At 67.3% G+C, this 56,009-nt stretch carries 57 protein-coding genes and 1 tRNA gene (2 of these 58 only partly in view); 22 read left to right on the top strand and 36 right to left on the bottom strand.

Features of this window, described 5'->3' with window-relative positions; translation table 11 throughout:
• The 3 genes from HDC94_RS03925 to HDC94_RS03915 form a co-directional block, all read right to left on the bottom strand.
• A protein-coding gene (locus HDC94_RS03925) for a type IV pilus twitching motility protein PilT (protein WP_308495622.1) crosses the window boundary here: on the bottom strand, positions 1-1,377 show its 5' portion. The gene continues 183 nt to the left of window position 1, outside the view; the window shows 1,377 of its 1,560 coding nt (coding positions 1-1,377); the start codon lies at positions 1,375-1,377; its stop codon lies off the left edge, out of view.
• Positions 1,378-1,379: 2 nt separating this feature from the next.
• Positions 1,380-3,047, bottom strand: coding sequence for an ATPase, T2SS/T4P/T4SS family (locus tag HDC94_RS03920; RefSeq protein ID WP_308495621.1), 1,668 nt, complete (start codon positions 3,045-3,047; stop codon positions 1,380-1,382).
• Between the two features lie 107 nt (positions 3,048-3,154).
• The gene (locus HDC94_RS03915; RefSeq protein WP_179495041.1) at positions 3,155-3,565 is read right to left on the bottom strand and encodes a hypothetical protein; all 411 of its coding nucleotides are present in this window, start codon (positions 3,563-3,565) and stop codon (positions 3,155-3,157) included.
• A gap of 168 nt (positions 3,566-3,733) precedes the next feature.
• Here HDC94_RS03915 and HDC94_RS03910 point away from each other — a divergent pair, with 168 nt between their 5' ends.
• The 3 genes from HDC94_RS03910 to HDC94_RS03900 are packed head-to-tail and all read left to right on the top strand — an operon-like array spanning position 3,734 to position 6,599.
• Complete coding sequence (locus HDC94_RS03910; RefSeq protein ID WP_179495039.1) at positions 3,734-4,393, top strand: response regulator transcription factor; 660 nt, start codon at positions 3,734-3,736, stop codon at positions 4,391-4,393.
• A 14-nt stretch (positions 4,394-4,407) separates the two neighbouring features.
• Positions 4,408-5,604 carry an ATP-binding protein gene (locus tag HDC94_RS14755; RefSeq protein ID WP_179495037.1) on the top strand — a complete coding sequence of 399 codons (1,197 nt, stop codon included), beginning with the start codon at positions 4,408-4,410 and terminating at the stop codon, positions 5,602-5,604.
• Positions 5,601-6,599: a hypothetical protein gene (locus HDC94_RS03900; RefSeq protein ID WP_179495035.1), complete on the top strand. Its 999-nt coding sequence runs from the start codon at positions 5,601-5,603 to the stop codon at positions 6,597-6,599. The genes HDC94_RS14755 and HDC94_RS03900 overlap by 4 nt, the downstream gene beginning before the upstream one ends.
• Positions 6,600-6,745: 146 nt before the next feature.
• Here HDC94_RS03900 and HDC94_RS03895 read toward each other — a convergent pair whose 3' ends face one another.
• The 5 genes from HDC94_RS03895 to HDC94_RS03875 all read right to left on the bottom strand — a co-directional run bounded on the left by HDC94_RS03895 (position 6,746) and on the right by HDC94_RS03875 (position 17,589).
• On the bottom strand, positions 6,746-10,627 hold the full coding sequence (locus tag HDC94_RS03895) for a DNA-directed RNA polymerase subunit beta' (RefSeq protein ID WP_179495033.1): 3,882 nt from the start codon (positions 10,625-10,627) through the stop codon (positions 6,746-6,748).
• A 48-nt stretch (positions 10,628-10,675) separates the two neighbouring features.
• A complete protein-coding gene (gene rpoB / locus HDC94_RS03890) occupies positions 10,676-14,200 on the bottom strand; it encodes a DNA-directed RNA polymerase subunit beta (protein ID WP_179495031.1) in 3,525 nt (1,174 codons plus the stop codon).
• Between the two features lie 314 nt (positions 14,201-14,514).
• The gene (locus HDC94_RS03885; protein ID WP_179495029.1) at positions 14,515-16,062 is read right to left on the bottom strand and encodes a glucoamylase family protein; all 1,548 of its coding nucleotides are present in this window, start codon (positions 16,060-16,062) and stop codon (positions 14,515-14,517) included.
• A 168-nt stretch (positions 16,063-16,230) separates the two neighbouring features.
• Entirely contained in the window at positions 16,231-17,229 is a 999-nt protein-coding gene (speB, locus tag HDC94_RS03880) for an agmatinase (protein WP_179495027.1), read from the bottom strand.
• A 3-nt stretch (positions 17,230-17,232) separates the two neighbouring features.
• Positions 17,233-17,589 carry a group 1 truncated hemoglobin gene (locus HDC94_RS03875; protein WP_179495025.1) on the bottom strand — a complete coding sequence of 119 codons (357 nt, stop codon included), beginning with the start codon at positions 17,587-17,589 and terminating at the stop codon, positions 17,233-17,235.
• A 91-nt stretch (positions 17,590-17,680) separates the two neighbouring features.
• Between HDC94_RS03875 and HDC94_RS03870 the strand changes: the two genes are divergently transcribed.
• The 3 genes from HDC94_RS03870 to HDC94_RS03860 all read left to right on the top strand — a co-directional run bounded on the left by HDC94_RS03870 (position 17,681) and on the right by HDC94_RS03860 (position 20,325).
• A complete protein-coding gene (locus HDC94_RS03870; RefSeq protein WP_308495620.1) occupies positions 17,681-18,550 on the top strand; it encodes a fused MFS/spermidine synthase in 870 nt (289 codons plus the stop codon).
• A gap of 30 nt (positions 18,551-18,580) precedes the next feature.
• Positions 18,581-19,702, top strand: coding sequence for a sorbosone dehydrogenase family protein (locus HDC94_RS03865; protein WP_179495021.1), 1,122 nt, complete (start codon positions 18,581-18,583; stop codon positions 19,700-19,702).
• A 173-nt stretch (positions 19,703-19,875) separates the two neighbouring features.
• Positions 19,876-20,325 carry a SprT family zinc-dependent metalloprotease gene (locus HDC94_RS03860; protein ID WP_179495019.1) on the top strand — a complete coding sequence of 150 codons (450 nt, stop codon included), beginning with the start codon at positions 19,876-19,878 and terminating at the stop codon, positions 20,323-20,325.
• Positions 20,326-20,334: 9 nt separating this feature from the next.
• Here the strand turns inward: HDC94_RS03860 and HDC94_RS03855 are convergent, their stop codons facing one another.
• Together HDC94_RS03855 and HDC94_RS03850 are read right to left on the bottom strand one after the other, a co-directional pair.
• Positions 20,335-20,739, bottom strand: a complete 405-nt coding sequence (locus tag HDC94_RS03855) for an SRPBCC domain-containing protein (RefSeq protein ID WP_179495017.1) — start codon at positions 20,737-20,739, stop codon at positions 20,335-20,337.
• Positions 20,740-20,765: 26 nt separating this feature from the next.
• Positions 20,766-21,068 (bottom strand): DUF427 domain-containing protein, encoded by a 303-nt coding sequence (locus HDC94_RS03850; protein WP_179495015.1) that lies wholly within the window; start codon positions 21,066-21,068, stop codon positions 20,766-20,768.
• A 90-nt stretch (positions 21,069-21,158) separates the two neighbouring features.
• Here HDC94_RS03850 and HDC94_RS03845 point away from each other — a divergent pair, with 90 nt between their 5' ends.
• The 3 genes from HDC94_RS03845 (at position 21,159) to HDC94_RS03835 (ending at position 24,273) form a co-directional block, all read left to right on the top strand.
• The gene (locus tag HDC94_RS03845) at positions 21,159-21,623 is read left to right on the top strand and encodes a hypothetical protein (RefSeq protein WP_179495013.1); all 465 of its coding nucleotides are present in this window, start codon (positions 21,159-21,161) and stop codon (positions 21,621-21,623) included.
• Positions 21,624-21,998: 375 nt separating this feature from the next.
• Entirely contained in the window at positions 21,999-23,567 is a 1,569-nt protein-coding gene (locus HDC94_RS03840; RefSeq protein WP_179495011.1) for a DEAD/DEAH box helicase, read from the top strand.
• A 97-nt stretch (positions 23,568-23,664) separates the two neighbouring features.
• Positions 23,665-24,273, top strand: a complete 609-nt coding sequence (locus HDC94_RS03835) for a CGNR zinc finger domain-containing protein (RefSeq protein WP_179495009.1) — start codon at positions 23,665-23,667, stop codon at positions 24,271-24,273.
• Here the strand turns inward: HDC94_RS03835 and HDC94_RS03830 are convergent.
• Positions 24,270-24,797 (bottom strand): 2-phosphosulfolactate phosphatase, encoded by a 528-nt coding sequence (locus HDC94_RS03830; protein WP_179495007.1) that lies wholly within the window; start codon positions 24,795-24,797, stop codon positions 24,270-24,272. The genes HDC94_RS03835 and HDC94_RS03830 overlap by 4 nt on opposite strands.
• A gap of 107 nt (positions 24,798-24,904) precedes the next feature.
• Positions 24,905-25,444, bottom strand: a complete 540-nt coding sequence (locus tag HDC94_RS03825) for an NUDIX hydrolase family protein (RefSeq protein WP_179495005.1) — start codon at positions 25,442-25,444, stop codon at positions 24,905-24,907.
• A 31-nt stretch (positions 25,445-25,475) separates the two neighbouring features.
• On the opposite strand from HDC94_RS03825, the gene HDC94_RS03820 reads away from it, so the two are divergent.
• Entirely contained in the window at positions 25,476-26,099 is a 624-nt protein-coding gene (locus HDC94_RS03820; protein WP_179495003.1) for an alpha/beta hydrolase, read from the top strand.
• A 36-nt stretch (positions 26,100-26,135) separates the two neighbouring features.
• On the opposite strand, the gene HDC94_RS03815 is transcribed toward HDC94_RS03820, so the two are convergent.
• Entirely contained in the window at positions 26,136-27,215 is a 1,080-nt protein-coding gene (locus HDC94_RS03815) for an ATP-binding protein (protein ID WP_179495001.1), read from the bottom strand.
• A 59-nt stretch (positions 27,216-27,274) separates the two neighbouring features.
• Positions 27,275-31,534, bottom strand: coding sequence for a lamin tail domain-containing protein (locus HDC94_RS03810; RefSeq protein WP_179494999.1), 4,260 nt, complete (start codon positions 31,532-31,534; stop codon positions 27,275-27,277).
• 114 nt (positions 31,535-31,648) lie between these two features.
• Here HDC94_RS03810 and HDC94_RS03805 point away from each other — a divergent pair, with 114 nt between their 5' ends.
• Positions 31,649-32,194 carry a GIY-YIG nuclease family protein gene (locus HDC94_RS03805; RefSeq protein WP_179494997.1) on the top strand — a complete coding sequence of 182 codons (546 nt, stop codon included), beginning with the start codon at positions 31,649-31,651 and terminating at the stop codon, positions 32,192-32,194.
• Between the two features lies 1 nt (position 32,195).
• On the opposite strand, the gene HDC94_RS03800 is transcribed toward HDC94_RS03805, so the two are convergent.
• From HDC94_RS03800 to HDC94_RS03785, 4 genes are all read right to left on the bottom strand, one after another.
• Complete coding sequence (locus tag HDC94_RS03800; RefSeq protein WP_179494995.1) at positions 32,196-32,840, bottom strand: NADPH-dependent F420 reductase; 645 nt, start codon at positions 32,838-32,840, stop codon at positions 32,196-32,198.
• Positions 32,841-32,899: 59 nt separating this feature from the next.
• Positions 32,900-33,070 carry a CsbD family protein gene (locus HDC94_RS03795; protein WP_179494992.1) on the bottom strand — a complete coding sequence of 57 codons (171 nt, stop codon included), beginning with the start codon at positions 33,068-33,070 and terminating at the stop codon, positions 32,900-32,902.
• Between the two features lie 114 nt (positions 33,071-33,184).
• Positions 33,185-33,523, bottom strand: coding sequence for a hypothetical protein (locus HDC94_RS03790; RefSeq protein WP_179494990.1), 339 nt, complete (start codon positions 33,521-33,523; stop codon positions 33,185-33,187).
• A 95-nt stretch (positions 33,524-33,618) separates the two neighbouring features.
• Entirely contained in the window at positions 33,619-34,341 is a 723-nt protein-coding gene (locus tag HDC94_RS03785) for a GTP pyrophosphokinase family protein (protein ID WP_179494988.1), read from the bottom strand.
• A gap of 162 nt (positions 34,342-34,503) precedes the next feature.
• Here HDC94_RS03785 and HDC94_RS03780 point away from each other — a divergent pair, with 162 nt between their 5' ends.
• Positions 34,504-34,779, top strand: coding sequence for a hypothetical protein (locus HDC94_RS03780; protein WP_179494986.1), 276 nt, complete (start codon positions 34,504-34,506; stop codon positions 34,777-34,779).
• Between the two features lie 87 nt (positions 34,780-34,866).
• Here the strand turns inward: HDC94_RS03780 and HDC94_RS03775 are convergent, their stop codons facing one another.
• From HDC94_RS03775 to HDC94_RS03760, 4 genes are all read right to left on the bottom strand, one after another.
• On the bottom strand, positions 34,867-36,087 hold the full coding sequence (locus tag HDC94_RS03775; protein WP_179494984.1) for a Dyp-type peroxidase: 1,221 nt from the start codon (positions 36,085-36,087) through the stop codon (positions 34,867-34,869).
• Positions 36,084-36,623, bottom strand: coding sequence for a copper chaperone PCu(A)C (locus HDC94_RS03770; RefSeq protein WP_179494982.1), 540 nt, complete (start codon positions 36,621-36,623; stop codon positions 36,084-36,086). The genes HDC94_RS03775 and HDC94_RS03770 overlap by 4 nt, the downstream gene beginning before the upstream one ends.
• Before the next feature lie 26 nt (positions 36,624-36,649).
• The gene (locus tag HDC94_RS03765) at positions 36,650-37,243 is read right to left on the bottom strand and encodes a copper resistance CopC family protein (RefSeq protein WP_179494980.1); all 594 of its coding nucleotides are present in this window, start codon (positions 37,241-37,243) and stop codon (positions 36,650-36,652) included.
• A 113-nt stretch (positions 37,244-37,356) separates the two neighbouring features.
• Positions 37,357-37,944, bottom strand: coding sequence for a hypothetical protein (locus HDC94_RS03760; RefSeq protein WP_179494978.1), 588 nt, complete (start codon positions 37,942-37,944; stop codon positions 37,357-37,359).
• 190 nt (positions 37,945-38,134) lie between these two features.
• Between HDC94_RS03760 and HDC94_RS03755 the strand changes: the two genes are divergently transcribed.
• Positions 38,135-38,947, top strand: coding sequence for an MBL fold metallo-hydrolase (locus tag HDC94_RS03755; RefSeq protein WP_179494976.1), 813 nt, complete (start codon positions 38,135-38,137; stop codon positions 38,945-38,947).
• Positions 38,948-38,960: 13 nt separating this feature from the next.
• Here HDC94_RS03755 and HDC94_RS03750 read toward each other — a convergent pair whose 3' ends face one another.
• The 6 genes from HDC94_RS03750 to HDC94_RS03725 form a co-directional block, all read right to left on the bottom strand.
• Positions 38,961-39,338, bottom strand: coding sequence for a hypothetical protein (locus HDC94_RS03750; RefSeq protein WP_179494974.1), 378 nt, complete (start codon positions 39,336-39,338; stop codon positions 38,961-38,963).
• 27 nt (positions 39,339-39,365) lie between these two features.
• A complete protein-coding gene (locus HDC94_RS03745) occupies positions 39,366-39,860 on the bottom strand; it encodes an RNA polymerase sigma factor (protein ID WP_179494972.1) in 495 nt (164 codons plus the stop codon).
• Positions 39,857-40,513, bottom strand: a complete 657-nt coding sequence (locus HDC94_RS03740) for a hypothetical protein (protein WP_179494970.1) — start codon at positions 40,511-40,513, stop codon at positions 39,857-39,859. The genes HDC94_RS03745 and HDC94_RS03740 overlap by 4 nt, the downstream gene beginning before the upstream one ends.
• A 360-nt stretch (positions 40,514-40,873) precedes the next feature.
• A tRNA-Ser gene (locus tag HDC94_RS03735) sits at positions 40,874-40,963 on the bottom strand.
• Positions 40,964-40,973: 10 nt separating this feature from the next.
• Positions 40,974-41,249 carry a hypothetical protein gene (locus HDC94_RS03730; RefSeq protein ID WP_179494968.1) on the bottom strand — a complete coding sequence of 92 codons (276 nt, stop codon included), beginning with the start codon at positions 41,247-41,249 and terminating at the stop codon, positions 40,974-40,976.
• Positions 41,249-41,689, bottom strand: coding sequence for a hypothetical protein (locus tag HDC94_RS03725; RefSeq protein ID WP_179494967.1), 441 nt, complete (start codon positions 41,687-41,689; stop codon positions 41,249-41,251). Before HDC94_RS03725 ends, HDC94_RS03730 begins: the two co-directional genes overlap by 1 nt.
• A gap of 87 nt (positions 41,690-41,776) precedes the next feature.
• Here HDC94_RS03725 and HDC94_RS03720 point away from each other — a divergent pair, with 87 nt between their 5' ends.
• Positions 41,777-42,073 carry a rhodanese-like domain-containing protein gene (locus HDC94_RS03720; protein WP_179494966.1) on the top strand — a complete coding sequence of 99 codons (297 nt, stop codon included), beginning with the start codon at positions 41,777-41,779 and terminating at the stop codon, positions 42,071-42,073.
• A gap of 56 nt (positions 42,074-42,129) precedes the next feature.
• Positions 42,130-43,470 carry a DNA repair protein RadA gene (gene radA, locus HDC94_RS03715; RefSeq protein WP_179494965.1) on the top strand — a complete coding sequence of 447 codons (1,341 nt, stop codon included), beginning with the start codon at positions 42,130-42,132 and terminating at the stop codon, positions 43,468-43,470.
• Positions 43,471-43,489: 19 nt separating this feature from the next.
• Here radA and HDC94_RS03710 read toward each other — a convergent pair whose 3' ends face one another.
• The 7 genes from HDC94_RS03710 to HDC94_RS03680 form a co-directional block, all read right to left on the bottom strand.
• On the bottom strand, positions 43,490-44,614 hold the full coding sequence (locus HDC94_RS03710; RefSeq protein WP_179494964.1) for a DUF2510 domain-containing protein: 1,125 nt from the start codon (positions 44,612-44,614) through the stop codon (positions 43,490-43,492).
• A 153-nt stretch (positions 44,615-44,767) separates the two neighbouring features.
• The gene (locus HDC94_RS03705; RefSeq protein WP_179494963.1) at positions 44,768-45,652 is read right to left on the bottom strand and encodes an aminodeoxychorismate lyase; all 885 of its coding nucleotides are present in this window, start codon (positions 45,650-45,652) and stop codon (positions 44,768-44,770) included.
• On the bottom strand, positions 45,652-46,281 hold the full coding sequence (locus HDC94_RS03700) for a hypothetical protein (protein ID WP_179494962.1): 630 nt from the start codon (positions 46,279-46,281) through the stop codon (positions 45,652-45,654). Before HDC94_RS03700 ends, HDC94_RS03705 begins: the two co-directional genes overlap by 1 nt.
• A gap of 55 nt (positions 46,282-46,336) precedes the next feature.
• On the bottom strand, positions 46,337-47,110 hold the full coding sequence (locus tag HDC94_RS03695) for an LLM class flavin-dependent oxidoreductase (protein WP_179494961.1): 774 nt from the start codon (positions 47,108-47,110) through the stop codon (positions 46,337-46,339).
• Between the two features lie 2 nt (positions 47,111-47,112).
• Positions 47,113-47,616, bottom strand: coding sequence for an amino-acid N-acetyltransferase (locus HDC94_RS03690; protein WP_179494959.1), 504 nt, complete (start codon positions 47,614-47,616; stop codon positions 47,113-47,115).
• A gap of 35 nt (positions 47,617-47,651) precedes the next feature.
• A complete protein-coding gene (locus HDC94_RS03685) occupies positions 47,652-48,428 on the bottom strand; it encodes an alpha/beta hydrolase (protein ID WP_179494957.1) in 777 nt (258 codons plus the stop codon).
• Between the two features lie 74 nt (positions 48,429-48,502).
• Complete coding sequence (locus tag HDC94_RS03680; protein ID WP_179494955.1) at positions 48,503-50,986, bottom strand: ATP-dependent Clp protease ATP-binding subunit; 2,484 nt, start codon at positions 50,984-50,986, stop codon at positions 48,503-48,505.
• A 159-nt stretch (positions 50,987-51,145) separates the two neighbouring features.
• Between HDC94_RS03680 and HDC94_RS03675 the strand changes: the two genes are divergently transcribed.
• Genes HDC94_RS03675 through HDC94_RS03645 form a run of 7 tightly spaced genes read left to right on the top strand, consistent with a single transcriptional unit; the run spans position 51,146 to position 55,924 of the window.
• Positions 51,146-51,754: a DUF2975 domain-containing protein gene (locus HDC94_RS03675; protein WP_179494953.1), complete on the top strand. Its 609-nt coding sequence runs from the start codon at positions 51,146-51,148 to the stop codon at positions 51,752-51,754.
• Positions 51,754-52,380: a hypothetical protein gene (locus HDC94_RS03670; RefSeq protein WP_179494951.1), complete on the top strand. Its 627-nt coding sequence runs from the start codon at positions 51,754-51,756 to the stop codon at positions 52,378-52,380. The genes HDC94_RS03675 and HDC94_RS03670 overlap by 1 nt, the downstream gene beginning before the upstream one ends.
• Positions 52,377-52,616 (top strand): helix-turn-helix transcriptional regulator, encoded by a 240-nt coding sequence (locus HDC94_RS03665; RefSeq protein WP_179494949.1) that lies wholly within the window; start codon positions 52,377-52,379, stop codon positions 52,614-52,616. Before HDC94_RS03670 ends, HDC94_RS03665 begins: the two co-directional genes overlap by 4 nt.
• On the top strand, positions 52,613-52,768 hold the full coding sequence (locus HDC94_RS03660) for a hypothetical protein (RefSeq protein ID WP_179494947.1): 156 nt from the start codon (positions 52,613-52,615) through the stop codon (positions 52,766-52,768). Before HDC94_RS03665 ends, HDC94_RS03660 begins: the two co-directional genes overlap by 4 nt.
• A 12-nt stretch (positions 52,769-52,780) precedes the next feature.
• Entirely contained in the window at positions 52,781-53,662 is an 882-nt protein-coding gene (locus HDC94_RS03655) for a phosphotransferase (protein WP_179494945.1), read from the top strand.
• A 41-nt stretch (positions 53,663-53,703) separates the two neighbouring features.
• Complete coding sequence (locus HDC94_RS03650) at positions 53,704-54,942, top strand: aspartate aminotransferase family protein (protein WP_179494943.1); 1,239 nt, start codon at positions 53,704-53,706, stop codon at positions 54,940-54,942.
• Positions 54,943-54,946: 4 nt separating this feature from the next.
• Positions 54,947-55,924, top strand: a complete 978-nt coding sequence (locus HDC94_RS03645; protein ID WP_308495619.1) for a pirin family protein — start codon at positions 54,947-54,949, stop codon at positions 55,922-55,924.
• 8 nt (positions 55,925-55,932) lie between these two features.
• On the opposite strand, the gene HDC94_RS03640 is transcribed toward HDC94_RS03645, so the two are convergent.
• Positions 55,933-56,009: the final stretch of a hypothetical protein gene (locus HDC94_RS03640; protein WP_179494941.1), read on the bottom strand. 100 nt of this gene lie beyond the right edge of the window; the window shows 77 of its 177 coding nt (coding positions 101-177); its start codon lies off the right edge, out of view; the stop codon is at positions 55,933-55,935.

The following is a 56,009-nucleotide window of genomic DNA, read 5'->3' as shown; positions in this document are numbered from 1 at the left end:
TCCCAGCCCGCGACCGGCCTGTAGTGCTGTCGGAATCTGGTATGTCTTGCCCTCGCGTACCAAGTTCGCGATAGCGGGGGTCATGAAGAGAATCTCGGTCGCCACGACACGGCCCGTCCCGCTCGAGTGCTTGACGAGTGTCTGGCACATCACTCCCTGAAGCGTCGCGGCGAGTTGTGTGCGCACCTGACCCTGCTGGTGGGGCGGGAAGACGTCGATGATGCGGTCAACGGTCTGTGGTGCATCCTGCGTGTGGAGAGTCGCGAACACGAGGTGACCGGTCTCCGCTGCGGTGAGGGCGGTCGAAATCGTCTCAAGGTCGCGAAGCTCACCAATCAGGATGACGTCCGGGTCCTGGCGCAGGACGTGCTTGAGTGCCTCAGCGAAGCTGTGGGTGTCCTGACCGACCTCGCGCTGGTTGACGAGCGATTTCTGATTCGAGTGCACGAACTCGATCGGGTCCTCCACCGTCATGATGTGGTCGGCACGTGTGCGGTTAACGAGGTCGATGAGGGCAGCGAGGGTTGTCGATTTGCCAGAGCCGGTAGGTCCGGTGACGAGAACAAGACCGCGAGGAAGCTTGGCGAACTCACCCACGACTTGGGGCACGCCGAGGTCAGCGAGCTGCTTGACTTCGGTTGGAATCAGTCGGAATGCGCCGCCGATCGCCCCTCGCTGCTGGTAGAAGTTCACACGGAAGCGGGCGTTGGCGGAAATCGAGAATGCGAAGTCGAGCTCCAGTCTCTCCTCGAAGCGCTCGCGCTGCTCAGCACTCATGATGCTGTACAACGCGTCAGTCACCTTGTGTCGAGCCCACGTCTCGGCGCCTGCAATCGGTCGGAGTGAGCCATCCACACGGATCATGGGCGGCGCGTTGACCGAGACGTGGAGGTCTGATGCACCGTTGAGAAGGACCTCTTGCAGCGCCGCCATCAGGTCAGGGTCGCCACGCAGTGACGTGGCCTGCTGGGCAGGACTGGGCGTCGGCGCAGTGGGGGGCGGTGCGTTCATGAACTGCGCGGCCGGCGTGGGGGCTCCCTGCTGCGGGAATCCGCCTGTCGGTGGAGTTGCAGGCTTTCCCTGCTGCGGGAATGCACCGGTCGCAGGGTAGGCCGGCGACGAGCCCGGTGCTGGCGGGGTGGCAGTGGGCGCAGCGGGTGAGCCAAAGGGCGGCGGCGGTGCGGCAGCGGGCGCGGGAGCCGCCTGGGGCGGCGGGGCGGCGGCAAGGGGGTTCGCGGCACCGGCCGGCGGCGGCGTGGTTCCGGGCGGCGGACCGTAGGTGGGGATGCCGCCGGTAGGTGTCACTCCGGGTGGGGGTACCGGCGCGGCATCCCGAAGTCCCTGGTTAACCGGAATCTCGTAGATCGGCTTGTTCACGGTTATGCCACCACTCTCAGGATTTCTTCGATCGAGGTCAGTCCCATTTGCGCCTTCGCCCAGCCGTCCTGACGGAGCGTGTGCATGCCTTGGCTGCGGGCCGTGCGCGCGATCTCTGCGCTTGAGGCGCGCGCGACAGCGAGGCGTTCGATCTCCTCGGTCACCGTCATGACCTCGTGGAGGGCGAGTCGGCCGCGGTATCCGGTGTTGGAGCAGCTCGCGCATCCGACCGGTCGATACAGCTGGCCCATGGGCTGGCCGAGTTGGTAGCCGAACCCCAGGTTCGCGATCTCCGCCGGATCGTGGTGGTACGGCTCGCGGCACCGCTCGCACAGCCTTCGCGCAAGGCGCTGGGCGACAACACAGTCGAGCGCCGAGCCGACGAGGAAGGGCTCGATGTCCATCTCGGTGAGACGGGTAACGGCACTGGGTGCGTCGTTGGTGTGCAGGGTCGACAGAACGAGGTGGCCGGTCAGCGATGCCTCGATGGCGATCTGCGCCGTCTCGTGGTCACGGATCTCACCCAGCAGCACGACATCAGGGTCGGAGCGCAGGATGCTGCGCAGCGCGCTCGCGAAGGTGAGACCCGCCTTGGGGTTCACCTGCACCTGGTTGATGCCCGCCATGCGGTACTCGACAGGGTCCTCGACGGTGATGACGTTGATCTCCGGCCGGGCCACCGCGTGGAGCGTCGTGTAGAGCGTTGTCGACTTACCCGAACCCGTCGGGCCCGTGACGAGGATCATGCCGTAGGGCTTCGAGTACGACCGGCGGTACGCCTCGAAGTTCGCGGGGAGCAAGGCAAGCTCGGACATGTCCATCGTCGACGAGTTGTTGTCGAGGATTCGCATGACGACCTTCTCGCCCCACACGGTGGGGAGGGTCGCGACGCGGAGATCGATCTTGCGGCCACCATGACTCACCGACATCCGGCCGTCCTGCGGCTTCCGCCGCTCGGCGATGTCGATGTCGGCCATGATCTTGAGGCGCGAGATCACGCCGTTCTGGATGTTCTTGGGGGCACGCTGCATCTCGTGCATGACGCCGTCGATGCGGTACCGAACGCCCATGTCGTACTCGGCCGGCTCGATGTGGATGTCGGATGCCAGGTCCTGGATGCCCTGGCTGATGAGCAGGTTCACGAACCGAACGATGGGTGCGTCATCCTCGCGGGCCTCCGTCACGCCCTGTTGGCGCACGAGCTCAGCAGCCGAAGCCGCCGCTTCCTCCTCGATTGCCGAGGAGAGGCTGCTCAGCTCACCGTCGGCTCGGATGTACCTGTCGAGTGCGGCTCGCAGATCGGTGAGCTCGGCGACAACGCACTTGACGGGCTGGCCCGCGAGCGCTCGCACATCGTCGATCGCCAGGATGTTTCCGGGGTCCGCGACGGCGAGAATCAGATACCCGCCTGCGAACCCCACCGGCAGGACGTCGTACCGCCGACACAGCGCCGCCGGGACGACTCCAACCGCACGAGCGTCCACGGGGTAGTCGAGGAGCTCGACGAACGGCATCCCTGCCTGGGCTGCGCGCGCTGCAGCGACCTGCGCGGTGGAGATGCGTCCGCGATCCATGAGGTCGGCGACGAGAGCATCATCGTCAAGACCGATATCGATGCTCTCGATCGGCATGATCCCGTGCAGGATGAGAATCTCAGCGAGAGACGCCACGAGTTCACCCCCCAGCGATAGCGACCTCTCTAGCTAACCGCGCGAGTTGGTCCCTGTCACCCCCGCAACCGGGGGGTCAGGCCTGCTTCGGGGGGATTCAGGCCACCTCAGGAACCAACCCGCGCGAGCACTCTCTCGACCTCACGGGCGGTGAAGTCGACAAGTCTTGGCTCCACACACTCGACGAGAACATCGACGAGGTCGTCGAGCCGGGCCCGCACGGTGTCCGCGACGTAGCGGCGAACGCAGTCGGGACTCGAACCGTAGTTCACCCCGTCGATGGGCTGCTCGTCGAGGTGGAGGTAGATCTCATCGGCGGCGATGTCGAGGGATGCCGCAAGCTGGTGCACCACCTCGTGCGGCCAGGCCATGACATCCATCTGGCCGGCAAGGATCGACGTGGGGCATGTCATGCACGTGCTGGATGAACCCTGCCCGGGAGGCGTCCAGTCCGCCACGGACTCGCACCACCCGGACAGGATGCCGCCCAGAAGGTCATCAATTGCGGTTCGGTTCACGGGACGGCTCCGTAGCTCTTCGGGTAGTTTCATCGTGGCAGTGGACAGAACGGTGTATCAGTCGTTGTTTTCACTGACACCCGTTTGGGGGGTTGGCCTCGTGCGACGTCACACCATCCCCCGATTCGTGGCATTCTCAGGAGAGTCCAACGGCCGCACGGAGGAGAGATGAGCGAGAGCACGGAGGGTCACCAGCTGCGCATCGCGCACGTCGACGACCACGAGACGGTGCAGCTCGGTTTCGCGTCCCTCCTGCAGGACCAGGACGACATCGTGCTCGTACGTTCGGCGACGAGCGTGGATGACATCCTCCCGCTCGTTCCCACCCTCGACCTGGTCGTGCTCGACATCCGCCTCTCCGACGGCTCGACGGTGGCCCACAACCTCGCCGTGCTGCTCGAGGCCGGCGCCAGAGTGCTTGCGTTCACCGCAGCAGACAACGCCGCCGAGTTGCGGGCCGCCTCACGCGGCGGGGTGCTCGGCATCGTGCGCAAGTCCGAGGCCCGCGAGACGATCATCGACGCGGTGCGCGCGGCCGCCCGCGGCGCAACCGTTGCGACGACCGAGTGGGCTGCCGCGCTGGACGCCGATCCCAACCTGTCGTCCGCGGGTCTTAGCCCGAAGGAGCGCGAGGTGCTCGCCCTGTACGCGGCTGGCGACAAGTCCGTCACCGTCGCCCACCGGGCCGGCCTCTCCTCGGGCACCGTCGCGGAGTACGTGCGGAGGATCCGCCACAAGTACGCGATGGCGGGGCGCCCCGCCCACACGAAGGTCGACCTCTATAAGCGCGCGGTCGAGGACGGCATCCTCCCCTCCCCCGAGTCCTGACGCGAGCATCGACCGTGACCGCCAGCATCGTCGTGACCGAACCGTCCGATCGCACGAGCGCCACCGTGCGCGTGGCGCGCACCATCACGGTCATCACCGGCGTCGGTGCCCTGATCCTCGGCATCATCTCGCTCGGCTCAATCCTCGGTGGCATGGCATATCTGACGCCGCCATTCACCCTCGTGGCGGTGTGCGTGATCTACGGCGGGTACCTCGTGCTCACCGTCATCACCATGACCTCAGGGCTCCGGGTCATCCGCTTCGCCCATGGCGCCTACGCGACGCTCTTCGTTCTGACCCAGGTGGCGATGATTCCGGCTCTCGGCCCGCTGCCGTTCCCCGATGGCGTGAGCCCGTGGCTACTCGAGATGGCCGCGATCGGTGCGGTCAGTGCGGTCGTGGCCTGGGACACGGCAGCGGCTTGGGCGTACCTGCTCCTGCTGTCGGTGCTCGAGGCCCCGCTGCGCTGGCTCACGCGCAGCGAGGACGGCTGGGATGTTCCGCTGCAGTACGCGGTCCTCACGCTGATTCTCGGTGGACTGTTCACCGCTCTCGCGATCGCCGCCATGCGCAATGCCGCGGCGGTCGACGCCGCCACCAGCGCGCTGCGCGTGGCGGCGGCGCGCTCGGCCGCCGCCACCGCGAGAGCGCAGGAGCAGGCCCGTCTCGACGCCCTCGTGCACGACGAGGTCATGAACACGCTGTACTACGCGTCGCGCGGGGACGCCCAGCTCGAAGCGCCGCTGAAACGACAGGCCACGGCGGCCCTCGCCGAGTTGGAGATGCTGCGCAACGGGCGAACGGATGTCACGACCGGTGTCACCCCGACCGAGTTCGTGTCGCGCATCCGATCCGTCGTGCTCGAGGCCTCGATCGATGTGGACTTCTCGGCTCACGGAGTACGTGAACTCGATGTGCCTGGTGAGGTCGCGGCCGCCTTCGCCGAGGCGACCTCGGAGGCCGCGCGCAACAGCGTCACCCACGCCCCCGGGGCGCTGCGTCAGGTGACTGTTCGTTTCTCCCCCGGCGTCATCGAGGTGCGTGTGCGCGACAACGGTCCGGGCTTCGACGCCCACGAGGTCGCGCCGCATCGCCTCGGGATCCCCGTCAGCATTCGCGGCCGCCTCGCCGCCATTCCCGGTGGGCACGCGACGGTGATCTCCGAGAGGGGTCGCGGAACGCTGGTCACCCTCACCTGGAGCGAGTCGTGAGCACGACCCGCCTCGACCAAGTCGCCCTCACAGGCAGGGGTACCCACATCCTCCTGTGGGCCTACGTCGCGACGAGTGCGGTCTTGGCCATCTGGAGCATCGGTGAAGTGGTATCCCCCTGGCCGACGCTCGTCGGACTGGGGGTGCTGGTCGGTGTTGGCTTCCTGCTCATGTTCGACTCCGCGGAGCCCCTGCACCGTTCGACCGCACTCATCGCCGTGATCGCGTGGGTCGCCGTGGCATTCCTCATCTCGTGGCAGCTCGAGCAGGCGGGCGGGCACTCGCAGTGGTACTACGGTGCGGGAACCGTGACGATGTTCTTCATCGGACTGCGTGGTCGGCTCGGCATTGCGTGGGTCGGTTTCGTGGCCCAGTCCCTGGTGATCGTGTTCTGGGGCTCCACGACCGATTTCGGAACCCTGACGGCGCTCCTGCTGGTCGGCAAACAACTCCCGATCCTTCTTGTGGGGACCCTCTTCACCGTGGGACTCCGGCGCACGACCGCGACCATCGCGCGGTTGACCGAGAAGACGTCCAACCGCGCCGTCGTCGAGGCCGCACAGCTTGCGAGCACCGACGAACGCAACGCGCGCCTGCAGGAGCTCGACGCGATCGCGACCCCGCTGCTCGCCCGCCTCGTGGACGGAACGCCTCTGACCGAGGCCGACCGACTGGAGTTCGCGGTCGCCGAGGCGGAGCTGCGCGACGGGTTGCGTGCCCGCGCGCTGACGGTGCCCGCTGTCGTTTCTGCGGCGAGGGCCGCACGCAAGCGCGGGGTGCAGGTCGTGCTCCTCGACGACCGCTACCCCGATGTCCCGGATGCCACGACCCTCGCCGCCATCACAAGCGAGCTGGTCGAGGCGCTGGGCGCGGCCACCGCGGGCCGGGTGGTCGCGCGCCTGCTGCCCTCCGGGCGTTCCGAGGCCGCCACGATCCTGAGCGACAGCGGAACGGAGCAGGAGCACCGGGTGGTGCTGGAGCCGGCGGCATCCTGAGCTCGGACCGGCGCGGACACAGGAAAGGCCCCGTCACGCTCGGTGACGGGGCCTTTCCTACTTAATGCTCTGAGGTTTCGACAGGCCACCCGGCAGGGGCGGCCGCTCAACCTGATCCGGCGCGGGGCTCTCGCCCCGCGCGCGAATCAGCTGTACGTGCCGGGCGTGAAGTCGTCGGAGCTGAAGCTGTCGAAGTCGACGAAGCTCAGGTCGGACTCGCTCACACCGAGGTCGTCGGCGAAGATGCGGTTCGGGTAACGCTCGGCCCGAGCCTCCTCGGTCGCCTCGACCGACACATCGCGGTAGCGCGGGAGACCCGTGCCCGCCGGGATGAGCTTTCCGATGATGACGTTCTCCTTGAGGCCCATCAGCGGGTCGGACTTGCCCTCCATGGCGGCCTGCGTGAGAACACGCGTGGTCTCCTGGAATGATGCGGCCGACAGCCACGACTCCGTCGCGAGCGACGCCTTCGTGATACCCATGACCTCCTGGCGAGCCGAGGCGGTCTTCTTGCCCTCGGTCAGCGTCGAGCGGTTGATCTCGTTGTACTTCTGACGGTCAACGAGCTCACCGGGCAGCAGGTCGGTGTCGCCGTGGTCGACGACGGTGACCTTGCGGAGCATCTGGCGGACGATGACCTCGATGTGCTTGTCGTGAATCGGCACACCCTGCGAGCGGTAGACGCCCTGCACGCCATCCACGAGGTGCTGCTGCACCGCACGGACACCCTTGACGCGAAGAACTTCCTTCGGGTCGAGGTTTCCGACGTGGAACTGCTGGCCGAGCTCGACGTGCTGGCCGTCCTCGACGAGGAGGGTTGCACGACGAAGCACCGGGTACGCGATCGGCTCGTCGCCGTTGTCCGGCGTGAGGATGATCTTGCGCGTGCGGTCCGTGTCCTCGATCGTGACGCGACCAGCGGCCTCGGCGATCGGGGAAGCGGTCTTCGGCGTACGAGCCTCGAAGAGCTCGGTCACACGGGGCAGACCCTGGGTGATGTCATCCGCCGATGCCACACCACCGGTGTGGAAGGTACGCATCGTCAGCTGGGTTCCGGGCTCACCGATCGACTGGGCCGCGATGATACCGACGGCCTCGCCGATGTCGACGAGCAGGCCGGTCGCGAGCGAACGGCCGTAGCAGACCGCGCACACACCGACGGCGGACTCACACGTGAGCACCGAGCGCACCTTGATGTTGTGCACACCAGCGGCGAGCAGCGTGTCGAGGAGCACGTCACCGACGTCGGAGCCAGCGGCCGCAATGACCGTGCCCTTGTCGTCAACGGCGTCCGCGGCGAGGCTGCGGGCGTAGACGGAGTTCTCGACGTTGGAGTCGAGCACCCAGGTGCCATCGGCGTCCTGAGCTGCGATCGGCATGTCGAGACCCTTCGACGTGCCACAGTCGTCCTCGCGGATGATGACATCCTGCGAGACATCGACGAGGCGACGCGTGAGGTAACCCGAGTCGGCGGTACGAAGTGCGGTGTCGGCCAGACCCTTACGGGCACCGTGAGTCGAGATGAAGTACTCGGCCACGGTCAGGCCCTCCTTGTAGGAGTGCACGATCGGGCGAGGGATGATCTCACCCTTCGGGTTCGACACCAGACCACGCATACCGGCGATCTGTCGGACCTGCATCCAGTTACCACGTGCACCGGAGGAGACCATGCGGTTGATGTTGTTATCAACGGCGAAGTTCTCCTGCATGGCGGTGGCGACCTCTGCGGTGGCCTTGTTCCAGATCTCGATGAGCTCCTGGCGACGCTCGGCGTTGGTCGTCAGACCCTTGTCGAACTGGTCCTGGACCTTCGCGGCCTGCTTCTCGTAGCTCGCGATGATCTGCGGCTTGTTCGGCGGGGTCACGATGTCGGAGAGCGCCACGGTCACACCGGAACGGGTTGCCCAGTGGAAACCGGCATCCTTGATCCGGTCGAGAGCTGCAGCAACCTCGACCTTGGGGTAACGCTCGGCGAGATCGTTGACGATCGCCGAGAGCTGGCCCTTGTCGGCCACGGCCTCAACGTACGGGTAGTCCGTCGGGAGCGCCTCGTTGAAGAGTGCGCGGCCGAGCGTGGTCTGGAGCAGCTGCGTCTTGCCCTGCACGAAGCCCTCGGGCGCGGCGCCCTCGGCGAAGTACAGGCCGTCGAGACGGATGCGAACCATCGCGTTGAGGTCGAGCGTGTGCTGGTCGAACGCGAGGATCGCCTCGGCGATCGACGAGAACGCGCGGCCCTCACCGGTTGCACCCTCCTTGACCGTGGTCAGGTGGTGCAGGCCGATGATCATGTCCTGCGTGGGCAGGGTCACCGGGCGACCGTCGGACGGCTTCAGGATGTTGTTGCTCGCGAGCATGAGCACGCGGGCCTCAGCCTGGGCCTCCACCGACAGCGGAAGGTGCACGGCCATCTGGTCACCGTCGAAGTCAGCGTTGAACGCTGCACACACGAGCGGGTGGAGCTGGATGGCCTTGCCCTCGACGAGCTGCGGCTCGAACGCCTGGATGCCCAGGCGGTGAAGGGTGGGTGCGCGGTTCAGCAGAACGGGGCGCTCGCGGATGATCTCCTCGAGCACGTCCCACACCTGCGGGCGCGAACGCTCGACCATGCGCTTGGCGCTCTTGATGTTCTGAGCGTGGCTGAGGTCGATGAGGCGCTTGATCACGAACGGCTTGAACAGCTCGAGTGCCATCTGCTTGGGCAGACCGCACTGGTGGAGCTTGAGCTGCGGGCCGACGATGATGACCGAACGACCGGAGTAGTCGACGCGCTTTCCGAGCAGGTTCTGGCGGAAACGACCCTGCTTTCCCTTGAGCATGTCGCTCAGGGACTTGAGGGCGCGGTTGCCGGTACCTGTGACGGGGCGTCCACGACGACCGTTGTCGAACAGCGCGTCAACGGCCTCCTGCAGCATGCGCTTCTCGTTGTTCACGATGATCTCGGGAGCACCGAGGTCGAGCAGGCGACGCAGGCGGTTGTTGCGGTTGATCACACGACGGTAGAGGTCGTTGAGGTCGGAGGTCGCGAAGCGGCCACCGTCGAGCTGCACCATCGGGCGCAGCTCCGGCGGGATGACCGGAACGACCTCGAGCACCATGGCTGCCGGCGAGTTGCCGGTCTGCAGGAAGGAGTTGACGACACGGAGGCGCTTGATGGCGCGGATCTTCTTCTGACCCTTGCCGTTGGCGATCTCGTCGTGCAGCTTCTCGCTCTCCGCGGCGAGGTCGAAGGCCTGGAGGCGCTTCTGGATCGCCTCGGCACCCATGTGGGCCTCGAAGTAGTCGCCGAAGCGGTCCTGCAGGTCCTGGAACACCGAGTCCTCGGGCTTCAGGTCGCCGACCTTGAGGTTGCGGAAGTCATCCCACACACGCTCGAGCTGGGCGATCTGCTCGTCGAACGACTTGCGGATCTGGCCCATCTCCTTCTCGGCGCCGTCCTTGGTGCGACGCTTCTGGTCTGCCTTGGCACCCTCGGCCTCGAGGGCCGCGAGGTCCTGCTCGAGGCGCGCGAGACGGTCGGCGATGCGAGAGTCGCGCTCGTTCTCGAGGGTCTTGATCTCGAGGAGGATCTCCTTCTCGCGGGCGGGGAGCTCTGCGTGACGCAGGTCCTCGTCCACCGAGATGATCATGTACGCGGCGAAGTAGATGACCTTCTCGAGGTCCTTCGGCGCCATGTCGAGGAGGTAACCGAGGCGGCTCGGAACACCCTTGAAGTACCAGATGTGGGTAACGGGAGCAGCGAGCTCGATGTGGCCCATGCGCTCACGACGGACGGAGGACTTGGTGACCTCCACGCCGCAGCGCTCGCACACGATGCCCTTGAAGCGGACTCGCTTGTACTTACCGCACGAGCACTCCCAGTCACGGGACGGCCCGAAGATCTGCTCTCCGAAGAGGCCGTCCTTCTCGGGCTTGAGGGTGCGGTAGTTGATGGTTTCGGGCTTCTTGACCTCGCCGTGCGACCACTTGCGAATGTCATCCGCTGTAGCCAGGCCGATCTTGATCTCGTCAAACGCGTGAACGTCGAGCAATTTTTCTTCTCTCTTCGAAAACTGAAGTAGTCGTATCGGTGGCGGGGCTTAGATCTCGTCGATCGACGAGGACTCGAAGCGCGTGGAGATGTTGATGCCGAGCTCCTCCGCGGCACGGAAGACCTCGTCATCCGTGTCCCGCAGGTTGACGGTCGAGCCGTCAGCCGAGAGAACCTCGACGTTCAGGCACAGCGACTGCATCTCCTTGATGAGCACCTTGAAGGACTCCGGGATGCCCGGCTCCTGGATGTTCTCACCCTTGACGATGGCCTCGTACACCTTGACGCGACCGAGGATGTCGTCCGACTTGATCGTGAGGAGCTCCTGGAGCGCGTACGCGGCACCGTATGCCTCGAGCGCCCAGACCTCCATCTCACCGAATCGCTGGCCACCGAACTGCGCCTTACCACCGAGCGGCTGCTGGGTGATCATCGAGTAGGGGCCCGTCGAGCGAGCGTGGATCTTGTCGTCCACCAGGTGGTGGAGCTTCAGGATGTACATGTAACCGACCGAGACCGGCGCCGGGAACGGCTCACCGGAGCGACCGTCGAACAGACGCGTCTTTCCGGAGGAGTCGATCAGGCGCTCGCCGTCACGCGTGAGGGTGGTCGAGTCGAGGAGACCTGCGATCTCCTCCTCGAGCGCACCGTCGAACACGGGGGTCGCAACCTTGGTGCCGGGGGCGGCACTGCGAGCGGACTCCGGCAGCTGGGCGGCCCACTCGGGGTTGCCCTCGACCTCCCAGCCCTGCTTGGCGACCCAACCGAGGTGGGTCTCCAGCACCTGGCCGAAGTTCATTCGACCGGGGATACCGAGCGGGTTGAGGATGATGTCGACCGGGGTTCCGTCGGCGAGGAACGGCATGTCCTCCACCGGCAGGATCTTTGAGATAACACCCTTGTTGCCGTGGCGGCCTGCGAGCTTGTCACCAGCGGTGATCTTGCGCTTCTGGGCGATGTAGACCACGACGCGCTGGTTGACGCCCGAGCCGAGCTCGTCGTCGTTGTCCGCGTTGAACTCCTTGACCGCGATGATCGTGCCCTCTTCACCGTGAGGAACCTTGAGCGAGGTGTCACGCACCTCGCGGCTCTTCTCGTTGAAGATCGCGCGCAGCAGGCGCTCCTCTGCGGAGAGCTCGGTCTCACCCTTCGGCGTGACCTTGCCGACGAGGATGTCGCCGGGGCGAACCTCTGCACCGATGCGGATGATTCCGCGCTCGTCCAGGTCGGCGAGGAGCTCAGGGCTCACGTTGGGGAGGTCACGGGTGATCTCCTCCTTGCCGAGCTTGGTGTCACGGGCATCCACCTCGTACTCCTCGATGTGGATCGACGAGAGAACGTCGTCCTTCACGAGGTTCTGGGACAGGATGATCGCGTCCTCGAAGTTGTGACCCTCCCAGGTCATGAAGGCCACGAGGAGGTTCTTTCCGAGTGCGAGCTCACCGTTCTCCGTCGCGGGGCCGTCGGCGATGACCTGACCGGCCTCGACGCGCTCACCCGCGCTCACGATCACACGGTGGTTGTAACTCGTGCCCTGGTTGGAGCGGTCGAACTTGCGGAGGTAGTAGTCCTGGGTGCCGCCCTCGTCGAGCTGCACCGTGACGACATCCGCCGACACCTCGGAGATGACGCCGGCCTTGTCTGCCGTGAGCACGTCACCGGCGTCGATGGCCGCAAAGCCCTCCATACCGGTTCCGACGAGCGGCGACTCGCTGCGCAGCAGCGGAACAGCCTGACGCTGCATGTTGGCACCCATGAGTGCGCGGTTCGCGTCGTCGTGCTCGAGGAACGGGATGAGGGATGTCGCGACCGACACCATCTGGCGGGGCGAGACGTCCATGTACCCGACGGACTCGACCGGAACGAGGTCGACCTCGTCACCCTTCTTACGGGCGAGCACGTGGGACTCGGCGAACTTGCTGTCCGCGGTGAGCGGTGCGTTTGCCTGGGCGACGACGAAGTCGTCCTCCTCGCTCGCGGTCAGGTAGTCGATGGTCGACGTGACCTTGCCGTTCACGACCTTGCGGTACGGGGTCTCGATGAAACCGAACGCGTTGATGCGTGCGAACGATGCGAGCGAACCGATCAGACCGATGTTCGGGCCTTCCGGGGTCTCGATGGGGCACATGCGGCCGTAGTGCGACGGGTGAACGTCACGGACCTCGACGCCTGCGCGCTCACGGGACAGACCACCCGGGCCGAGCGCCGAGAGACGACGCTTGTGGGTGAGACCCGCGAGCGGGTTGTTCTGGTCCATGAACTGCGAGAGCTGGGAGGTTCCGAAGAACTCCTTGATCGCGGCGACGACGGGACGCACGTTGATGAGCGTCTGCGGCGTGATGGCCTCGATGTCCTGCGTGGTCATGCGCTCGCGAACGACGCGCTCCATGCGGGACAGACCGGTACGGACCTGGTTCTGGATGAGCTCACCCACGGCACGGATACGACGGTTGCCGAAGTGGTCGATGTCATCGACGTCGAGGCGAACATCCACCTTCTTGCCGTCGCGAACACCCTTGATGGTGACCGCGCCATTCTCACCCGTCGAAACGAACGGCGAGGACGTGTCGTGCAGCGAGACGAGGTACTTGATCGTCGCGATGATGTCCTCGACGGTGAGCACCGACTCCTTGATGTCGGCGTCGAGACCCAGCTTGCGGTTGATCTTGTAACGACCGACCTTCGCGAGGTCGTAGCGCTTCGGGTTGAAGTAGAAGTTGTCGAGGAGCGCACGTGCGGCCTCCGCGGCAACCTGCTCGCCCGGGCGGAGCTTGCGGTAGATGTCCTTGAGCGCCTCTTCCTTCGTGAGGATGGCGTCCTTCTCGAGGGTCAGCTCGATCGACGGGAAGCCCTTGAACTCCTCGAGGATCTGCTCGCTCGTGAGGCCCAGGGCCTTGAGGAACACGGTGACCGACTGCTTGCGCTTGCGGTCGATGCGAACGCCGACCTGGTCACGCTTGTCGATCTCGAACTCGAGCCATGCGCCACGGCTCGGGATGATGCGCGCGGAGTAGATGTCCTTGTCGGACAGCTTCTCGGGGGTGCGGTCGAAGTAGACACCGGGCGAACGCACGAGCTGGGAGACGACGACACGCTCGGTGCCGTTGATGATGAACGTGCCCTTCTCCGTCATGAGGGGGAAGTCACCCATGAAGACGGTCTGGGTCTTGATCTCACCCGTGAGGTGGTTCATGAACTCGGCGTTCACGTAGAGCGGAGCAGCGAACGTCTTGCCGCGCTCCTTGCACTCGTCGATCGTGTACTTGGGCTCTTCGAGCTCCGGCTCGGCGAACGACAGCTGCATGGTCTCGCCGAGGTCCTCGATCGGGGAGATCTCCTCGAAGATCTCCTCGAGGCCGCTGCGAGTGGCGAGGTCGGTACGACCGGCGGCTTCTCCGGCTGCGACCCGCTCCTTCCAGGCATCGTTGCCGACGAGCCAGTCGAAGCTCTCGGTCTGCAGTGCGAGCAGATCGGGAACGGTCAGGGTGTCGGTGATTTTCGCGAAGGACAGGCGGGATGCGTTCCGGCCATTCTTCGGGGACTTCTTGGTGGACGTGGTGCGCGCAGCAGCCAAGGAACTAACCTCCGTGGGCCTGGTCAGGACCCGTATGTCATACAGTGACGGTCGGTAATGAAATGCTCACCAGTACCCAAGGAGATCTGCCCCGCCGCTATACTCGGGGCGCGCCAGCTGTCCACAATATGACGGCATGGGTGATCTGGGAGCGCAAAGAACAACTATAGGACACAACGACGCGCCTATGCAAGTAATTCCTTGACCATTTCTGGCGAATCGGCTATAAGCCCGTCGCATCCACTCGCGAGAAGCCACTTTCCGGGGCTTCCGGCCGGAAAACTGGCAGAAAGTGGCTTCTCGCGGGGGTTGAGTTACGGGATGACGCTGCCGAAGTCCTGGGCCTCGATGAGCGGCCGCACGGCCTTCTCGAACGACCGGTCCACGAAGTACCTCTTGAGCTTGTCGTCGAGCAGGTCGTTGCCGATCGCCGCCATGATCATCGACTGGTCGAGGGAGAGGTAGCGGTCAGCCACCGTTCCACTTCCTACCGCGATCGCATCGTAGAAACCACCGGCCCCATACGAGTCGAAGTTCGACTCAAGGCCAGCGAGATTGGCGAGTACGGCATCCCGGTCGTAGGGCAGCGCAAGGAACGAGGCGTGCGGGGTGACCACACCGTCGCCGTACTCGGGCGTCGGGTTGGTTGCGTCGCGGCATCCCTCGTACCCGTAGTCGACATCGGTCGACTCCGCGTCGCTCGCGTAGCCGTCCGAGCTGATGCCGAGAGCCTCGACCCCGTACTCGCGGTACCCGGCGAACGGGTCGCTCGCGGGTGAGAAGCCCCAGTAGCCGTAGTCGGCCTCCTCCATACCGTGCCAGCGCTGGGCCTCGACCGTCGCGGGGTGGTTGACGCCCCACGAGTTCGGGCCCCACTGGGCCTCGGGCACGAAGAGGTCGGGCATGAGCGCCTCGAACATCGAGCCACCCCACGACGGCACGAGCCGCATGCCCGCGTACTCGTAGGTTCCCTCGTAGACACTCACGCCGAGGTACTCGCGTGTCTCGCCCTCGGGCTTCTGCTCCTGCCAGCCGAAGTCGCAGGCCTGGTCGGGCATCGTGCGGTAGGTGCCGTAGTAGGCGGATGCCGGGATCTGACCGTTCGCGATGCCCAGGTAGGTCGTGATTCGCGCCTCACTCACCGTCGTGTCATACCAGTGGCAGGTGTAGTAGACGTCGGCGCCGTCATCCCCGTAGTTGTCGGGGACCGCGCATCCGTCGCCGGGCGGGTCCACCCAGAAGCCACCGCGGTTGAGGGTGACGCCCTCGCGGGCGTTCAGGTCGTGGAACCAGCCGAAGTCCATGCTGTCGTAGAGGTCCATCGCGCGGTGTCGAAGCGAGGGGTCGGACTTCGCGACCACACGCAGGGCCGCCGCGAGCCAGCCGTTGTCCACTGTGGAGAGGAACGGGTACACGACGTCGCCGCTGTCTGGCCAGGTCGTGAGCTTGGATGCATCGGACGGCGAGTACCAGTTGTAGTACATGCCGCTCGGCTCGTGTCGCTCCATCGACCCCAGGGTCGCGAGCGTGGTGGTCAGCCGCCGTTTCGCGTCCTTCTTGCTGATGATGCCGAGATCGCGGGCGATCACGGTCGACCAGAGGTACCCACCGATGTTCGTCGGGGACGTGTACTCCCCTGCCACGGAGAGGTCACCGCTGATGTTGTCACTGGCCAGTCCCGTGGTGGGGTCGGTCATGGCATCCAGTGATGCCCAGGTGTCCTCGGCGTAGCGGAGGAGGGTGGCGTCGCCAGGGTCAGTGCCGTGGTGCGGCCCGGCGAACGCGACCGATGGCGAGAGTACGAGTGTTGCAGCGGCGAGGATCGCCGCACCCGAAAGAAACGGGCGGTATCGAGAAGGCATCAGAAAGCTCCTTTGTTCCCTGTGCCTTCACCGTGTCACCACCCCCGAACGGGGGGCAAGGGGGTTGCGGGATCAGGGAACGTCGGTTACGCGCGCACAGTGCGGAGGAGGGCACGCCGCATCCCGGGCCGCTGCCCGCAGTTGCGCGGCATGCCATCCTCCGCAACGTCAGCGTGCGTCGCGCCGCCGCACGGCGAGCGCCGCGAAGGCCTCCCAGATGAGGCGGTGTGCGGCGTTTACGGTGAGGTCCGCGTGATCATACGGTGGCGAGACCTCCATGACGTCGAACCCGACCACGTCGAACTCGAGAACGAGCGCACGGATGATACGGAGCAGGTCGATCGTCGCGAACCCGCCGGGCTCCGGGGTGCCGGTCGCTGGCGCGAATGCCGGGTCGAGCACGTCGATGTCAATGGAGAGGTAGATCTTGTCACCGCGCTCGCGGCCTGCGGCGATGAGGTCGGCGAGCACCGCGTGGGTGCCGCGCTCCCAGAACTCCTGCATCATGAAGTGCTTGAGCTCGTTGTCGCGCATCCACTTCTGGTCCTCCTCGCCCGGCCAGTAGCCGCGGAGTCCCACCTGGATGAACTTGTCGCCGGGGATCGCGCCGGACTCGATGAGGCGGCGCATCGGTGTGCCGTGGCTCGCGAGATTGCCCTCGAGGATGTCAGCTGTGTCGGCGTGCGCATCGAAGTGGATCATCGTGACGTTGCCGAACCCGTGCTGCTCGGCGACGGCCGTGGCGGACGGCCAGGTGATCGAGTGGTCGCCTCCGATGACGAACGGGATGATGTCGCGGCTGGCCACCTCCTTGACGCGCTCGTAGATCGCCGCCTTCGAGAGCTCCCACATGCCGTGGCTGGTGACGGCATCCCCGTAGTCGACGACCTCGAGGTGGTCGAAGATCTCGATGCCGAGGTCGAGGTGGTATGTGCCGGGGTCGTAGGTGCTTGCTCGGAGGGCACGCGGCCCGAAACGCGCGCCGGGCCGGAACGTGGTGTTGTCGTCCCACGGAGCGCCGACAACGGCGACGTCGGGCTGCCACGAGTCCAGCTGCTCCGGCTCGGTGAGCAGCGGGCGCATACCGAAGGTGGCGGGGCCGAGGTAGGACTGTGAATCGAGCTGGGCGCGCATCCCCGGGGCGACGGGACGATCAGGCACGGTCATGCTTCACCGTACCTCCACGATCGCGGCGCGCATGACCTCGATCCGGCGGAGTACCTGATCCTTGAGCGGTGGTGTGACGTCAAGCTCATCGAGCGTCGCCGCGAGGTGCTGGAGGGTGCGCGTGAAGACCTCGTCGGTGATGTGCAGTCCTGCGTGGGCGTTGCGCATGCTGCGGCCGTCGTAGACCTCTGGGCCGTCGAGTAGAACGGTGAAGAAGTCGCGCTGGTGATCCTTGATGGCGTGCAGGTTCATGCCCTCGAAGTACGGGGACAGGGTGGCATCCGCCATGACCCTGTCATAGAAGGACTCGACGGCGAGCGAGACGGCGGCATCACCACCGATTTCGTCATACACGGACATGTGTCACCCCTAGCTCATGGGGCGAGTGTACAGACCCGTCTATGAGAATACCTCGCCCACATTCTGGGGACGACTGTGGCAGGGTCGAGGGGTGGCCGATCTTCCGCACCGAACGCTCTCCGAGAGCGGCTTCCACGCTGTCGTGAGCCCTGATCGCTGGATCCGTGGCGCCTACACCCTCACCGTCGACGGAACCCCCCAGAGTCACGTCAACCTCGAAGATCCCACGCAGCTCTTCTTCGAGTACGTGCAGCGGATGGGCCACGTGATCGACCAGCTCGGGATGCCCGGCCAGCCGATCACGGCCGTGCACCTCGGCGCGGGCGCTCTCACCCTCCCCCGCTACATCGAGGCGACTCGGCCGGGGTCGCGGCAGCAGGTCATCGAACTTGAGTCGGACCTCGTGGAGCTAGTGCGCGAGGAGTTGCCGTGGTCGCCGCGCGCCTCCATCCGCATCCGGCACGGCGACGCCCGCGAGGTGCTCGAGAAGCTGCCCGGTGGGTTGCAGGGCACCGTCGACCTGGTGATCGTGGACGTCTTCAGCGGTGCGCGCACACCCGCGCACGTGACATCCATCGAGTTCTACCGGTCGGCCGCGAAGCTGCTCGCACCCGGCGGAATCCTGCTCGCGAACGTCGCGGACGGCCCAGGACTCAAGTTCGCGCGCGGGCAGGCGGCCACTCTCGTCGAGGCACTCGGGAATGTTGCCGCGCTCGCCGAGACGCAGATCCTCAAGGGGCGTCGCTTCGGAAATGTCGTGCTCGCGGCATCCGCCAGCCCCCTGCCGCTCGACTGGATGCCACGCCTGATGGCCGCGGGGCCACATCCGGCCAAGGTCGTCTCCGGCGCCGAACTGCGCGAGTTCATCGCGGGCGCGAGCGTCGTGACGGATGCCACGGCCACCCAGTCGCCGCCGCCCTCGAAGGGCATCTTCCAGGTGCGACCAGGCGCCGAGGGGTGACGTAGCGAAACTCGCGTGATGGGATGGAGCATGCGCCAGCTACTGATCGGCCCAGTGCTCGCCTCCTCCCTCCTGCTCGCGGCGTGCGTGAGTTCGCCCGCGCCGATGCCGACGCCCACAACCTCGCCTACGGCCACACCGACCCCGTCGCCCTCCCCTACGACCGACCCGCTGACCGTCGGCCCGGTGCATCCCACGGGCACGACCACGATCGCCACCGGTCTCTCCGCTCCGTGGTCGATCGTGCGCCTCGACAGCGGCTCGACGCTCATCAGCGAACGCGACCGCGGCGTGGTGCGCGAGGTCATGGCCGATGGCCAGGTGCGGGATGTCGGGGCGGTGCCCGGGGTCGTTCCGGGCGGCGAGGGCGGGCTGCTCGGCCTCGAGATCATCGACGGCGACCTCTACACGTTCTTCACGAGCGCCAGCGACAACCGGATCGTGCGGTTCGAGCTGGAGGGGTCACCGGGGAGCTACTCGCTCGGCGCCGGCCGCGACATCCTGACCGGCCTGCCCAAGGCGGGCAACCACAACGGCGGACGCATCAAGCTCGGCCCCGACGGCATGCTGTACGCGACGGCGGGCGACGCCGCCGTGCCCAGCAACGCGCAGGACCCGAACAGCCTCGGCGGCAAGATCCTGCGGATGACACCGGATGGCTCGGTGCCCGACGACAACCCCTTCCCCGGGTCGTACGTCTACTCCCTCGGCCACCGCAACCCGCAGGGCATCACGTGGGACCGCACCGGGCAGCTGTGGGCGGCGGAGTTCGGCCAGAACACGTGGGACGAGCTCAACCTCATCGAGGCCGGCGGCAACTACGGCTGGCCGGTAGTGGAAGGGCAGAACCCGGATCCCGCGTACACAAGTCCCGTCACCCAGTGGAGCCCCGCCGACGCCAGCCCCAGCGGTCTTGCCTGGACGCGCGACACGTTCTTTCTCGCAGCTCTCCGCGGCGAGCGCCTCTGGACGATCATCACCGACCGCGGCGAGGTGACGCCGTGGTTCGTGGGCGAGTTCGGGCGGATCCGCGACGTCGTTCCCGGGCCGGATGGCACGGTGTGGATGATCACGAACAACACAGCCGGCAAGGGCACGGCGCGCGACGGGGACGACAAGCTCGTGCAGGTGTCGCTGGAGCCTGTGGGCTGAGGCGCGGCGCGGCGGGATACACACGTTCTGGGCGACACGCCGCGTCCCTATACCGTCTCGCGGCGTTTCACCGCGGATGTGTGTCTGCAGCCACGCTTACTCACACCTACAGGGCTTCCCCAACGGTCGAGATGCGTCGCGATCGTGTCGCCGAGGCGGGTTAGCCTCGTCGGGTGGCAGATCTGGTGCGGGTGAGAACGTGGGCGAACGCGCTCATCGCGCTGCACCTCGACGACAGCTGGAGCTTCGGCTTCGACAACGCCAAGACGCGCGCCGGCCTCTGCAATTACACGCGCAAGCGCATCACCGTCTCGCGCTACCTCGCGGAGAAGTTCGAGGATGACGCGATCCACCAGACCCTCCTCCACGAGGTTGCCCACGCCATGGCGGGGCCGCGCGCTGGCCACGGACCGAAGTGGAAGGCCATCGCCACCGAGCTGGGCTACGAGGGTGGGCGGCTGCACGACGGGCCGATCGCCAGCGAGCTCGCGCCGTGGGTGGGCACGTGCCCGGCGGGCCACGTCATCCACCGCTACCGGAGGCCGACACGACCGATGGCCTGCGGCAAGTGTGCGCGCCGGTACGACCCGGCCAACGCGATCCAGTGGGTGAAGCGCGCCTAGCTGCCCATATCAGGCGAAGTGCGCATCGAACGCGGCGGCCACGTTCTTCCAGTGGCCGAGCATGAGCTTGCGCTCGTCACGATCGGCGAGCTTCTCGTGGTGGATGCCGATGGTGGTCCCGGTTGCAGCCTGCTTCACGGTGAGCTGGAGCACCGTGTCGTAGGGCCAGTCATCGGGGCGCCATGTGAGACGGAGGCGCGTGGCATCCGTGAAGCTGCGCACAGTACCGCGGACGCCGTCGGCAGTCTCGAAGGTCGCCCCCGGCTCGGTCGGAACCTCGGCGATCTCGCCCAGCCACACGGGCAGGCCCTCGCTCATGAGGTACTGCCACACCTCGACCAGCGGAGCCGGGACAGTCGTGCGCACGCCCAGCTCCCAGCCTGCGTCTTTGGTCAGTCCCGTCGTGTCACCCATGTGTGCGACTGTACCGACCGCCACTGCTACTCGACGACCTGAACTTCCTTCCAGAAGGCCACGTAGTTGGAGAAGTCCTTGCCGACGCGGTCGAATGCGGTCGGGTACGGGGTGGGGTAGCTCCACGCGCGATCCTGCAGAACTGCATCCCCGCTCTTCACGGAGAAGTACTGGCACTCGCCCTTCCACGGGCAGGTGTACGGGGTGGCGCTCTCCACAAGGAGGTCGCTGTTGACGCTCGACGGCGGGAAGTACCAGTTGCCCTCGATCGAGATGAGGTCCTCCTTCGGGGCCTCCGCAATGACCGTGTCTCCGATGACTGCCTTCATGGTGTTCCTCCTGATGGACTCGTTGTCTATCCGAACGCTACTCGCACAGCCTGCATTCCCCTTGAGTGTGGATCAGCGCAGACTGTCACTATGCGCGTACTCCTCAAGCTCACCCTCGACTGCACTCCGGATGCCGCGTGGCGCGCCCTGCGCAACCCGCTGGTCTTTCGACAGGTGGCCTCCCCGCTGCTGTCCGTCGTCTCCCTGGAGCCGGGCGGGTTCCCCGAGTCGTTCCCGGTGGGCGACCACCGCGTGCGGGTGAGCGGCTTCGGCGTGCTGCCGATGGGCGAGCAACTCATCCGACTCGCCTACACGCGGCGAGGGGATGCTCGGCTGCTGCGGGACACGGGCCGCCCGACGTCGGGCCTCCTCTCGGTGATCACCGACTGGGAGCACGCGATGGCCGTATCCCCACTGCCGGACGGGCGCACCCTGTACCGCGACCAGCTGCGGTTCGACGCTGGGGCCCTCACGCCGCTCCTCTGGCCGGTGCTGTGGGCGGTGTGGCAGTGGCGGGCGCTGCAGCTGAAGCGCGTGTCGCGTGGGTGGGACTAGCGGATGCGTCGATCTCGGTGGTGAGGTTTCGATGACGCCGGGCTTCGCCGCGGCTACTCAACCCACAGAAGCGTTGCACGGAGCGCGGGACTTGGCTGGGTCCTGTCTCGGGGCTCGGGTGTGGCGGGCGTTTACGGGCGGAGCCCCGAGACAGCACCCGGCCGCGGCCCACGCGGAACCCGCACAAAGGTGAAGATGACCCCCTCTGCTAGGGTTGGAGTACTTGGAAGCACCGATTGCTTCCCTGCGTCGTAGAACGCTTACTCTTCTCGCCCGGCCTAACAACCATGTGACAGGGCTCGTAGAAACTTTCACGGCGACTCTGTGCCGACCAAAGTGTCGGCATCGCCCGCATCTCGAACTCTAAGGACACTCGTGTCAACAACCACTTTCAGCGCGCTCGGCGTGCCCGCTCCCCTCGTCGCCGCCCTCACGGCAGCCGGCATCACGGAGCCGTTCCCCATTCAGCAGGACACCCTGCCCGACACCCTCGCCGGTCGCGACGTTCTCGGCCGCGGCAAGACGGGCTCGGGCAAGACCCTCGCCTTCGCGATCCCCATGGTCGCCCGCATCGCCTCGACGGGGCGTCAGGGACGCAAGCCGCGCGGCCTCATCCTGGCCCCGACGCGGGAGCTGGCAACCCAGATCTCCGCGACGCTGGAGCCGCTGGCATCCGCCGCCGGCCTCAACCTCACCACGATCTTCGGTGGCGTCTCGCAGCAGCGCCAGGTCGCAGCACTCAAGGCCGGCGTCGACATCGTTGTGGCCTGCCCCGGTCGCCTCGAGGACCTCATGAAGCAGGGCTTCGCCCACCTCGACCAGGTCGAGATCACCGTTCTCGATGAGGCCGACCACATGGCTGACCTCGGCTTCCTGCCGGTCGTCACACGCATCATGAACGCCACACCGAACACGGGCCAGCGCCTGCTGTTCAGCGCAACGCTCGACAACGGCGTGGACAAGATCGTGGCGCGCTTCCTGCGCAACCAGGTGCTGCACTCGGTCGACGAGGCAACCTCCCACGTGTCGGCGATGACCCACCACCTCTTCGAGGTCGCGGATGCCGACGTCAAGAAGGATGTCGTCGAGGCACTCGCTTCGGGCACCGGCCGTCGCATCCTCTTCATGCGCACCAAGCACCACGCCAAGCGTCTCGCCAAGCAGTTGACCGCCTCGGGTATTCCGTCGGTCGACCTGCACGGAAACCTCTCGCAGCCGCAGCGTGACCGCAACCTCGCAGCGTTCTCCGAGGGCACGGCCCGTGTTCTCGTGGCAACGGATGTCGCGGCACGCGGCGTCCACGTCGACAACGTCGAGCTCGTCATCCACGTCGACCCCCCGGCCGAGCACAAGGCGTACCTGCACCGCAGCGGACGCACGGCCCGCGCAGGCTCCGAGGGCGATGTCGTGACGATCATGATGCCGTCACAGAAGGGCGACACGCTGTCGCTGCTGCGCAAGGCCGCCATCAAGGTGACGGCCGAGCAGGTCACCAAGTCGTCGGCCTCGGTCACCGCGTTGATCGGCGAGGTTGCCCCCAAGGTCACTCCCGCTCCCGTCACCGAGCCCGCTCGTGGACGCTCGCAGGGCGGTACGTCGCAGGGCGCCAACGCCCAGCGCAAGCGAGCCAACCGCGATGGCCGCGGCCAGGGCGAGGGCGGCTCGCGCCGTGGTTCGGCCGGACGCTCCGGTGGACGCTCGGCCGCGGCATCCGGCTCCGGTCGTGGTGGCTCGTACGCGGGTGGCTCCGGTCGCCCGGCGCAGGAGTCGCGCGGCGGATCGCAGGGTGGCAACGCCCAGCCCGCACGCCAGCACTCGGAGCAGCGCACGGCCTCTGCCGCGACTGCCCCGTCGCGCCCGCGCGGCGGCAAGGGTCGCGCGCAGTCGACGGGTGGCGCCATCCGTGTCGGGTCCGTCGTGCGGCCGAATGTGCGTGGTCGGTAACTCGACCAAACGACCTCGGATGTGAGGTTTCGATGACGGCGGGCTTCGCCGCGCCTACTCAACCTACAAACGTGAAGTAACTACCTAGAATGGTTACGTGTTGTACCCGACGACAGTAAGGCCCACTGGGCAATGGCTTGAACAGACCGGCGGACCCAAGTGGTGGTTCGACTCCGGAGCACTGGCGCTCGACTTCGCCTACACCGGCCCCTTCGCCGACCAGCCGGGCCGCGAGTACCTGCAGACTGCGAGCGATCTCGCAGAATGGCTCGACCCCCGGTTCGATGAGGTCGACGGTGCGGTGAGCGACGGTGACCTTCGGGATGCCCGCGCCCTCCGCTCGGCAATAGCCAGCGCCGCGGCTGCCGCCAGCGAGGGCTCCGCCCCCACCCCCGCCGACGTGGACGTGATCAACCTGTACGCGGCCATTCCTGACATCCCGCCGGCACTCGCGGGAGGAACCCGCCAGGCTGGGCGCGCCGCTGCCCGCACGGGGCAGGCGCTCTCGGTCATCGCGCGCGAGGCGGTGCAGCTGTTCGCGGCGGACGAGCGCGACCGCATCCGCTCCTGTGCGGCCGACGACTGCTCCGTCGTGTTCTACGACGAGTCCCGGTCGAACAACCGTCGCTGGTGCTCGATGGGCCGCTGCGGCAACCGCGCGAAGGTGCGCGAGTACCGCGAACGCCGCGCTGCCGCCGGAGCCTAGATGACGGGGCGCAGCACCTCGAAGTCCGGCGAACCCGCGGCAGCACGAGCCGCCTCAAGCGCCTCGGGGCCCTCGGTGGCGAGCAGCAACTGACCGGCGACCGAGGCCGTGAGAACGTGGCTTCCCGCGTTCTTGAGCGCCTGCCACGCGCCAGCGGCGGCCGCCGCCTCCGGTGACGTGTAGTCGATGCCGAGGTCGGCGAGCGCATCGATCACGGCGCCGGCCGCGACCATGTCCTCCACCGCGTACGCACCACCGCGACCGCCCGCGGCGACCACCGCGACGAACGCACGATCACCGAGCTCGGCCTGCCGATCGAGGATCCACTGCGCGACGGCGGCTCGCGATCCCGTGGAACCCGTCACCACCGCTGCGTCGCCACCGATCATCGTCGGCTTGAGCGCGGCGTCGGGGAGGGCATCCACCCACACCACAACATGCGCGTCACCGGCGATGGCACTGCCACCGTCGACACCCCACGCGAAACGGACCTGGTAGCGGGACTGGCTCTCGGGAAGACTCACGATTCGAGGGTACTGGCTCGGGGAAAAGAAGAACGAGCCGAGGCGCGCCATTGCACCCCGGCTCGATCCCTCGAATGTCATGGACGATCATTCGAGGCATGTGAAGACTAGGGAAGAACTCCCACCGATGCGAGTGCGGCACGGAGCAGGGCACCCCGACCGCCCTCCATATCGGACGTGACCGCATCGGATGCCGCCTCCGCTGGCCGCAACCAGGTGAGTTCGAGCGCGTCCTGACGGGGCTCGCACGTACCGGTCACGGGAACGACAAACGCGAGCGCAACGGCGTGCTGGCGACTGTCCATGAACTGGCTGGACCCCGGCCACGGGAAGTACTCCGCGACCTGGAAGGGCACGGGGCTTGCCGGCAGCAGCGGGAAGGCCATCGGTCCGAGGTCCTTCTCGAGGTGGCGAAAGAGCGCATCGCGCAGGGTCTCCCCGTACATGACACGACCGGACACGAGGGTGCGGCTGATCTCGCCGTTCGTGGCCCGAAGCAGCGTGCCCACCTCGGTCACGCGACCGAGCCCGTCGACCCGTACCGGGATCGCCTCGACGTACAGAAGCGGCAGTCGACGACGCGTCTCGGCCAGCTCCTCTTCGGAGAGCCAGCCGGAGTTCGGGTCGGGCGTTCCCACGGAGCTCATGCTCCATTGTTGCGCACGTAGGGTGGTGGACATGAATCTCGACACGTCAGCAGTGCTGTGGTCGGCACCGGAACGCGAGCGAGCCGGGCGTCCGTTGCTCGTCCTGCTGCACGGTTACGGGTCGCACGAGGGCGATCTTTTCGCGCTGTCGCCCGCACTTCCGTTGGGACCGGTCGTGGCATCCGTGCGGGCACCGCTGAGGGAGAGCGGCGGCTTCGCCTGGTGGTCCCTCGACGGCGCAACGCCCGGCGCTCCCGACGCCGACGCGGTCGATGCAGCGGCGATCGCTGTGCTCGACTGGCTCGACACCCTCGAGTACACGAGCGTGAGCATCCTGGGCTTCTCGCAGGGTGGGGCGATGACACTGCAGTTGCTGCGCCACGCACCGGAGCGCTTCGCGGCGGCGGTGTGCCTCGCGGGATTTGTGCCGACAGCCACCCACCCGGGGGATGCCCGTCTCGCCGAGGTGCGTCCGCCCGTGTTCTGGGGCCGGGGCACGAGCGACCCCGTGATCCCCGACTACGCCGTGGAGCGGACGACCGAGTGGCTACCGGGACACGCCGACGCCACGATCCGCATCTACGAGGGTCTCGGCCACTCGATCTCGACCGAGGAGCTCACCGACTTCGCCGGATTCCTGGGCGCCCACTCCTGACACCGAAGACGGGCACGCCGGGGTCCGCGGCACGTGTCAGCGCAGCGGCACTCGCACATCGGAACCGCCCTCGTGCGTGAGACGCGCCCCCATCTGCACGAGCTCCGGCTGGGCGATGAACCCTCCGGCGAAGAGCGCCTGCCCCTGGGCGAAGAGCGGTGACCGCGCGAGCAGGGCATCGGGGGCGAATCCGAAGACTGCCGCGAGCTCCTGAAGGTCGAGGGGCGAACTCATCTTCATGAGCGCCAGGTTGTCGCACTGGGAGATGATGCCGGGGTGCACCTTCGACGGCCGTTGCGTCGAGAGCAGCAGCCACAGCCCGTACTTGCGGCCCTCGGCGGCGATGCGAATGAGCTGTTCGCGCACGGCCTGACCGAGTGGGGAGTCGAGTTCCCCGGACGCGAGGTTGTGCGCCTCATCGATCACGAGCAGGACGGGTCGCCGCTCCTCGCGTCGCTGCCAGAGGTCATCGAGCACGGAGAGAGCGACCAGCAACGACTGGTCGGCGTGCTCGTATCCCCCGATGTCGAGCACCGTCGCGTCGGGGCGTTCGGCGATGACCTCGGATGCCGACTGCCGGTCGTATGCCCACATGTCCCAGTCGAGCACACCGAGGTTGGCGATCCGCAGGCCCAGGGCGCGCTGTGCGGAATCCTCGCTCGACAGGAGGTCCGCGACGACCTCCTGCGGGTGGCTGCGCCGGAGCGACTCGGCGAGGTCGAGCATCACCCGGTACTCCTCGCGATCCCGCAGGGGGTCGATACTCAGGAGCGCGGCCTTGATCCGAACGGGCAGTGCCTGGAAGCGAACGCGGAGCGTGTCGCCGGCGCGGAGAACCCGGATGTCACGTTCCCGCAGTGGCGCAGCGGCATCCTTCGGCGCATCACTGCGCACCTCCCCCAGTCGCACGAAATCGGCGTTGGGGTCGAAGATCACCATGGGCAGCCCCGTGTGCGCGAGGAGCTGCTCGAGCACGACACCCAGGGCGTAGGTCTTGCCCGAGCCGCTCTGGCCGCACCAGAACGTGTGGCGGTTGAAACGCGCGGCGTTCAGCACGGCGGGCTCGCCGCCCTCGAGCTCGATTCCGATGGGCAGAAGACCTGGACTGATCGACATGGCGTGACTCTACCGTGCGGAACCGGGGCGCGAGATCATCCCTCGCGCCCCGGTTGCCACTAGCAGCGCGTGAGGTCGAAGACGCTCGCGGACAGGGACGGCTCTCCACCCAGCAGAGTCACGTGGGTGACTCCCAGCGCATCGAGCTGGTCGAGCACACCGCCGGGAACGCAGTTCTGGGTGGCGGCGAACAGGGGCGCACCGAGCGACCCGGCCCACGCGGAACCGGCGAGAGCGTCCGGGTAGTTGAGCCCGGTCGTGAGGAACGCGTGCTCGGCGGTCGTGAACGCGTCGGCGTTGACGGCGCGTGCGGTGTCGTACCGGTTGGCACCGGCGAGGCGCACCGCATCGGTGACCGCGTCGACACCCGCGAAGATGCCGTCCGTGATCGAGGCGGTGTCACCCAGCACGCGCGTGTGCACGGTGCCGAGGTCGGCGAGCAGGCCCTCGGTCGCTGCATCCAGTGAGGAGGCTGCACCGTTGACGAGGATCACCGGCGCGTTGCGGGACCCGGCGGCACCACCCGCGACGAGCGCGTCGGGGAACTTCAGGCCGGTCGAGATGTACGCGAACTCCGCACCCGACTCGCCGAACGCGTGCTCCGCGACCAATCGCGAGGTCTCGTAGCGGTCGGCTCCCGCCAGGCGCTCGATGTCCCCGGGCAGGGCGGCGAGCTCCTGGTAGACGCTCTCGCCGACCGAGGGCAGACCTCCCACCACGACAATGCGCGAGGGGTTCAGTCGAGCGATCTCGGCCGAGACCACCCCGGGCAGGCTCGAGGGCGAGACGAGGAGCAGCGGACCACCCTCGAAGGCGGCGGCCGGGCCCGCCGAAAGAGCGTCGGGGTAGTTCGTGCCGTTCGCGATGAACACGACACCGGCGCCATCCGGGTAGGAGGCCTGCGAGATCTCCACCGAGGTCGCGTACCGGTCGGCACCGGCCACGCGGTCGACGACGATGCCCGGCTCGGGGTCGGTGCTGCTCACGCAGGTGAGCGTGCCCTCGCGCAGCGAGTGGCTCGCCGTGGCGCTGTCATCGGCGTAGAAGACGGGCTTCGAGTTGTCGATGCACAGCTCCTGCGGGGCGATGGTGAAGCCCTCGTTGGCGATCGTGTCGAGCATCCCCGTGGGGTTCTCGTACGCGTTCGTGACCTGGAAGGTTCCTGCGAACGGACCACTCTGCGCGATCTCGAGAGTCACCGTCTTGCCGGAGCAGGCGTCGTCGCAGACACCCCAGAGCAGACCGGATGACGCGTCGAAGGTCACCTCGGCGGCCACAGTCAGCCCGGGGTCGATCGTGGCCACCAGCGAGGCGGCACCGCTCGTCGACAGGGCGACCGCGTAGATGTCACCCGTCGCCTCGACTCCGATGAAGAACAGGCCGTTGCCGTGGTCGGCGTAGGTTGCGGGGTTGTACGGCCGGCCGGTGCTCTGGTCGAGCATCCCCTTGCCCGTGAGGAACGCGTCCGGCACCCAGGCGATGCCCTCCAGACCGGTGTTGTTGCCCATGGGCGGCAGGATGCTCGTGAGGTTCCACTCGTTCGTGGCGGTGAGCGTCGAGCCAGAGCCCGACACGTCGTACCGCAGCACCGACGGGCGACTCACACCGCTCGCGGCACCGTTGCGCTCGGTCGCCACGTAGATTCCCGCGGAGGAACCGGCGGCCGTGAAGCCGACACCCTCCGCGTCGGGCTGGCCCTGGCCGTCGGGGTAGCGCAGCGCCTTGCCCGCTGCCCACTCACCCGGTGCGGGCGCCCAGATGGAGCCGTCCCACTGCAGCTTGAAGAGCGTTCCCGATCCGTTGTTGACGGCCCAGAGAGTGCCACGGGTTGAGGTGCCCGTGCCCTCGTAGGCGAGACCACTCATGTCCTGACCGAAGAAGCCGGCCTGGTCGACGATCGTCACGTCGGAGCCTCCCGGCCACGGCGACGAGGGGACGATTCCCGCGCACGAGTTGAGCGCGCCCCGCGTCGGAGCGCTGGAGACTGCGAAGGCGCCGGTGCCGTCGGGGCAGCGTGCGTAGGTCGTGGCCGCATGCTCGGTCCAGGTGTAGGAGTCGACGAGCTGGGCGGACGAGTCGTACAGGCGCGCGGAGTCGGCTCCACCGAGGCCGAAGCCCGGCTCGGTGTCGACGAGGAAGTACGCGCCGGCGGCGAGAGTGGTGCTCGCGGGGACGACCGCGGCGTGCGTGTCGTCGTTGTCCTTGACGACCCAGCCCGAGATGTCCACGGGCTGGCTGCCCGCGTTCACGAGCTCGACCCAGTCACCGGGCGTGCCGCCACTCGACTCGACCTCGTTGATGCGCACTGCCGAGCAGTCGTTCGGCGCACCCTTCGTGGACGAGAACGTCTGGATGAAGTCTCCCGTGCCATCCGGGCAGAGCCCGAACGTCGTCTGCGCGTGGTCGGGACCCCAGATCCGCTCGTCGACGAGCGTGCTGTTGTCCGGCAGGTAGAGGCGCACACGGTCGTTGTTGCCGAGGCCGAAACCACCGGGAACATCGACGACGATCACGAGGTAGGCGCCCGCGGCGATGGTCGTGTTCGCCGGGATCACGACGGTGTGCGTGTCGTCTGAGTCGTGGATGATCCAGCCGGAGAGGTCGACGGTCGTGTCACCGGTGTTGTAGAACTCCACCCAGTCGGCAGGGTCTCCACCGCTGGACTCGACCTCGTTGATCACGACGTTCTCGAAGCCACCGGGGGCCGGGCAGTCGTTGGCTGCACCCTGGGTCGCGGCATCCGTGTCGGCGAAGGCACCGACACCGTCGGGGCAGCGGCCGTACGTCTCGTCCGCGTGCGCGGTCCACGTGTAGTCGTCGATGAGCACGCCGGCGGAGGTCGTGAGACGCGCGGTGTCGGCGGAACCGAGGCCCGTGACATCGACCGCGAGGAATCCGCCTGCGGCGATGACGGAGGGCGACGGCACGGTGATCGTGTTGCCCTCGGTGCTGTCCTTGAGGAGCAGGCCGCCCGCGTCCACCGGCACGAGCGCGGTGTTGTAGAGCTCGACCCAGTCGCTACCGGATGTCGCGCTCGACTCGATCTCGTTGATCACGAGCGACTCGGCCGGGTCGGCGATGCAGTTGTTCGCGGCACCCTTGGTGGCTGCGACGGAGACCGCGAAGTCGCCGGTCGCGTCGGGGCAGCGCGCCCACGTGGTCGAGGGTGCGTGGGCCGCGTAACTCATCTCGTCGACGACGGTCACGCCGTCGGCGAGGTAGAGGTGCACCTCGTCGCCGTTGCCCAGACCGAAGCTGAAGTGAACACCGTTGTCGAGCGCGAGGTAGCCGTTCGCGGGAACGATCGTGCCGGAGGGGAGCGCGACAGAGGCTCCGTTGTCCGCGATCATCCAGCCGGAGATATCAACATCGGTCGACCCCGTGTTGACGATCTCGATCCAGTCACCGGGGATGCCGCCATCCGACTCGACCTCGTTGATCGCCAGGTCGGCAGCGCCGGGCGGAAGCGGGCAGTCGTTGGCTGCGGCCTTGGTGGATGCCGCGGTCAGCGCGAACTCGCCGGAGCCGTCGGGGCAGCGACCGAATGTGGTCGCCGCGTGCCCGCCCGCCCACGTGTAGGTGTCGATAAGCGTCGTGCCATCGGTGTCGAACAGGCGAGCGGAGTCGGCGCTGCCGAGACCAAAACCGGTCGCGCCGGTCTCGACGTCGAAGGCCGCGAAGCCCTTCGCCCCGATGATCGTGCCGGCCGGGATAGCCCAAGCGTGCGTGTCGTCGTTGTCCTTGATGACGAGACCGCTCGCGTCGATCTCCACACTCGCGGTGTTGTAGATCTCCACCCAGTCACCGGGCGTACCGCCGCTGGACTCCACCTCGTTGACCTTGAGGTAGTCGCGGGCAGCGGCAGCACAGGCGTTGGCTGCACCCTTGGTCGACTGGAAGGTCGCGACGAAGGTGTTGCTGCCGTCGGGGCAGGCGCCCCACGTCGTGGGGGCGTGGCTCGCGAACGTGTAGCTGTCGATCTCGGTAGAACCATCCCAGAGGTGAACCTGGTCGCCGTTGCCGAGACCGAAGCTGCCGGTGCCGACGCTCACGTCGACGGCGAGGAAGCCGAGCGCCGGAACGATGGAACCGCTAGCGATCGTGAAGGTACGCGCCGGGTTGTCGTCGGTCATCCGCAGACCGGAGGCATCAATGGCGGCGTTTGTCGGGTTGTAGAGCTCAACCCAGTCGGTGGAGTCGCCATCCGACTCGACCTCGTTGATGACGAGGTCGGTGGTTGCAGCAGAGGCCGGTGTGGCGACGGCGACGAAAGTGGACAGTCCGAGCAGGGCGACGAGGATCGCGGCGATGCGGCGCATGACGTTATGCGGGCCTTTCGTGGGGGGACACCCGTGAGTGTGGAGAACCCACGCGAACGGAGGGTGAACACGAGGTCAACGACAGCCGTCGGACGCTCGCAGTACCGTCAGCGCGTGACCTGTGACATCTCGGGATGCCCGGCCCCCGCCGCGCCTGGCGCGCCGCTGCACCTCTGCGACGAGCACGTGTGGCAGGCCCACGAGTGGGTGACGCGCGATATCGGAGTCACCGACCTCCTCCCCTCCCCCTGCGTGGGATGCGGCTCGCGACTCGGCGTGCACTGGCCGAGCGGGTGGTTGTGCGCCATCTGCGAGTGGCACCACGGCGAGCTCCCCGACGGGGATCGGCTCGACGGTCGCGTCGACGTCGTCTACTACCTGCGCGCGGGCGACCGCATCAAGATCGGCACCTCCGGCAATCCGCGTTCACGGCTCGCAGCGCTGCGGTACGACGAGCTGCTCGCCTTCGAGCGAGGCGGGCGGGCGCTCGAACAGCGGCGGCACGCCGAGTTCGCCGGGCTCCGATTCGCGGGAAGCGAGTGGTTCCGTGCGGAGCGGGAGTTGCTCGAGCACGTGGCGACCCTCAGCTACGGGGTGGATGAGCCGTGGCATCCGTACTTCCGCTGGGTGAGCGAGAAGCTCGCAGCGCAGGGCGGCTAGCTCAGGCCGCCCTCTCGGTTGCGCGCGTCATCGCATCGCGGATGCCCGCCGCATCCGTGCGCGCACCGAACAGTTCAGCACCCGGAGCAAGGTGCACACCATGCTCGAGCCCCCCGACGACCACGGGATCGAACCCGAGTGAATCGACGATCGTCGACGCCTCCTCCACCGCCTCGGGGTCGTCACCGGCAATGGCGATCGCCACACGATCCTCGGAGCCAGCGGGGCGTCCCGCCTCGTCGAGGTCGTGGTAACCGAGGTGGTTGAAGGCCTTGACGACCTTCGACTGCGGAAGGAAGTCCTGCACGAGTCGACTCGTCGACAGGGACGGGTCAGAGAGGTCCTCGCGGTGTCCGTCGACCTCCCACCAGTAGTTCATCGCGTCGAGCACGAGCTTGCCGACCAGCGCATCGCGCGGGATGCTCTCGTATTTGCCGAGCGGGAGCGCGAGAATCACCACATCGGCCTGCTCGGCCACCTCCTGCGCCGTGAGCGGCATCGCTCCAGGAGCGAGGACATCGATGATGAGCTCGATGCGGTTCTTGGGGCCGGAGCCCGCGATGAGTACGCGGTAGCCGGCCGCGACCGCGAGGCGCGCGAGCACGGTTCCGACCTTGCCAGCACCGAGGATTCCGATGGTCGTCATGACCACGACAACGACGGGCTGCGCCGGGATATTCCAGCGCAGCCCGTCGTGGGAATCGATCAGCGGAAGGCGTCCTTGACGTTCTCGCCGGCCTGCTTGAGGTTCGCTTCGGCCTGATCGGCCTTGCCCTCGGCCTCGAGACGCTCGTTGTCGGTGACCTTGCCCGCGGTCTCCTTGGCCTTGCCGCCGAGGTCCTGCGCGGTGTTCTTGATCTTGTCGTCTGCACCCATGGTGGTGTTCCCTTCCCTTGTGTTCACTCCAGTCCAGACCCCATCGGGCGCCGTGTGAAGGGGGTTGACGGGGTAGCGATCAAGGGCTACCCGGTCGGACGAGGGCGCTGCGAGTCAGATATCTCCGAAGAAGTCGCGGTACTCGTCGACCTCCTGTTGGGTCAGCGTGTTGGAGCTCCGCGCCCGCTGCACGCCCGTCTCCTGGACCATGTAGGCGACCGCATCGGAGTTGTCGGGCTCGTCGAAGGAGTACGCAGCCGACTCCGCGATGAGTGCGACACCCTGGTTGAGCACGAGTGTCGCAGCAACGGCGTGACCGTCTGAGCCGATCACGTTGAGAGTCACGGTGTCCGCAGCCCCGCGAGCGGCAAGCGTCGCCGCGTACCTCGTGAGCGCGTCGGCCGCTTCGTCGCCGAGGAAGAGTCGCCTCTCACCGAAAGTCACGAGCTTCACCGTGCCCCCTGCCTGCCGAAGTATTTGGCGTCATTGTCCATGGTGACTCCGCCCGGGAGATATCCGATAGGGGTTGACGCGAGATACCTGCTGACCTAGCTGGACGTGTCATCCCCGTGGAGTTCGCGATGGAGGCGTTCCATCCTCGCGTCGAGTTCGGCGGCGGAGACCGCGGCATCCCGCAGCTCCTCGCTCAGCCGCTCGGGTACCTGCTCGCGGTACTTGTAGAAGATCTTGTGTTCGAGGCTCGCCCAGAAGTCCATGGCGATGGTGCGGAACTGCACCTCGACGATCACCCCGACGCGCCCAGAGGAGAGGAAGACCGGCACCTCCACGATCGCGTGGAGGCTCTTGTACCCGTTCTCCTTGGGCTCAGCGATGTAATCCTTCACCGCGAGGAGCCGGATGTCGTCCTGCTGGGTGAGGAGTTCGAACAGGCGGTAGACGTCGCCCGTGAAGCTGCACGTGACGCGGAGACCCGCGATGTCGGTGATCTCCCGACGCATGGTGACGAGATCAAGCGAGAGGTTCTTTCGACGGATCTTGTCGAGAACGCTGTCGATCGACTTCACCCTGCTGGTGACGTGCTCGATCGGGTTGTACTCGTGCATCTGCTGGAACTCGTCCCGGAGGATCGAGATCTTCGTCTCGATCTCCCGCAGGCCGAACTCGTACTCGAGCAGGAACTGCTGCACCTCGTCACGCAGCTGCCGCAGGTGCGGCGGGAAGGCCACGGCGTCCGCGGACGGTGGTAGCACCACCGGAGCAGGCGTAGGTCGTTGGGGCGAGGGCACGAGCGAGCCCGTTGAATCGGTCATCGATCGTAGGGTACCGATCGAACCTTTCCAGTGGCCGAGAGACGTGATCCGGGAACCGACCTCCGCGCCTTTGTCAACCCCGAGACGAGTGACGGGGGTGGCACGTAGCGTGGATGCACGGGACAACGGGGCCCCGAGCCGCCCAGAAAGGACGCACGCACCATGCAGTCACTCACCCCCCTCGACCAGGTCTCACCGGTCGAGGTCATCGCCATCTCCGAGCGCGAGTGGCGCATCAGCGACCCCACGAAGGCAGAGCGCGACGGTCTTGCCCTTCTCGGCTTCGTTGAACTTGTGGGTGCGACCTACGAGGTGACTGTGCTGGGTGAGCCCGGCCGTCGCTACTACTTCGGCTCCCTCGAGGAGAGCGTCAACGAACTCGCCGAACGCCGCACGGACACTCCCGGTGCGCGACTCGCCGAGACCGCGTGCGCCTGACGCGGTCTGCTTCCGTTCGCGCGAGAGGGCAGTTGCGACCGGTCCGAGTCGGGTTGACCGGCCGCAACTGCGGTCTCGAAGCGGGGCCTACGCGAGCAGCGTCTCCCCGATGTAGCCACCCTCGGCGCAGCCCGGAGGGATCGCGAAGACAGCCGAACCGATCGGCGTCGTCCACTCGTTGAGCAGGTCGAGGTCCGACAGGCGCTGCTGGATCGGCACGAACTGCGCGTCCACGTCGGCCTGGAACGAGACGAAGAGGAGCCCCGATTCCGAGACGGAGGAGCCGGACGGCCTCTCGTCGTAGTTGTAGCCACGACGGAAGATGCGCTGGGCCGGGTCATCCGTTCGCGCACGCTTCATATGCGAGAAGTCGGGGATCACGGGGAACCCGATCGCCGTCTTCGCGTCGAAGTCCGGCTCGTCGAACTCGTTCGCTCCCGTGAGCGGAGCGCCATTCGAGAGGGTGCGCCCCACCGACTGCTCGCGCCCGCTGCGGTCGAGTTCGTCCCACTTGTCGAGGTTCATACGGATGCGACGGATGACAGCACTCGTGCCGCCCGCGAGCCAGCCACCCGACGCCCACACCACGCTGTCGAAGTCCTCCGTGCCGGGTTGGACGTTCGTGGTGCCGTCGACCTGGCCGAAGAGGTTGCGCATGGTTGTGCCCGGCCGCTCCGACCCGTACGCACGGCGGAAGCCGTGCTGCACCCACCGCACCTCGGCGAAGCTGCGCGTGTCCTTGAGGAGCATGCGCGTGGCGTGGGCGACGGTCAGGGAATCGTCGGCAGCGATCTGGAGGAGCAGGTCGCCGTCGGTGAACTCGGGCTGGAGCTGGTCGATGCTGAAGGCGGGGAGTGCGCGGAGCCACGTCGGGCCCGACGCACCCGCGCGCGCAACGAAGCCCGGGCCGAAACCGAAGGTGACGGTCAGCCGAGCGGGGACGAGGGCGAGCTCCGGCTCCGAATCGGCGAGGGCTTCGACGCCCTGAGTGAGGCGCGCTGCATCCCCCGTGAGGATGCGCATGAGCCGGCGGAGGGCTTCGCGGTCCACGTCGTCGTGCAGGTCGAGCGCGACGAAGGTGGCGTGGGCCTGGGCTGCGGTGTCGACGCCGGCCTGGTGGGCGCCGTAGAAGGGCACGGTCTCCGGCCCGTTGAGCGCGGGCGCCGCCTCGGGTGCGGGTGGCTGGTTGAGCGCGAGGTCGGCACCGATCGCCGCAGCCGCGCCGACACCGGCGACAGCCCCTCCGAGGAGGAACTGCCGCCGGGTCGGGACGAACCGACCAGAGCCCTTGCCCTGGTCCTTACTCATTCGCCGTTCATCTCCATGTCCATGTCGTCGCCGCCCTCGTAGTTCTCGTTCGCACCCGAGTAGTCCTTCACGGGCGCGGTGAACGTGTACTCGGAGCCGTCCTCGAACGTGAGCGTGAAGCTGACCTCCTCGCCAGCGGCGAGCGGGGCGGCCAGGCCCATGAGCATGATGTGGTTGCCGCCCGGCTCGAGCGCGAAGCTGGAACCCGCGGGGATGACGAAGCCGCCCTCCTTCTGCTGCATGACCATCTCGCCGCTGTCGTTCTCCACCGTCTCGTGGAGTTCGATCATGGGCGACGCCTCGGTCGCGGCGGAGATGACGACCGCATCCGCCGTGCCGGAGTTCTCGAGGATGCCGAAGGCTGCCGACATCCCCTCCTCCGCCGACTTCACCCAGGCATCGGAGATGACGACGGAGTCCGCCTGGGTTGCACCGGCGGGTACGTCGGTCGCGGCATCCGTCGCTGGCGCACAACCGGCGAGGGCGAGGAGCGCGATCGCGATACCCGCGAGGGTGGAGGTTGTCTTGGTGTTCATTGTGGGTAGTGCCTTTCGAGTTCTGTTCACTCGCCCGTGGGGGTCGAGTGGGCGTCGGCGCGGCTCGGGGCCGTGCGCCGACGGAGGAAGTGGATGAGAAGGAGCACACCGAGCGCCACGACGGCGCCCGTTGCTCCCAGGAGGACGACCCGGAGCACCGGGTTGATCTCCGTCGTTGCCTGAACCTGTGTTGTGGCTGTTTGCGGCACCGGCGCGGTGTCGTCGGTGGCCGCCAACCCCATGGGCTTCGCGTCACCGATCGTGAACGGAACGAAGCCGCTCGTCGGATGCCCGTCAGAGCCCACGACCTGCCAACGCACCTGATACCCGGCCTCCGGCATGTCCGGCTCGAGCGCCACTGTGGCCGTCGTACCGGCGAGAACGGGCTCGGCTGACGCCCAGTCCTTTCCCGTCTCATCGATGACCATGATGTTCGCGCCGATGCTCATGATGTCGCTGGCGAACTCCAACCTGATCTCCGCGGGCGCGGAGGCAAGCTGCTCACCCGGTGCGGGCGAGCTGGAGATGAGGTCGTCGTGAGCGCTGGCCGCGGAGGCACCCGTGAGGGTGATCGCCACCGCCAGCACTGAACCGACCAGAAGGGGATAAAGCGTACGCATGGAAGTACCTCACTGCGCGCGTCGCGTGCGGCACGCGCAACGGTGCTGCGGCAGCGCACGAGGGCGCCGCTACGGCACAGGGAAGTGGCGCGGGAGCGCGCCGGGGAAGAGGTTCAGGCAGCGAACGCGGGCGGACCGCGACGCGGCGCTGTGGAGGCCGCGTGATCCAGCGCGAGAGGGGTGAAGATGCGCCAGGCGGCGGGTACGGCGGCCGCGGGTGCGATCGTGGAGGGGGCCGGGACGGCGAAGGGACGCAGCATCCGTGCCGCGAGAAGACGGACGATGCGGGCGAGCGAGCGGATGACGCGCTCCCCGAAGTAGAGCGCGGCGATGGTGACCACGGCCGCAAGCACGTGGCCCACACCCATCGACGTCGTTGCATGGGAGACGACGAGCGTGGCGGTCGTGCCGTGGTGCTCGTGCGTGCTGGCCACGGCGGTGCCGCTGCTGCTACCGCCGAGCACGAACAAGAAGTGGAAGAGGACCTGCGAGACCAGCACCGACATCGCGAGTCGCACAAGGGAGAGCTTTCGACCGGCGATCAGCACGCACACGGCCGCTGACAGCACGAGGGGTGCCACGAAGCCCCAGACTCCGGGGATGTCACCACCACCGGCAACGTGACCGAAAAGCGCAACGAACGTGGCGATGGCGGCTGCAGACAGCCCCTTTGCCACGTGTGTCGCCCTTGAGATCACCACGAGGACATTGTTGCAGTCGTGGAGGAATTGCGCACGCTCTCCCGGGGCGCTGGAGTGCAGGTACCGGGCCGCCCGTTCGGTGGATACATCCACATCACGTTCGCGGGAGAGAAGGTTCCTTGATGTAAACGCTGTACACATGGGGTCGCGGTAGGGCAGTCTGTTCTCGAATCGATCGGACGGAGCAGCCATGCTGAGGGAAGTCGCGAAGGGCGTTCTGGTGCACCAGAGCGAACTGCTGCAGAACAACACGATCGTCGTGCTGGGGCCGACCGGTGTCTTGCTGGTGGATCCGGGAATCACGGACGCGGAGATGGCCTGTCTCGCGAGCGACCTCCGCGAGTTGGGTCAGCCTGTTGTGGCCGGATTCTCGACGCACCCCGACTGGGACCACGTGCTGTGGCATCCGGAGCTCGGCGACGCGCCCCGGTACGGCACCGTCGATGGAGCAGCATTCATGCGGGACCTCCTCTCGAAGCCGGACTGGAGGGCGGAAGTCGCCGAAGGGTTGCCGCCGGAGATCCTCGATGAGATGTCGCTGGATCGGTTCGGCCTCATCACTGCGCTGCCCGCGGGAGCCACCGAGATTCCGTGGGACGGGCTGCGCGTGCGCATCATCGAGCACCCCGCCCACGCCCAGGGGCACGCGGCGCTCCTGCTGGAGGAGCAGCGGGTTCTCGTCGCGGGCGACATGCTCTCGGACATCCTGATGCCGTTCCCGGACCTGCAGGTTGCCGACCCGGTCGGCGTCTACCTCGCTGGGCTGGATGTGCTGGAGGGCGTGGCGGATGAGGTGGACATCGTCATCCCCGGCCACGGGTCGGTGGGCCGCGACATCCGGGATCGCATCGCGCTCGACCGCGAGTACATGCTCGCGCTGCGCGACGGACGGACTCCGGATGACCCGCGCCTCAGCCCGACCGCCGCCTACGGCGCTGACTGGCTCCCTGGCGTCTACGAGTGGCAGGCCATCACTCTGGCGGAGCGCCGCAACTCGAACTAGCGCCGGCGCCGCTCTAGTAGACCGACTGGGACACCTCGACCGGCTGGAACAGGATCGCCCAGAGGCAGATGTACCCGGCGATCAACACGAGCATGCCGATGACCGCCGGTAGTGCGGATGTCACGCCGTACCGTTTGCGGACACCGAGCAGTAGCCAGAGAAGCCCACCGAGGATGACCGTGCTCGAGAAGAGGCCGATCGAAGTCGCGAACACCTCTTCTCCATCATTGGAGTTCGGGTCCCCCGCCCATAGGCCGGTGCTCGCGCCGATGGCTTGAACACCAATCGCGAGAAAGTAGCTCGGCATCACCAACAGGAACGATGCGACGAGTGTCCAGCCGACAACGGCCAGGCCGTATTCGTGCGGGCGGGGAGGCGCGGAGCGTTTCATCCTCTGAACGATAGCTCGCGAGGCGCCCTAGCTCGTCGGGACCCCGAGTGCAGCGCGCAACTGCTCCTTCGCGCGTGCGTAGCGCGTGCGAGCGGTCGACTCTGAGATTCCTAAGAGCCCCGCTGCCTGCGCAATCGTCATCCGTTCCCAGTGGACGAGTTGTACGAGCTCGCGATGATCGACGTCGAGGCGCGCAATCGCGTCTCGAATCTCGGCGCCGTCGTCAGCGGGAGGAGCAACGGCGTCCGTCGCCGAGTTCCCGCGGATGCGATCCGCCAGAGCCCAGCGACGCCGCTCTCCACGAGCATGATTGAAGAGCGTGTTGCGAGCGATTCCGAAGAGCCACATGCGTGCTTGTTCGGTGTCATCCGGCAGGTCGCCCACTCGGCGCCACGCTACGACCATGGTCTCCCCGAGGAGATCGGGGGCGTCATCCAGTCCGGCCCGTCGCTGCAAGTACGCGAGCAGGTCCGGTGCGGTCTCGCGCAGTGCTGTCGTGATGCGCGTGTGATCGCGTCTCACGACCCGGCCCCGGGGTTGTACAGCTCCTGGTTCTCATCGAGACACTGGATCTGCCCATTCCGCTCGCTTCCGGCCATGCGATCGTCTCCGGGCGGGTAACCCTCGCTCGCCAGATGCTCCCACTCCGCATCGCTGATCGCGAGATCCCAGGCGAGCCACTGACGGGCCCACTCTCGGTGCTGGGCCTCGCCCGGCGGCAAGGTCTCGAGGGTCTCGTCAGCCTGCAACTCGATGGGCCCAAGTTCCTCAAGCTTGGCGGGGACCCTCGCCTCGACCGCAGCGAGGATATCCGCTGATCGGTACCAGCTCTCCAGGCTGCTGTTGACCTCACCGACATACGCCGGGTCTTCGCCGCCCGTGTATCCCGTGTAGCGCAGCTCGCACTGGAATCCATTCGCCATGGTGAACTGCACAGCGCCGATCGGCTCCTTCGCCCACGGCGCCCACGAGAAGATGTCGGTGGCAGCGGCGAGGCCCAGCCCGCCGGAGGTGAGGACCGCCGCGAGACCCACCGCGACCAGGACGCGAGGGCGGAGCGGTCGCGTGGCTGACCGCCGGGCGTCCGCGATCATGGCATCCACGTCGGTCTTCTCCGCCGGAACGGACATTGGTGCAGAACGGTCGAGCAGGTCGTCGAACGGGTCGCGGATCATGGTTCCTCCATCATCTGGTGATCTCACTACCTACATGTCCGGCGTGCGCCCTTTCGTCTGACTTGGGCGGAGACCGTGTTGGGTGGGGTTGCGACGAGCGAGCCAGGGCACTTCAACAGCAGGCGGATGCCGCGTGTCTGGGGTACTACGAATTCGGCGGGTCGCCCTGACGGGCGGCCCTTGCGGTGGGATTTGACTCCCTACTGAGCCGCATCCACAGTGCGCGGTTTCGCGTCGCTGCAAGTCAGGGCGATGTGCGCACTGCGGCTGACTGCTCAGCGGGGGCCCACGAGTGGCTTCGCCTCCGACCGGCTCAACCAACGAAAAAGGGCCGCCCCTTTCGGGGCGACCCTTTTTCGTTGGCGGTACCGGTGGGATTTGAACCCACGGTGCGCTTTCACGCACACAACTTTTCGAGAGTTGCACCTTCGGCCGCTCGGACACGGTACCGCCGACGAGTTTACACGCGGATGAGGCGTGGCCTCCACACGATTGCCGCCAGAACCAGCGACGCCACCAGCACCACGAAGCCAGCGCCCAGCACCGTGACCTCCTGCCCCGTTTCGAAGGGCGCGTACTGCACCAACACGCCGTCCACCTCGAAGACGGCGAGACCAGACGTGCTGCTGAGGGTGCGGGGTGAGTCGAGGTAGTCCGTGATCGAGACGGCGAGCATCCCACCGCCCAACCCCAGCAGGGCGACGGCGGTACCGAAGGCGAGGAACGCGAAACGCATCAGTTCGCGGGGCGCCAGCGCAGAGCGTGGATGACGAGGGTCGCGATCCCGAGGGCGAGACCTGCGGCGAACAGCCAGGGCGAGAGCGCGAACAGCACCGAGGGCAGTACGTACTCCAGGGCAGCGGACGAGGCCGGCGCGGAGTAGTTGAGGAACGTGGCGAAGTACTGGCCGGCGGCACCCGCGATTGCGAAGAGGGCTGCGGTGATCCAGAGGACGGGGATGAAGGGGTTGCCGCGGAGGGTGGGGAGCTGAGTCGGGAGTGAGGTCTCGACAGGCTCGACCACCTGTCGCTGGACCTCCGCTGGCACCGGCGTGGGTTCGACCGACGCGGAGGGCACGGACTCGACCCGCGGAGCGGGGGTGGCACTGCGCTCGACCGCGCCGTCGAAGCCGCGCTGGAACGCCGGGTCGAATCTCGGATCGAAATCGGATGCCACGGCGCACGCTCCTTCTGGCATCGAGCCTAACGAGTCCCGCCTGATTCGCGCCGAATGTGGGAGCGCACTCGGGCTACCCTCGAACCCATGGAGACCATCGACGTTGACCAGCTCGCAGCCCTCGACGGGGTGACCCTCATCGATGTGCGCGAGCCGTGGGAGTTCGAAGCCGGTCACGTGCCGTCGGCCCGCAGCATCCCGATGAGCGCGTTCGTCGACCGGTTCGAGGAGGTCCCGCGCGATGAGACCGTGTACCTCATCTGCGAGAGCGGTTACCGGAGCAGCCAGGTCGCCCAGTGGCTCGAAGGTCAGGGCGTCGAGGTCGTGAACGTTGAGGGCGGCACCGCTGCGTGGCGCGCGAGCGGCCGCGACGTCGAGCAGTAGTCCACACCCTCGTGGGGCACCGCCGATCTGTCGGATGCCACGCCTAGGCTGACGGCATGGCCCGCGTCACCACCAACTTCCGCTGCACCGAGTGCGGGTGGACCAGCATCAAGTGGGTGGGCCGCTGCGGCGAGTGCCAGCAGTGGGGCACGGTGGTGGACACCACGGCCCCGACTGCGCGCGTGACGCCGATCCGCCCCACCTCCGAGGCGCGGGCGATCACCGAGATCGGTGCAGAGTCGGTCGCGCACTGGCCGAGCGGGATCGCCGAGTTCGACCGCGTGCTCGGCGGTGGCATCGTTCCGGGGGCCGCGATCCTGCTCTCCGGGGAGCCGGGGGTCGGCAAGTCGACGCTCCTGCTTGAGGTGGCCAGTCGAGCCGCGGCATCCGGCCAGCGAGTGCTCTACGTGAGCGCCGAGGAGTCCGTGAGCCAGGTGCGCCTGCGCGCCGAGCGGACGCACGCGCTGCACCCCTCGCTCTATCTCGCCGCCGAGACCGACCTCGCGACGATCCTCGGCCAGATCGACCAAGTGAAGCCCGACCTCGTGATCGTCGACAGCGTGCAGACCGTGGCATCCGGGCTCACGGATGGGCTTGCCGGGGGTCCGTCGCAGGTGCGCGAGGTGGCATCCACCCTCATCCGCGTGAGCAAGGACCGCAACCTGCCTGTACTGCTCGTCGGCCACGTGACCAAGGACGGCACGATCGCGGGCCCGCGCCTCCTCGAGCACCTCGTGGACGTCGTGCTGCAGTTCGAGGGCGACCGCCAGACTTCCTTACGCTTCGTGCGGGCACACAAGAACCGCTTCGGCCCCACCGACGAGGTGGGATGCTTCGAGATGACCGGTGACGGCATCGCCGAAGTCGCCGACCCGTCCGGCCTCTTCCTCTCCCGCGCTCGCATCCCCACGAGCGGCACGTGCGTGACGATCGCCGTCGAGGGACGCCGCGCCCTTCCCGTCGAGGTGCAGGCGCTCATCGTCAAGACGCAGGCACCGCAGCCGCGCCGCGTCGTCAACGGCGTCGACTCCTCACGTGTCGCGATGGTGCTGGCGGTACTCGAGCGCCGAGCGGGCCTCCCGCTCTCCGGCTTCGACGTGTACGTGTCGACCGTGGGCGGCATCCGCATCGTGGAGCCTGCCTCCGACCTCGCGATCGCGCTCGCCATCGCGAGCGCCTACCGCGACAAGGCGTTCCCCGTGACGCAGGTGGCGGTCGGCGAGATCAGCCTCGCCGGCGAGATCCGCCCGGTATCGCAGGGCGCCCAGCGCGCGGCAGAAGCCAAACGGCTCGGCTTCGCGACTGTGGTGGACTCGTCGGCCGCGCACCTCAGGGAGGCGATGCGACTCGCGTTCGCGACATCCACCGACGACGCGATCGACGTGCCCGAGTTCTAGAGTTCCAGCCTGGGCCGGGTCACTCCATGACGGACGTGCCCCAGTCGGTCACGTCCCAGGCGATCCACCCGTTGCGACGAGCAAGCTCGACCGCGACCGCGTCGGTCTCACCGTCCGGCGACGTGCGCACACACGTGACCGAGTCGCCGATCAGCAGCGGAGGTGCCGGGCAGCTGACCGAGATGTCAGCACCGAGAAGCCCGCGCGCATCCGCCTCGACCGAGCTCGCGGCCTCCGCGGCGAACGCTCCGGGCACCGCCGCGATGAGCAGGCCCGGCAGCACGAGCACTCCCGCGAGCACCGCCATGACGGATGCTGCGAACACGGCGAGCGGCGCAAAGCCCTTGCCCGTCTCGCGATAGGTGCGGATCGCGCGCACGATCAGGTAGCCGGGCTCGGTGAGCAACGCCCACCAGGCACTCGCGGGCGACTTGTGTCCCCACACCTGCAGGAGCAGACGGTCGAAGGCCGCGAACCCCAGCACGACGAGGTAGGGGGCGATCCAGATCACGAGATAGAGAGGGTAGTTAGAGCCGAGGCCGGTGAGCAGCAGCACGACGCTCAGCAGAAGCTGGATCACGGGCATCGCCGCGATCACCCAGACAGCACCCGTGTAGGTACGCATCGACTTGAGCGCGCGCTCGGGCATCGGGTCTTCCGCAAGCGCGCTGAGGGTGGATGCCGCGGGCGCTGCGTTCGCGTGAGTGGAGGCGCGTCGGGGCCCCGGAGTCACCTCATCCACGGTCTCAGTGAGGGGTGGCTCGAGTTCCTTGAGCGTCATCGCGAGCAGCGGCTGAGCGCTCAGCTCCTCGCGGTCGGTGCCGGTCTCAGTCTCGAGGTCGAGCACCGCAGGTTCGTCGTAGGGCTCGGCGTAGGCGGTGGCGAAGCCGCGGTCACGCTCGCGGCGCTCCCTCTCGCGCTGCTCGCGGCGGGAGGGCAGGTCGTCGTCGGCGTAGCCGAGGCGGGTGGGGATGTCGTCGGCGAAACCCAGACGGGTACTCGCGGCAGCGGGCTGGATGACAATGGGCGCGCGCGCCTCGGAGGTGTGCTCCGTCCACGCCTGGGAGTCCCACCACCGCAGTTGCGGCAGACCCAGCGGGTCCGGGTACCACCCCGCGGGCACCCCGAAGTTATTCTCATCCACGGCATAACAGTAACCGGTGAACGTCTCCGGCAGAAAGCCCCGTCTAGGGGCAACGACGCGCCGAAACTCGCGGATTCTCAGGCAATTGGCCGATTTTTGTGCCCCAGCACCCGTTTTGGGGGGACCGACATGTCCCCCGGAATGCGGACACGCTCAGTCGTCGAGCGCTGCGAGCCACTCGTTCATCGCTGCGGTGAACGCGGCGTCGACGGGAAACGGCTCGTCGTCAATGGCGTTGATGGGGGCGGCCAGACGCACGCTCGAGACCAGCCACGCGGCATCCGCCGACCGGAGGAGGTCCGGCGTCGTCAGCTCGAACGAGGTCGCGAGCCCCTGCTGCTCCGCCCACCGGAAGACGTTGGCCTGCGTGGTGCCATCGAGAATGCCGAGGCCGGTGCCCGGTGTGAGCAGCTCGTTGCCGCGGCGGTACACGACGGTCGAGGTGGGTCCCTCGAGCACGATGCCGTCGCTCGAGACGAAGACGACGTCGTCGGCGCCGCGGCGTGCGGCCTCCCGACCGACGGCGCGGTTGATCGCGTAGCTCAGCGTCTTGGCGCCGGCGAGCAGCCACGGGGACGTCTGCTCGACGTCGTGCCGGTAACCGCGATCGAGCATCACCACGGCAACGCCCTGCGTGCGCTCCTTCGTGAAGTCGGGCGAGACGGAGCCGTACGCCCAGCCGGTTGGCCGGTCCCCGTACTCGATGCCCCGGGTCATCACGATCTTGACGAACGCCTCGCCGGGATGGTCGAGTTCGGCGATCGTTGCGAGGATGACGGCGCGCCAGATATCGAGGTCGGGCGCGGGCAGATCGAGCATCGCCGCGGACCTCGCGAACCGGCGGAGGTGGTGATCGAGTGCCTGCGCCCGGCCGTGACCGACGCTCAGGCTCTCGAAGATGCCATCGCCGCGGGTTGCGCCGAGGTCGAGTGCGGTGAGCTGGGGCGACCCGGGGTCGACGAAACGCCAGGGGGCGGCATCCGTTCCCGGTGCCTCACGCGACGGTCGATCGACGATCGCGAGCACATGCTGCGGCATCAGTAGAGCAGGAACTGTCGCGTCGCCGTGGAGTCCACGTCACCGATTGAGACCTCGAGGTGGTAGCTCGCGCCCCCCGCGGTGACGGGATCGCGCGGACCCTCGCAGGTGTCCGTCGACGAGCGGGTGCGGTCCCACGTGATGTGCGGGCCCTCCTTGGGAACGCCGGGCTGCAGCACGGTGGTGGCCGCGACCGGGTCGGTCTGGCAGTCGCGCGACGACCAGATCAGCTCGTCCCCGCTCGTGATGCGATACTCCTGGACGTCGGATCCGACGGAGAGCGTGCACGGCTCGGTCATCGTGCTCTTGACCGTGAACCACAGCTGGGGAGTGCCATCCGCCTGGTACTCGGTCGCGTCAGTCACGGGCTCGAGAGTGAGCTTGGTCGGATCACAGGCGACGTCACCGGAGCCCGACGCCGCGTCGGCGGGAGCGCTCGAGTCGGGGTTGGGCGCCGCGCTCGACGAACCGGAGGGGGCCGGTGTCGGCGTTGGAGTGCCAGAGTCGGGCCGGACGATGATGAGCACGACGATGAGAATCACGGCGAGCAGACCCAGGCCCACCACCAGGCGACGACGCCAGTACACGCTCGCTGGCTGGGGGCCGACCGGATTCCTCAACGTCGACATATGCCAAGGCTAAGCGCGGGTTCTGCCTAACGCGGAAGGCCGCGCGCGTGTCCCGCTACTGCTCAGCGTGCAGGGCGGATGCCGCGGCCGCCACGAAGTCCGGAAGGTCCGAGTCGTTCGCCACGATCGCACGCAGCACGAGCTCATCGACCGACGCCAGATACTCGGTCACGCGGGCGCGGAGCGCGCCGGGGAGGGTGCCGTCGATCGTGGTGTCGAGGATGTCCGCACCGATGCGTGCGAGGTTCGCCGCGTAGGTCGGATAGGACGCGTAGGTAGCGGCTTCGCGTTCGAGGGTGGGGCGGGCATCCGTCGCCACGATCGTGCGAGCGTAGAGGGCGGCGCGAGCGTGCGGAGCGGTGGACCGCAGGGTGGCGACAGCATCGGCGGCAGCGGGTGGAGTCAGCCAGTTCAGGAGGAGGCCGTCGGCGTGTTCGGCCCCCAGTGCACGCATCTTAGGACCGAGCGCACCAACGAGGATGGTCGCGTCGGTCGCGGCGCGAAGCACGTCGATGCCCTCCCGCACCCGGTGAAGCGCAGCGTGCGCGCCACCGGAGCCGATGCCGATCTCGAGTCGTTCGGCGGGCAGTCGAGCTATTTCGCCCGTGAGCGTAGCGGTTGGCCGACGGTCGAGCGGGATGACACCCGTCGCCAGCGTGAGCGTGCTCGTGACGGATGCCGCGACAGCGAGCCCCGCGAGCGAGTCGCCGTGCGACGTGTCGTTGAGCCACAGAGCGCGGAACCCGAGGCGTTCGATGAGCGGAGCCAGCTCGCGAAGCAGGCCGTGGTCGATCCCACCGGGAAGACCGAGGGAGACGCTGCCGATCATGGTCACAGCTGCTTGAGCATCCGGGTGTTGCCGAGGGTGTTCTGCTTGACGCGGGAGAGGTCGAGGAACTCCGCGACACCCTCGTCGGGCGAGAGCGCGAGCTGCGCGAAGACCTCGGGCTCCACGATCCGCTCCCCGATCGCCTCGAAGCCGTGGCGACCGAAGAACGCAGTCTCGAAGGTGAGACAGAAGAGGCGACTGAGGCCCAGGGCACGGGCATCCGTCTCGATGCGCTCGAGGATCGCGTGTCCGACGCCCGTCGTGAGGCGGTCCTCGCGAACGGCGAGGGTGCGGACTTCGCCCAGGTCCTCCCACATGACGTGGAGGGCGCCGCATCCGATCAGGTCACCGTCCGCCGCCTCCGCGACCCGGAACTCCTGCACGGCCTCGTAGAGGGTGACACGATCCTTGCCGAGCAGGATGCGTCGCTGGGCGAGGGGTTCGACGAGGGCCTGGATGCCCGGGATGTCACTGGTGCGCGCCGCCCGGACGCTGAAGTCACTCACACCCCCACGGTACTCCCGCACTGGTGGAAGTCGGCTCAGAGAACAGCGTCGAAGAACTGCGCGGCCACCATTCCGAAGTCGCCATGCTGGTCTTCCGGTTGCGCTGGACGGTCCGCCCACTCGTGGCCCGCGCCGGGAATGTCGAGCAATTCCACGCGTGCGCCTGCTGCCCGCAAAGCGTCACGAAACGTCAACCCCTGGGAAAAGTCCACGACCTGATCATCGGTGCCGTGAACGATCAGCGCGGGGGCCGACCTCGGGGTGACCCAAGTGAGAGGACTCAGGTCCGCAAGGACGTCCGCGCTGGGGGAGGCACCCACCAACCACGTCACTTCGTTATCCACTCCATTGCCCGGCGCTTGGAGTTCTACCGGGCACGCAGCGAGCGCTGCTGCCTTCACCAGGCCCGGCTCCCTGACCGCGAGGTGGGCGGCAAGATGCGCACCGGCGGAGAACCCCCAGACGCCAACGCGGGCGGGATCGCCGCCGAAATCGACCGCGTGGTCGGTTACCCAGAGCAGCGCGTCTCGGGCATCCTCGTACTGCGCAGGCCAGCGGGCCGTGCCGCTCAGCCGGTAGCTGACTGAGATCGCGACATAGCCGCGGCTCGCCAACTGGGGGCTCAGCCAGGGATGCATTGCAGCACCACGGTCACCCTCGTGCCATCCACCACCATGGAAGTAGATGACGACGGGGAGAAGAGGTGCGCCCAGTTCCCGCGGCGGCGCGAGCACATCGAGTCTGAGATCAGCGTCCCGATCGCTGTAGGGCAGACCGGCGTAGAACGCCATCGGCCTGCTCTCTGGGTCCATGGGGAGAGGGTACCCCGCGCACGACAAAGGGGCGGCGGGATGTCTCCCACCGCCCCTTCGCTACTGCGTTAGTTCTACGCCTCGATCTCGGCGGGCTCCGCCTCGGGCTCGAGGGCTCCGGGCTGGCGGCTCGTCGTGAAGACGAACTGGCCGTCGATGAAGTCCGCGTGCACGTGGTCGCCCGCGTTGAGCTCGCCGTGCAGGATCTTCTCCGACAGGGCGTCCTCGATCTCGTGCTGCACCGCGCGACGCAACGGACGCGCACCGAGCGACGGGTCCCAACCCACCTTGATGAGCTGCTCCTTGGCGGCCTGCGTGAGCTCGATCGTGAGGTCGCGGTCCATCAGGCGGTCCTTGAGGCGCTTGATGAACAGGTCCACGATCTGCAGCAGTTCGCTCTGGCTCAGCTGCGGGAAGACGATGGTCTCGTCGACACGGTTGAGGAACTCGGGCTTGAAGTGCTTCTTCAGCTCCTCGACGACCTTGCCGCGCATGCGGTCGTAACCGGTGGCGGTGTCGGTGTCGGACGTGAACCCGATCGGGGTTCCGGTGATGTCACGCGTACCGAGGTTGGTCGTCATGATGATCACGGTGTTCTTGAAGTCGACGACGCGACCCTGGCCATCCGTCAGGCGTCCCTCTTCCAGGATCTGGAGGAGCGAGTTGAAGATGTCCGGGTGAGCCTTCTCGATCTCGTCGAACAGCACCACGCTGAAGGGCTTGCGGCGCACCTTCTCGGTGAGCTGGCCACCCTCCTCGAATCCGACGAATCCGGGAGGGGCACCGAACAGTCGTGAGACCGTGTGCTTCTCGCCGTACTCCGACATGTCGAGGGAGATGAGCGCGTTCTCGTCGTCGAAGAGGAACTCCGCGAGCGCCTTGGCGAGCTCCGTCTTACCGACACCCGTGGGGCCGGCGAAGATGAACGAACCGGAGGGACGCTTCGGGTCCTTGAGACCGGCACGCGTGCGGCGGATCGTCTTGGCGAGAACCGAGATGGCCTCCTCCTGACCGATCACACGCTGGTGCAGTGCCTTCTCCATGAAGATGAGTCGGCTCGACTCCTCCTCCGTGAGCTTGAACACCGGGATGCCCGTGGCTGCGGCCAGCACTTCGGCGATGAGACCCTCATCCACCGTGCCGGTGGTGCCGACATCCCCGGACTTCCACTGCTTCTCGAGGCGGAGACGCTCACCGAGCAGCTTCTTCTCCTCGTCACGCAGCGACGCTGCCTTCTCGAAGTCCTGGTCCTCAATCGCGGCTTCCTTCTGGCCGCGCACGACGGCGATGCGCTCGTCGAACTCACGCAACTCCGGCGGTGCCGACAGGATCGAGAGGCGCAGGCGTGCGCCGGCCTCGTCGAGCAGGTCGATCGCCTTGTCGGGCAGGAAGCGGTCCTGCACGTAGCGGTCCGCGAGGTTCGCGGCTGCCACGATCGCGCCATCGGTGATGGACACCTTGTGGAACGCCTCGTACTTGTCGCGCAGTCCCTTAAGGATGTTGATCGCGTGGGGCAGCGACGGCTCGTTGACCTGCACCGGCTGGAAACGGCGCTCGAGCGCGGCATCCTTCTCGAAGTGCTTGCGGTACTCGTCGAGCGTGGTCGCACCGATCGTCTGCAGCTCACCACGGGCGAGAAGCGGCTTCAGGATGCTCGCCGCATCGATCGCACCCTCGGCAGCACCCGCACCCACGAGGGTGTGGATCTCGTCGATGAACGTGATGATGTCGCCGCGGGTGCGGATCTCCTTGGTGACCTTCTTGAGGCGCTCCTCGAAGTCACCGCGGTAGCGGCTACCGGCGATGAGCGACCCGAGGTCGAGCGTGTAGAGCTGCTTGTCCTTCAGCGTCTCCGGCACGTCTCCGCGCACGATCGCCTGGGCGAGTCCCTCGACGACGGCAGTCTTTCCGACGCCGGGCTCACCGATCAGCACGGGGTTGTTCTTGGAACGGCGGGAGAGGATCTGCATGACCCGCTCCATCTCCTTCTCGCGCCCGATGACCGGGTCGAGCTTGCCGTCACGGGCGGCCTGCGTGAGGTTGCGACCGAACTGGTCGAGAACCTGGCTGCCCTTGTCGGGGGCCGAGTCGTTGCCGCCGACGGCGACAGCCTCCTTGCCCTGGTAACCGGAGAGCAGCTGGATGACCTGCTGGCGCACGCGGTTGAGGTCCGCGCCGAGCTTGACGAGCACCTGTGCGGCGACGCCCTCGCCCTCGCGGATGAGGCCGAGCAGGATGTGCTCGGTTCCGATGTAGTTGTGGCCGAGCTGCAGCGCTTCGCGCAGGCTCAGCTCCAGTACCTTCTTGGCACGCGGGGTGAAGGGGATGTGGCCGGTCGGCTGCTGCTGACCCTGGCCGATGATGTCCTGCACCTGCTCGCGCACCGCGTCGAGGGAGATGCCGAGCGACTCGAGAGCCTTGGCGGCAACACCCTCACCCTCGTGGATGAGACCCAGGAGGATGTGCTCGGTACCGATGTAGTTGTGATTGAGCATCTTGGCCTCTTCCTGGGCCAGGACGACAACACGACGAGCTCGGTCGGTAAATCTCTCGAACATTCTTGACTCCCTGCACGCGTCTGATGTGGGTGGCGCGTTATGAAGAGACTAACCACGGGGGGCGCCGAAAAGTCCGCTGTTCGCCGTCGGCGTGACTATCCCTTGCCAGGCGTGGGCATAACGTTTATCGTTGTTATCGATAATCGATAGGAGAGAACGATGACATCAACACTCCAGCCCAAGCCAGCCGACCGGGTGGCACTCATCATCACCGTCGTGCTCGGGGCCGTCGCGGGTGTCGTGACGATCGTGCAGGCCGTGATCCGCATCATCCGGATCGTGCCGAACAGGGATGTCCCGGTCACCGTGGCCTTCGCAGACACCCCCGCAACGCTCCCCGTCGGCCCCGGCGGCTCGCCGGTGGCCGTCGTGCCGCAGCAGGTCGAGATCCTGGCGAGCGACATGGCGCCCATCACGGTCTTCTCGCTCATCGCCGCCGAAGTCATCTACGCCCTTGCCGTCGTGACCGCGATCGTGTGCGTGTCGCTCGCGATCCGCAACATCATCCGCGGCCGCGCTTTTAGCACCGCCAATGTCGGCCTCGTCGGCACGCTCACGTTCGTGGTCGCGATCGGGTGGATCCTCACGTGGTTGTTCAGCACGATGGGGGCCAACGGCGCGGCATCCGCCCTCGCTGGCGAGTACCCCGAGAACACGGCCATCCCCATCGCGCTCGTGGTGCCCTTCGCCATCGCAGCACTGGGCGCACTGTCCGCGGCGTTCGTTGCCGGGAACCGACTGCAGCGCGAGACGGAGGGACTGGTCTGATGACGACGGCAGAGGAACGTGGACGTCGAGCGGGATCGCTCGCCCAGAAGGTGATCCTCGGGTTCATCGCCGGGGGTGCCGCGGCCATCGCGGTCGTCGAAGTGGTGCTCCTGATCACACGCATCGCGTCGCTCCTCGGCGACGAGGCCGTGACGATGGCTGGAGTACCGCTCGCGGAGCCGATGACACCAGCGTTCACCGAGGGGCTCGAGGCCGTGGCATCCGCGAACTACGATTCGGTCACCCTCACGGTCGTGGGGCTCGCGACCGCCGCCCGCGTGTCGCTCGTCGCTGCGGCCATCATCGCCTCGCTCCTGTCGATCGCTGTCTGTGCAGTCGTCGCCTGGCTCGCCCTCCGAGTGTTCCTCGGGCAACCGTTCGTCACGTCCGCGTCGTGGGGCATCGGCGTCGTCGCCATACTGGCTATCGTGGTCGGCTTCGTGAACCCTGCGCTTCTCGGCGTCGCCCACGCGGAGGTCGCCGCACAGCTCGGAACGGATGCCCTCCCACCCTTCCTCGTGCAGTTCGACCCCGCGCCGATCGCGTGGGGACTCGCGCTCGCCGTGGTGGGCGCGGCCTTCGAGATCGGACAACGGATGCAGCGCGACACGGAGGGGCTCGTATGACCGACGACGACGCAGCGGAGGGGCCAACGGGCATCCACTGCCGCCTCGACGAGCTGCTCGCGGAACGCGGGATGACCGTCACGAGACTGAGCGAGCTCGTTGGCGTGAGCGTCGTGAATCTGTCGGTACTGAAGAACGATCGGGCGCGTGCCATCCGGTTCTCCACGCTGCTGGCGATCTGCGAGGCGCTGGAGTGTGAAGTGGGAGACCTGCTCACAGTAGGCTCTCGGCCATGAGCGACGACTACAACAACAAGCCGGTGGGATTTCTTGGCAAGCTGCGCAACAACAAGGTTCTGACCTGGGTGCTCATCATCGCGCTCGTGGTGCTCGTCGTGGGTGCCGGCACGATCGTGGCGCTCGTGCAGTTCGTCCTGCCCGGGCTGTAAGCGGCGCGAGACGTGCACCGCCTGCTCACGGAGCTCGTGGAGCCGTTCGACCGCATGCCCGAGGACGCGGCGGTGGACCTCCTCGAGGCCGAGTGGGGTCTCACGCCCCACACGCTCGAGCGACTCGACACGGAGCGGGATGACACGTTCCGATTCGACTCGGACGGCCTCCCGTACGTGCTCAAGGTCGCGCACCCTGGCGACGATCACGCCCTGATCGACCTGCAGCTCGCCGCACTCGCTCACGCGGCGGCCGCGGACCCAGGGCTCCCACTCCAGCGGGTCGTGCCCTCACGCGGCGGGTCCGCGTGGGTCGCGGTCGACGGCCGCGCGGCACGCGTCTTCGCGTGGATGGATGGCACGCTCGCGCGCGGTACGGAGCCGACGCACGCGCAACTGAGGGCGACCGGGCGGATGCTCGGGCGGTTGAACCTCGCCCTGCGCGGGTTCGGGCACGCGGCATCCGGGCGGGAGCTCGCGTGGGACCTGCAGCGACTGCCCGCACTCCGCGAACTCGCCGTCGACGCGCCCGCCATGCTCGAGATCATCGACCGCTTCGAGATCGACGTGCTGCCCGCGCTCGAGCGGATGCCACAGCAGGTGATCCACAACGACTTCCACCCCGGCAATCTCCTCGTGGACACCAGCGATGACGGTTACGTCACGGGCATCCTGGATTTCGGCGATGTTGTGCACAGCGGGCGCGTGAACGACCTCGGGGTCGCGCTCGCGTACCTGCCGATGGGGTCGAGCCCCTCGGAGGCCGCGCTGCCCTTCGTTGACGGTTTCGAGTCGGTTGTGCCCCTGCTGCCGGAGGAACGCGCGCTGCTTCCGCACCTCGTGTCGGCGCGGCTCGTGCAGCGGCGGTTGTTGAACGAGCTCTTCGAGCAGTGATGTCGCTGCTCCCCGACCGCGCGCGTCCCTAGGCTTAGCGCATGGCTGGCCCCACCGCGTACTTCGACCCCGCTCGCACACCCGAACTCGACGCGGCTACGCGTGACCTGGTGGAGCGCCGCGCCCGCGCGATGGGGTCCGCGTATCGCCTGTTCTACGGGCATCCGCTGCAGCTCGTGCGAGGTGCAGGCACTCGCGTGTGGGATGCCGACGGTCGGGAGTACCTCGATGCGTACAACAACGTCCCCTCCGTGGGGCACTCGCACCCCCGAGTTGCCGACGCGATCGCCCGACAGGCCGCGACCCTCACCACGCACACGCGCTACCTCGCCGAACCGACCGTCGCGTACGCCGAGGATCTCCTCAGCACGCTGCCGCCCCACATCGACAACGTCATGTTCACGTGCACCGGCTCTGAGGCGAACGACCTCGCCCTGAAGGTTGCCAAGATCGCGACCGGTGGCACAGGCATCATCGTCACGGAGAACGCCTACCACGGGGTGACCACCGAAATCGCGGCGATCTCGCCCTCGCTGGGCGGCCCCGAGTCACTCGCTCCGTGGGTGCGCACCGTCCCCGTGGAGGGCGACCTCGGTGTGTCGGTGCGCGGCGCCATTGCGGAGCTGCAGGCAGCGGGCATCCGCCCAGCCGCCCTCATCGTCGACACGATCTTCGCCTCCGATGGCGCCTGGCCCGAGGTGGAGGGCTTCGCGGATGCCGTGACCGCCGTGCACGAGGCCGGCGGGCTGTTCATCGCCGACGAGGTGCAGCCCGGCTTCGGGCGATTGGGACGCGGGATGTGGGGCTTTGATCGGTACCGTCTCGCCCCCGACATCGTAACGGTCGGCAAACCGATGGGCAACGGGCATCCCATCGCCGCCATGATGGCTCGGCACGAGTTGGTCGATGCGTTCAACGAACGGTCGAGGTACTTCAACACGTTCGGGGGCAGCTCCGTGTCGATCGCGGCGGCGCAGGCGACCCTCGACGTGCTGCGCGACGAGAAGCTCATCGACAACGCCCGCGACGTGGGCGCGTACCTGCTCACAGGACTCACGAGCACCGGGCTGTTCGAGGAGGTGCGCGGTGTCGGACTGTTCCTCGGAGCACGCCTCGAGTCGGAGCAGCGCGCCCTCGCCACGGTCAACGCGCTGCGCGAGCGCGGGGTGCTGGTCGCGACATCCGGGCCGGCCAACGACACCCTCAAGATCCGGCCACCCCTGCCGTTCTCGCGCGCCGACGCCGACCGCCTGATGACCGAGCTCGTGGCCTTAGGTTAGTGGCGTGAGCAACCTCGAGAAGGATCCGCTGGAGCTACTCGTTCGGGAGGACGCCAGCGACGAGACACCGGACCCCACCGGTCGCACCGTCGAGATTCTCGAGCCGCGCGATGTGCCGCTCGGCGGACCGCGTGCGATGGGCGTTCGGCGCACACTGCCGCAGCGCGCCCGGAGTCTCATCGGCGCGTGGTGCTTCGTCGACCACTACGGGCCGGAAGCCGTCGAGATGGATGTTCCGCCGCATCCGCACACCGGCCTGCAGACGGTGAGCTGGCTCTTCTCCGGGCGCATCGAGCACCGCGACACCGTGGGCAGTCACGCGATCATCAACCCGGGCGAACTCAACCTCATGACCGCCGGGCGCGGCATCGCGCACTCGGAGGTCTCGGTGCCCAGCCCGGACCCCGTGGTGCTCCACGGCGCCCAGCTCTGGATCGCCCTCCCCGACAGCGCCCGCCACCGCGAGCCCTTCTTCGAGAACGTCGCGCCAGAACCCTTCGCTCTTGGGGAGGCGACCGCGCGCGTCTTCATCGGGTCACTCGCGGGGGTGAGCTCGCCGGCCCGGGTGTTCACCGAGCTCGTGGGCGCACAGCTCGACATTCCGGCCGGCGCGACCGTGACCGTACCGGTGGAGCGCGGCCATGAACACGGCGTTCTCGTGGACGCCGGGGATGTCACGGTGGACGGCGCATCCGTTCCCGTCTCGCACCTCGGCTACCTGCCGTCGGGCACGGACTCGATCACGTTCGTGGCGCAGACGGATGCCCGGCTCCTGCTCATCGGAGGCACCCCGCTCGGCGAGCAGATCGTGATGTGGTGGAACTTCATCGGTCGCGACCACGACGAGATCCAGCGATTCCGCGACGAGTGGCAGGCGGGGCTGTCGGTGCACCCGGGCCGGTTCGGCATCCTGAACGGCTACGACGGCAACCCATTGCCCGCCCCGCAGCTGCCGCCCATCCGGCTCAAGCCGCGCGGTTGACGCGCCCGCTAGTCCTTCGGGGGGAGGCCCAGCTTCGCGCGCTCCTCGATCTCGATCTTGGCTCGCGCGCTGCGCTCCGTGCGGT

This window comes from Leifsonia sp. AK011 (assembly GCF_013410945.1).
Taxonomy (GTDB): domain Bacteria; phylum Actinomycetota; class Actinomycetes; order Actinomycetales; family Microbacteriaceae; genus Rhodoglobus.
This window is presented reverse-complemented; position numbering and strand designations above follow the sequence as displayed.

Bases quoted from the DNA above. Each gene is read 5' to 3' on its own strand.
- HDC94_RS03910 (WP_179495039.1), top strand. From the start codon at position 3,734: ATGAGCGAGAGCACGGAGGGTCACCAGCTGCGCATCGCGCACGTCGAC.
- HDC94_RS03885 (WP_179495029.1), bottom strand. From the start codon at position 16,062: ATGCCTTCTCGATACCGCCCGTTTCTTTCGGGTGCGGCGATCCTCGCC.
- speB (WP_179495027.1), bottom strand. From the start codon at position 17,229: ATGACCGTGCCTGATCGTCCCGTCGCCCCGGGGATGCGCGCCCAGCTC.
- HDC94_RS03875 (WP_179495025.1), bottom strand. From the start codon at position 17,589: ATGTCCGTGTATGACGAAATCGGTGGTGATGCCGCCGTCTCGCTCGCC.
- HDC94_RS03865 (WP_179495021.1), top strand. From the start codon at position 18,581: ATGCGCCAGCTACTGATCGGCCCAGTGCTCGCCTCCTCCCTCCTGCTC.
- HDC94_RS03855 (WP_179495017.1), bottom strand. From the start codon at position 20,739: ATGGGTGACACGACGGGACTGACCAAAGACGCAGGCTGGGAGCTGGGC.
- HDC94_RS03850 (WP_179495015.1), bottom strand. From the start codon at position 21,068: ATGAAGGCAGTCATCGGAGACACGGTCATTGCGGAGGCCCCGAAGGAG.
- HDC94_RS03845 (WP_179495013.1), top strand. From the start codon at position 21,159: ATGCGCGTACTCCTCAAGCTCACCCTCGACTGCACTCCGGATGCCGCG.
- HDC94_RS03825 (WP_179495005.1), bottom strand. From the start codon at position 25,444: ATGAGCTCCGTGGGAACGCCCGACCCGAACTCCGGCTGGCTCTCCGAA.
- HDC94_RS03820 (WP_179495003.1), top strand. From the start codon at position 25,476: ATGAATCTCGACACGTCAGCAGTGCTGTGGTCGGCACCGGAACGCGAG.
- HDC94_RS03815 (WP_179495001.1), bottom strand. From the start codon at position 27,215: ATGTCGATCAGTCCAGGTCTTCTGCCCATCGGAATCGAGCTCGAGGGC.
- HDC94_RS03810 (WP_179494999.1), bottom strand. From the start codon at position 31,534: ATGCGCCGCATCGCCGCGATCCTCGTCGCCCTGCTCGGACTGTCCACT.
- HDC94_RS03800 (WP_179494995.1), bottom strand. From the start codon at position 32,840: ATGACGACCATCGGAATCCTCGGTGCTGGCAAGGTCGGAACCGTGCTC.
- HDC94_RS03795 (WP_179494992.1), bottom strand. From the start codon at position 33,070: ATGGGTGCAGACGACAAGATCAAGAACACCGCGCAGGACCTCGGCGGC.
- HDC94_RS03785 (WP_179494988.1), bottom strand. From the start codon at position 34,341: ATGACCGATTCAACGGGCTCGCTCGTGCCCTCGCCCCAACGACCTACG.
- HDC94_RS03780 (WP_179494986.1), top strand. From the start codon at position 34,504: ATGCAGTCACTCACCCCCCTCGACCAGGTCTCACCGGTCGAGGTCATC.
- HDC94_RS03775 (WP_179494984.1), bottom strand. From the start codon at position 36,087: ATGAGTAAGGACCAGGGCAAGGGCTCTGGTCGGTTCGTCCCGACCCGG.
- HDC94_RS03770 (WP_179494982.1), bottom strand. From the start codon at position 36,623: ATGAACACCAAGACAACCTCCACCCTCGCGGGTATCGCGATCGCGCTC.
- HDC94_RS03765 (WP_179494980.1), bottom strand. From the start codon at position 37,243: ATGCGTACGCTTTATCCCCTTCTGGTCGGTTCAGTGCTGGCGGTGGCG.
- HDC94_RS03755 (WP_179494976.1), top strand. From the start codon at position 38,135: ATGCTGAGGGAAGTCGCGAAGGGCGTTCTGGTGCACCAGAGCGAACTG.
- HDC94_RS03750 (WP_179494974.1), bottom strand. From the start codon at position 39,338: ATGAAACGCTCCGCGCCTCCCCGCCCGCACGAATACGGCCTGGCCGTT.
- HDC94_RS03740 (WP_179494970.1), bottom strand. From the start codon at position 40,513: ATGATCCGCGACCCGTTCGACGACCTGCTCGACCGTTCTGCACCAATG.
- HDC94_RS03730 (WP_179494968.1), bottom strand. From the start codon at position 41,249: ATGCGTTTCGCGTTCCTCGCCTTCGGTACCGCCGTCGCCCTGCTGGGG.
- HDC94_RS03720 (WP_179494966.1), top strand. From the start codon at position 41,777: ATGGAGACCATCGACGTTGACCAGCTCGCAGCCCTCGACGGGGTGACC.
- radA (WP_179494965.1), top strand. From the start codon at position 42,130: ATGGCCCGCGTCACCACCAACTTCCGCTGCACCGAGTGCGGGTGGACC.
- HDC94_RS03705 (WP_179494963.1), bottom strand. From the start codon at position 45,652: ATGCCGCAGCATGTGCTCGCGATCGTCGATCGACCGTCGCGTGAGGCA.
- HDC94_RS03700 (WP_179494962.1), bottom strand. From the start codon at position 46,281: ATGTCGACGTTGAGGAATCCGGTCGGCCCCCAGCCAGCGAGCGTGTAC.
- HDC94_RS03695 (WP_179494961.1), bottom strand. From the start codon at position 47,110: ATGATCGGCAGCGTCTCCCTCGGTCTTCCCGGTGGGATCGACCACGGC.
- HDC94_RS03685 (WP_179494957.1), bottom strand. From the start codon at position 48,428: ATGGACCCAGAGAGCAGGCCGATGGCGTTCTACGCCGGTCTGCCCTAC.
- HDC94_RS03680 (WP_179494955.1), bottom strand. From the start codon at position 50,986: ATGTTCGAGAGATTTACCGACCGAGCTCGTCGTGTTGTCGTCCTGGCC.
- HDC94_RS03675 (WP_179494953.1), top strand. From the start codon at position 51,146: ATGACATCAACACTCCAGCCCAAGCCAGCCGACCGGGTGGCACTCATC.
- HDC94_RS03670 (WP_179494951.1), top strand. From the start codon at position 51,754: ATGACGACGGCAGAGGAACGTGGACGTCGAGCGGGATCGCTCGCCCAG.
- HDC94_RS03665 (WP_179494949.1), top strand. From the start codon at position 52,377: ATGACCGACGACGACGCAGCGGAGGGGCCAACGGGCATCCACTGCCGC.
- HDC94_RS03660 (WP_179494947.1), top strand. From the start codon at position 52,613: ATGAGCGACGACTACAACAACAAGCCGGTGGGATTTCTTGGCAAGCTG.
- HDC94_RS03650 (WP_179494943.1), top strand. From the start codon at position 53,704: ATGGCTGGCCCCACCGCGTACTTCGACCCCGCTCGCACACCCGAACTC.